Here is a 54835-nt window from a genome sequence, read left to right on the forward strand (position 1 = left end):
GTTCTTCCCGAACCCGAACCTGGGCCGCAAGGCGCAGCTGTTCGAAGTCTGGATCCGCCCGGTGGCGCCGCAGAACGGCCACTTCGCCCTGCGCGCCGCGCTGTTCGAACTGGACAAGATGATCCAGAACGGCCTGTCGCAGCAGGACTTCGAGACCACCCGTGGCTATCTTGAAAAGAACGTGTTCGTGATGACGGCCACCCAGGACCAGCAACTGGGCTATGCGCTCGACGCCCAGTGGTACCGCACGCCCGAATTCACCCGCATGATGCGCGATGGCCTGGCCAAACTGACGGTGGCGGACGTGAATGCCGCGATCCGGAAGCACCTGTCGGCCAAGAACCTGTCGGTGGTGATCATCACCAAGGACGCGGCCGCGCTGAAAGACAGGCTGGTGAGCGATGCCTTCTCGCCGATCAGCTACGATGCAGAGAAGCCACAGGCGCTGCTGGACGAAGACCAGCGGATCGGATCGATGAAGCTGGGGATCAAGCCGGAGTCGGTACGGATCACGCCGGCGGCGCAGGCCTTTGCCGAGTGATGTGAGCGGCTGCCTGCCCGGCCGGTGAAATCGGCGCCCCGCGGGGCGCCGATTTTTTGGGCGCTGCGCAGCGCGGCGCGATCAGGAGCTGGCCCGATACCATCCGTGCCGCACCGCCGGCTTCATCTTCTCCCAGTTCGCCTGCCCGCCCTCGCGGGCCTCCCAGTCGGCGCGCAGCGCGCTCTCGACCTCGTCCCATCGGCGAGCGCGGTAGCGCTGCTCGCGCGCCATCGCCGCCCCGAAGCCATAGGCGGGACGGTAGTCGTCGTAGCTGCCGGCGTCCGCCGCGCTGCCGTAGGCGGCGTCCCAGTGTTTGCGGTAGCCGCGTTCCTCGTCATCGCCGGTGACGCGTTCCCAGCCGTGGCGCACCGCCGCCTTCAGCCGGTCCCAGGCGCCCGCCAGGGGTTTGCCGCCGCCGGCGCGCGCATGCCAGCCGCGCGCCAGCTCGCCCTCGACGTCGTCCCACGGGCGGTTCCGGTACAGCTCGCTCCTGCGCATCTCGGCGCCGAAGGTGTACGCCGGCTTGACCTTGTCGTAGTCCATCCCCGAGCCGCCCAGGTGGGTGTCGTAGTGGCTGCGGTAGTAGCTGTCGGCGTCGTGGTGCACCGTGATCCGGTCCCAGCCGCGGCGTACCGCTGCCTTTACCTTGTCCCAGGTGAGACCGGAGATGCCGGCGCCGAAGGCTTCCCAATTGCTGCGCAGTTCGTTCTCGACCTCATGCCAGGCACGCCCATGGTACTTGTCGTCGCGCGCCATATCGGCGCCATAGGCGTAGGCCGGCTTGACGCTTTCGTAGTCCGCGTCGCCATAGTTGGACAGGAAATGGTTGCGGTAGTAATCGTCGTCGTCGCCAAAGAAATTACTGCCGATGTCGAGGCCGCTGCCATGACCCGCGGGAGGCGGGGTTTCCGGCGAATAGATGCGCGAGCGGCCGCGCTGGGTCTCGGTAAGTCGCGCGCTCGGCGCGGGGGCGGCACCGGGGCCAGATTCGCGCTGGCCCGCTTCGCCGCCGCCGGTTTCGATGTCCTCGAAGCTGGGAACGTGGACGGCGTTCTCGCGCAAGGTCGACCCGTGCAAGGAGGTGCTGCCGGTGGCGCCGAGGCCACTCTCTCCGAGCGGCTCCTGGTAAGTCCCTCCCGTCGGCACCGACTGGTACAGCGAATGCTGCTGGAAGATCATGCCGTCGCCCGGGTTGTCGAGATGCGGCCTGCCTGCCGCCCGCGGCTGCGCCGGCTGCGCCGAAGCCTGCTGCATGCTGGCGGCCCCGCCCATGCGCATCGATTCGGGCGGACGGCCCGTGTCGTTTGCCATGGCGCCGGCCTGCGCTTCCCCGTCGTCGATGTCGGAGGGGCCGAAGCGCTCGACGATGTCGGCGGCGTGCTCGGCCTCCGGCAGCGAAGCGGCGGCCACCACCAGGACGTGGTGGCCGCGGGTGACCGCGCCGGTGTAGCGGCTGGCACGCAGGCTGTTGTCGGCGCCGAACAGGTCGGTAAAGACGCGCCGCAGGTTGGCGCCGTTACCGCCGCTTGCTGCGCCGCCGCCGGCGCCGCCGGTGCTGTCGGTCATGCCGGTCGGATCGGCATTGGAAAGCGTGAGCGTCTCGCGCGCGAAACCCGCGGAAATCAGCGCGTTCATCGCACTCTGTGCATCGGCCCGGTTACCGAACACAGCTACAAGAGTATGTTGCATGGTCGTTCCTCCCCATCGGTAAGTCCCGGGGCGCGCCAATCCTGGCTGCCGAACCGACCGGCCCGTCCCGCATCGGCGCATGGCCGTTGCATCGAACAGCCTACTCCAATACCGGGCCACCGAAAAGAAAAACCCCCCAGGGCGTTACCCTGGGGGGCGTGAATGGCTTGCGGCGTGCCTGGATAGCTGGCAGGCCGCCCTGGCACGGAATGCGATCAGGAGGTCATCCGATCCCAGCCGTGGCGCACCGCCGACTTCATCTTTTCCCAGGTCGACTGGCCGCCGCTGCCGTAGCGGGTATCCCAGTCGGTGCGCAGCTCGTTTTCGACTTCGCCCCACTGGCGGCCGCGGTACTTCGGATCGCGGGCCATCGACGAGCCATAGGCGTAGGCCGGCTTGTAGTCGTCATAGCTGCCGGCGTCGCTGGAGGTGCTGTAGGTGGCGTTCCAGTGGCTGCGGTATTCGCGCTCGTTGTCGTCGTCATCCGTCATGCGGTCCCAACCGTGCCGGACCGCCGCCTTCATGCTTTCCCATGCGCCGCCCACGCCGGTGCCGGCCGCGGCGGTCGAACCGGTGCCGCCGGAGATCCGGGAATCCCAGCCGCGCGCCAGGTCGCCCTCGATGTCGTCCCACGGGCGATTCCGATACAGCTCGCTCCTGCGCATTTCGGAGCCGTAGGCATAGGCGGGCTTGACGCTGTCGTAATCCATGCCCGAGCTGCCCAGGGTGCGGTCGTAGTGGCTGCGGTAATAGCTGTCGTCGTCCTTGTCGAGGGTCATGCGGTCCCAGCCTCGGCGCACCGCCGCCTTCATCTTTTCCCAGGTCGAACCGGCGGCGCTGCCGCTACGGGTATCCCAGTCGCTGTGCAGGTCGCTTTCCACCTCGTCCCAGCGGCGGCCGCGGTACTTGTCGCTGCGTGCGCTTTCGGCGCCATAGCTGTAGGCCGGGGCGTAGTCGTCATACGAGCCGCCCGCCGTGCCGTAGGTGTTGCTGAAGTGGCTGCGGTAGATGGTGTCGTCGTCATCGTTCGTCATGCGGTCCCAGCCGCGGCGCACGGCCGCCTTCATACGGTCCCAGGTGTCGCCCGCGCTGGCGCCGCTGCGGGTGCTCCAGTCGCTGCGCAGGTCGTTCTCGACCTCGTCCCACTTGCGGCCGCGGTACTTGTCGCTGCGCGCCATCTCGGAGCCGTAGGCGTAGGCCGGCTTGATGCGCTCGTAGTCCTCGCCGTTGTAGTTGGCCAGGAAGTGGTTGCGGTAGTAATCGTCATCGTCGCCGAAGAAGCTGCTGCCGATGTCCAGGCCGCTGCCGGTCGCCGCCGCGCCGGTTCCCGGCGAGTAGATGCGCGAGCGGCCGCGCTGGGTCTCGGTGAAGCGGCTGCTGCCCGCGGACGAGCCCATCGCGCCATCGCGCTGCATCGAGCCGGCGCTGCCCTGCATCGCCGATCCTTCCAGCGAGGAGCCCTGCAGGGTGCCGCCCTGGCCGCCCGAGCTGCGGATCGACATGTCGTTCTGCGTGCCTTCCAGGGACGAGGCCTGCACCGCGTTTTCCTGCAGGGTCGAACCCTGGAGCGAGGTGCCGCCGGTCGCGCTCAGGCCGCTCTGGCCCATCGGTTCCTGGTAGGTGGTGCCCATCGGCTCGGCCTGGTGCAGCGACTGCTGCTGGAACAGCTTGCGGTCGCCCGGGTTGTCGAGCTGCTGGCTGGCGCCCGTGGCTGCGCCGAGGCCCGCGGCGGTGCCGAGGCTGCCGTTGCCGGCCGTCGTGCCGGCGCTCATGCCAGCGCCGGACTGGGCCGACATCGGCGCGGATTGCTGCACGCCGCCGGCGCCGCTCATGCGCATCGACTCCGGCATGCCGCTGCCCGCGCCCATCGCACCGGCGCCGGATGCCTGTTCGTCGATGTCGGTCGGACCGTAGCGCTCGACGATGTCGGCGGCGCGCTCCACTTCCGGCAGGGATTGGGCACGCACGGTGAGCACGTGGTGGCCACGGGTGACCGCGCCCTCGTACCGGCTGGCATGTTCGTTGTTGTCGGCGCCGAACAGGTCGGTGAAAAAGTGCTTGATGGAAGCGCCGATACCGATGCCGGTACCGTCGGCCAGGGTGTCGCTGGTGCCGCTGGCGGCGCTGCTGCCAGTGACGCTGTCGGTCATCCCGGTCGGATCGGCATTGCTCAGCTTGACCTCATCACGCGAGAAGCCCGAGGACATCAGCTCGTCTATCGCATTCTGTGCGTCGGTCCGGTTGTCGAACACGGCTACAAGAGTATGTTGCATGGTCATTCCTCCCTTAAAGTGAGTGACGGGGGTGGCCGCCGAACGGTCCGGCCCCGGACCGCTCGCGTGAGCGGGACAAGGTCGCGACAGCTCGCGCGCCAGCCCGCCGCGCGCAAATGCACCGGACCAGATTACCGCAAACCCGGCCGTACCCGCGCGCGCCTGACCGGACAGTAGGGAGGATGGAAAACGGCGCCCGCAGGCGCCGTCCGTCACGCCGGGACGCGGACTCAGTAGCTTCGGGTGGTGCCGGTATCGCCGGTCATGCGATCCCAGCCGTGGCGCACCGCGGCCTTCATTTTTTCCCAGGTCGAGGGGCCGCCGCTGTAGCGCGATTCCCAGTCGGTGCGCAGGTCGGATTCGACCTCGTCCCACTGGCGTCCGGTGTAGCGGCCGCTGCTGGCCATCTGCGAACCGTAGCTGTAGGCCGGCGCGTAGTCGTCATACGATGCCCCGGTGGCGCCGTAGGTGCTGGTGAAGTGGTTGCGGAAATAGCTGTCGTCGTCGCGCAGGTCGGAGCGCGCGGTGGTGTCGTCCAGGCGCTGCACGTCCACCTCGGTATGGCGCACGGTGTCGTGGATCTGCTGCTGGCGTTCGTCCACCTGCTTGCCGACCGTAACTTCCTCGACGATGCGGGCCGATTTCTCGACCACGGCTTCCTCGGCGGTCTCGCGCATCTCGATGGTCTGCTCCTTGAACGCGGTCGCGTCGCTCGGGCTGATCGGCTGGTCGACGGCGCGGCGCTGGACATCGACGTGCTCTTCGCGCAGGCCGACGGTCTGGTCGACCGGGGTCTCGACCACGCGCGAATAGATGCGCACGCCGCCGCGCTGGACTTCGCGCTTGCCGACCTTGAGCTGTTCTTCGACCACCGGAATCGTTTGGGTGGTGCCGCTGCGGCCGGTTTCCATCGCGGTGTCGCGCTGCAGCGAGGCGCCCGACAGCTTGCCTTGCTGCTGGGCGCTGCCCGATTGCGCCGACGCCGAGTAGGTCTGCATGCCGCTCTGGCTGCCCTGCAGCATGGCGCCGCTGGCGCCCATCCTGCCGACGTTGTCGGAGTGTTCGTCGATGTCGATCGGGCCGAAGCGCTCGACGATGTCGGCGGCGCGTTCAACTTCCGGCAGCGAATCGGCGCTCAGGGTGATCACGCACTTGCCGCCGGAGACGGCGCCTTCGTAGCTGCTCAGGCGCCGGGTGTCGTCTTCGTCACTGCCAAACAGGTCGCTGAAGAAATGCTTGATGCTGCTGCCGATGCCGGTGTCGGCCGACGTGGTCGTGGTGGTGGAGCTGGCGGTGGAAGTCGCGCTCCCGGTCAGCCCGGTCGTGCCGGTGTCTCCCGACATGCGCACGTCGGAGCGCGGAAAGCCCGACGCGAGCAGCTCGTCCATCGCGCTGCGCGCGTCGGCGTTGTTGTCGAAAACGGCTACCAAAGTATGTTGCATGATCGTTCCTCCATCATTGGTGGGTATCGGATGCGGGTGGCGAACCGGCCTCGTCGAAGCGCTCGACCTCGACCCGCTCCGCTTTGAGCGCAACGGTGTCGCGGTAGTGCTCCTCGTGCCGCACGCGGGTGATGTGCAGTTCTTCCTTGATGCGCAGGCGGCGTTCGACCACCAGCACCTCTTCGAGAACCGGCACCACCAGCGTGTCGCCTTCATAGCGGCTTGCAGGTGCTTCTTCCAGCGCGACGATCCGGTCCACGGGAACATGCCGGACGTCCACCTCCTCGCGCACCAGGCGCTCGTCGATGGTGACCGGATGTTCCGCAACCGTCTTGTGCACACGCACGCCGCGGCCGGTCTCGACGACGCGCGTGCCGACCGCCAACTGCTCCTCGATCACGGGTATGCGCAGGCCTTCCTGCTGCTTGTTCTCGGGGATATTGCTCGACATCGGAACAGCTCCTCGTATCGCCGGATAGGACGAACGAGGTTACGCCCTTTTTATCGGGGCATGCGCACCTTTGACGTACGGAACGGTATACCGCACCGGGACGGCGGCCGCGCCGTCCGGCCAGGTCGCGGAAGCGATCAGGCGAAGGGATTGTCGACGGTCTGGACGTCGGGCGGCGGCAGGTGCTCGGGCAGTCCGCGCGCCTCGAGCGCGTCGACCACCGCGGAGAGCTGCGCATGCAGGCGGCGCGCCAGCGCCAGCCCGGCCTGGTCGGCGGTCAGGTCGACGTCGCCGGAAATAGTGATGCGGTCGAGGCGGTTCTCCAGCATCAGGTTGCCGATCTCGAGGACGTCGGCTTCATTGGCAAAGGGCGTAAACTTGTTCTTGCGGCTCATATTGGCGTCCGATTCAATTGCGGTTCTTGCGCTGGCGAATCTTCGGAAGCGCGAGCATCCGCTTCTTCTGTTGGCGGGTCAGCGCGGGCAACAATTCGATGCCAATGATGCGCTCCAGTTCGGCCACAGGGACTTCGTGGATCGTCGCTCCGCTTCGGTTCTCGATGAACCAGGCGGCTGCGGCTTTTTGGCGGGGACTATACACCACCTTGTAAAGGTGACTCGGCACGATCACATTGCCGACCTTTTGCAGGCTGCTGCCAAGGAAGGCCGGACCGGAAACCACGTACAACTCACCTTCCTTGCGGACCATGTCGCGCACCTCATTTTCGATCGGTGTCCAGATTCCCCTGTGCTGGTCGCGGTTCTGCGGGACCATGTTGGCGAGCGAGAAGCTTTCGAGTTGGGCACGCCGGTCTGGCATGTTACCGTTCGGCGCCATGTGACCGCGGTCGAAACCGCTGCGCGCATAGTCGGACAGCTCAGCGCGTTGGCCGCGCGGCAGCTGCTGCTCCGCATGGAAAGCGTTTTCGCGTTCCCGTCCTTTGGCAGCGGCGAGCTGGCTGCTAGAAAGGTGTTCAGCCGACCATAGCGGCGTACGAGTCACGCCTGAATGCATGATGCTGAACTCGCTGTAGCACAGCTCGCGAGTGGCTGTGGCTAGCTTAGGATTGCGGATCTCGGGCGCGCGGCCGTCGAGGTAATGGTCGGCACAGCTGGCGGCCTGGGCGCTGCCGGAGGCCAGCAGTACGCCCAGCAGGGCGGCCCGGCCGAGCCGGGCAAGGAGGGTACGGAACATGGTGAGGTGCTGCGAAAGCTGGAAAATCGTCAAGCCGTATTGTAGCCGAGCGGCCTTGATTGAGGTCAAACCGATGGCCAAGCCAATCGCGCGCAAAGACGCGCACGATTGGAAATGCCTTTCCCCGAAGAATGAGATAAACTTGCGCCCTTCTTAACAAAAGATTCCTTTTGGGAAAGTACACCCGAAGCGAATGAATCGTCCGCCAATTCCCGAGGACTTGCGCCGTTTCGTCCTGACGAGCGTTCCCTCCGTGCCCTTCCTCGAGGCGCTGCTGCTGCTGCGCGCGAATCCCGGCCAGCAATGGAGCGGAGAGATGCTGGCGCAGCGCCTGTATACCAGCGAGCGCACCGCCGACGGCCTGCTCGACGAGTTGTGCCGATCCGGCATGGCCGCGCCCTGCCCCGCACCGCACGAACACTGCTATTGCTATGCGCCTGCCAGCGCCGCGCTGCGCGAGCGGATCGATGGCCTGGCCGACCTGTACGCACGGCACCTGGTGGACGTTACCAACCTCATCCATTCCACTCTCGACCGCAAGGCGCAGCAGTTCGCCGACGCCTTCCGCCTGCGAAAGGATACCTAATGGGCGAACTCATCTACACGTTGTGCATGCTGACCTCGCTGGCCTGTACCTGGCTCCTGTTCGCCAGCTACCGGCGCACGCGCCACCGTCTCCTGTTCTGGAGCGGACTGTGCTTTGCGGTGATGACCTTCAACAATTTATTCCTGATTTTCGACAAGATCGTGTTTCCGAACGTCGATTTCATGCCGCTGCGGGTCATCAGCGCCCTGGTCGCATGCCTGCTCTTGTTGTACGGCCTGATCTACGAGAAGGAGTGAGCCGATGGTCCAGATGATGTACGGTGCAATCTCGATGGCTTCGCTCACCATCGCCCTGTTCTTCCTGCGCTTCTGGCGCAACACCGGCGACCGCTTCTTCCTCTGGTTCGCCCTGTCCTTTTTCATCGAAGGCGTGCACCGCATCTATTCCGCGGTGCTGAACGAGGCGGGCGAGGATTCGCCGCTGCACTACCTGATCCGGGTGCTGGCCTACGGCATGATCGTGTGGGCGATCGTCGAGAAGAACCTGCCGCCCAAGCGAGGTCGCGGCTAGCGTGCGCCCGGCCGCACGGTGCGGCGCGATAATGGGCCATGAAAAACCGTCAACAGGAGGACAGCATGGCCCCGGAAAAGCAGCAAGAAAACGAGCAGGCCACCCCGCAGGCGAACCCTGTCGCCGGCGGCGGCCAGGACCAGCGTTCCGACAACCTGCTTCCCGGTAGCGAAGGCGCCGAGGACGGCCGCTTCGACGTGGCCGAGGAAGTCAGCCTCGACCAGCATTCCGACGAGGCGCGCCGGGTCGGCCAACTGCCCGAGAACGGCATCGCCGACGCGCTCCCCGACGCGCTCAAGACCCCGGTTCCCTCCCAGGGCGTGCCGGAAAAAGACTAATTCTTCACGGGCCGCCGGCGGCGGCCCGGCATGCTTCACCCACCCATCGTCACACCCATCTTCAGGCCTTCGATCGTGTGCGCCTGCCGGATCGGCACGAGCTCATCGACCACGCGGCAGTTCAGGTGGCGGCGCACGGCTTCCGGCAGGCTGTCATGGTAGGCGCGCGAGAGCTGCAGGTCGTGCTTGATGGCGTTGGTCGCGTCAGGCGCGTCGGCGCCCACAACCAGCACCGGGCGCGAGAGCTTCGAGCGGTTGGCGGTGCCGCGGTGGATGGTCAGGGCCGAGCGCGCCGAGATGTCGCCCATCTGCGGCAGCTTGCGCTGCGCCAGCGCCTCGTAGCGCGGATACAGCGACTTGTCGGGGAACATCGGGTCGCCCTCGTACAGGTCCCACTGGGTACCCGGGGCGATCTCGAAGGGGCCCATGTCCTCGGTCACGTCGACCGTCGTGAGGTTGAAGGCGAGCGAACTGAGGCGCCGGCCCTGGACCGTTTCCGGGGGCGAGGCGAAATCGCGGTGCCAGGGCTGGTGCATGGCGCCCGGACCTGGCACGTCGAAGCCCACCTCCACGATACGCCACTGCGGCCCCAGCACCGCGCTGCACACCGCGTGGATCCACGGGTGGCTGGCGATGGTCACGAAGGAACGCAGGCGCTCCGGGTGCACCTCGACGTAATATCGGTTCGGGCCGCGGTTCAGGGCCCCGCCCTCGCGCGCCAGCGCTTCCTCGAACAGCACGTCGATGTCGGCGCGCAGTTCCTTGACCAGCTCGCGGCTGAAGGCCCCGCGGCAGGCGATGATGCCGTCCCCGTATATGCCGCGCATGATGTCGGCCACTTCGACTCCCGCGCGGCTTGCTCCGCTGTCCATGCTTGCTTCCTCCTCTGTTCGTGCGCGCGGCCCGGCGGCCGGCAATGATTCGTCGTTGGGAAATACTACTGGCAATTGCCAAGGCGCGGCGCGCCGCCAGACGTTGACAGGGAGGCATCCGGACCGTAGATTGTCGCCACCACCACGACAGGAACCGTCCATGACACCCATACCGACCCGCAGGGGCGCCACTTGACGCCTGGACCGGCCAGCGTGCTGTTCATCTGCGAGCGCCCGGTCGCCGACCCGGTGCTGGGGCGGGCCGCGGACGAGCTGGGCGCGACGGTCCTGCATGCGCGCTCATTGTCGGCGGGCATCGAGCAGGCGCGCCACCGTGATTTCGCGCTGATGCTGGTCGGCTACGCGGGCGATGCCGGCGCGCTGGCCGCCGCCATCCGCCAGGTCAGGACCACGCGCCGCTCGGTCCACACGCCGGTGGTCGCGCTGGGCGTTCCGGCCGACCCGGCGTTCCCGGCCGAAGCCCTGTACGAAGCCGGTGCGGTGGCGGTGTTGACCGAGCCGCTCTCCCCGGTAATCCTGCGCGCCAAGCTGCGCTTCTATATCGACGCCTTCCAGGCCGCCGCCGAGCGGCGCCGCGCCGAGGCGGCCCTGATCGACGCCAGCGTCCGGCTCGAATCCATCATCGCCGCCGCCGAGCTGGGGGTGTGGAACTGGGACATCGGACCCGACCGGGTCGAGGGCGACGCCCGCACGGCCGCCCTGTTCAACATCCCCGAAGCCTTGCGCGACAGTGCGCCGCTGGCGCGCTACTTCGAGGCCATCCACCCCGACGACCTGGCGCCGGTCCGGGCCTTGCTGTCGAACGCGGTGGCGCGCGACCTGCCCTACGACGCCACCTTCCGCATCCGCCGGGCCGGCGGCGGCTGGCGCTGGGTCATCGCGCGCGGCAGCGTGGTGGCGGCGGCCGACGGCAGCCCACGCATGCGCGGGGTCGTGATCGATGCCTCGCGCCAGTTCGAGGCCGAACAGCAGCTGCGCCTGAGCGAGGAACGTTACCGCACCCTGTTCGACTCGATCGACGAGGGCGTATGCGTGATCGAAATGCTGTATGACAATGCCGGGCAGCCCTGCGACTACCGCTTCCTGGAGACCAATCCGGCCTTTACCAAGCATACCGGCCTGGTCGATGCGGTCGGCCGCAGCATCCGCCAGATCGCGCCCGACCACGGGCGCCATTGGTTCGATATGTATGGAAGGGTGGCCGCGACAGGCGAGGCGGTGCGCTTCGTTAACGAAGCGCGCGAGCTGGGCCGCTGGTTCGACGTCTACGCGGCCCGCATCGGGCCGCCCGAGCAGCACCGGATCGCGGTGGTATTGAACGACATCACCGAGCGCCGCAAGGGCGAGGATGCGCTGCGCCAGATGGCGGCCGACCTGGAAGAAGCGAACCGCATCAAGACCGAATTCCTGGCCACGCTCGCCCACGAGCTGCGCAACCCGCTCGCCCCGCTGCGTAGCGGCCTGCAGTTCATCCGGCGCGCGCCCGAGGACCCGGCGGCGGTGGCGCGCATCCACGAGATCATGGAACGCCAGCTGGGGCAGCTGGTCCACCTGGTCGACGACCTGCTCGACGTGGCGCGCATCACGCGCGGCCAGGTCGCCCTCAAGCGCGAACGCATCGACCTGGCCGGCGTGCTGTCGGCGGCGGTCGAGACCAGCATGCCGCTGATCGAGGCGGCGCGCCACCACCTGGACCTGCGCCTGCCCCAGGAAACACTGGTGGTGGAGGCCGATTCCACCCGCCTGACCCAGGTGCTGTCCAACCTGCTCAACAACGCGGCGCGCTACACGCCGCGCGGCGGCAGCATCGTGCTCGCCGCCGAACGCGACGGTGAGGAGGCGGTCATCGCCGTGTCCGACAACGGCATCGGCATCGACCCGGCGCGGCTGGAAGACGTGTTCAAGATGTTCACCCAGATCGGCGAAGGGCGCCGCCACGCGGCCGGCGGCCTCGGGATCGGCCTGTCGCTGGTGCGCAGCCTGGTCGAACTGCATGGCGGCAGCGTGCATGCGGGCAGCGCCGGCACCAATGCGGGCAGCGTGTTTACCGTGCGCCTGCCGCTGGCGGCCAGCGCGCTTCCCGGCGCGGCGCCGGCGCCGGCCGAAGGGAGTGCGGCGCCGCGCAGCGCCCGGCGCGTGCTGGTGGTGGACGACAACCGCGACGCCGCCGAGACCCTGTCGGCCGTGCTGGGCCAGCTCGGCCACCAAGCGCTGGTCGCGAACGACGGCCACCAGGCGCTGCGGATGATGGCGGGATTCGAGCCCGACGTCGTCTTCCTAGACCTCGGCATGCCCGGCATGTCGGGCTTCGAAGTGGCCGAAGCCATCCGGCGCGAGCCGCGCTACGCCGGCGTGCGCCTGGTGGCCCTGACCGGCTGGGGCGGCGAGGCCGACCGCGAGCGCAGCGCCCGCGCCGGCTTCGACCGGCACCTCACCAAGCCGGCCACCGCCGCCGCCATCGAGGACGCGCTGGCCTGATCCCGCCCCGCCCGCCCGCATGGCCGGGCCCGCCGAGCACGGGCCAATTGTGCGCGCCGCGGGCCTCGTGGACCGCACACTAGCCGTTTTGCCGTATGCGGTGGGATGGAGTGGCGGATGGAATACCTGTTGAGTAACAACGACCTTGAAAACTGGACGGTGGCGGTCGCCGTGTTCATCGGCACGGCCACCGCGATGGTCGTCCTGCGCATGTTCTTCCTGCGCCGGCTGGGCAATATGGCGCATCGCACCGTGACGCGGGTGGACGACCTGGTGGTCAAGGTGCTGGAGCGCAGCTACCTGGTGTTCCAGCTCGCCATCGCCGCCTATCTCGCCAGCATTTTCCTGGTGATGCCGGAAACCTGGCGCCTGGTGGTGTCGCGGATGGCGGTGGGCTCGCTGATCCTGCAACTGGGCATCTGGGGCGATACGGCGCTGCGCGGCTGGCGCAGCCAGCTGCTCGCCACCCCGGGCGATGGCGCGCGCAAGGCCTCGAGCACCATCCTGTTCTTCATGATGCGCCTGGTGGTCTGGACCGTGGCCTTCCTGATGACCCTGGATAACTTCGGCTTCAACATCACCACCCTGGTGGCCAGTCTCGGGATCGGCGGCATCGCCGTGGCCCTGGCGACCCAGAACATCCTCGGCGACCTGTTCGCCTCGCTGTCGATCATGCTCGACAAGCCCTTCGAGGTGGGAGACTTCATCATCGTCGGGGACGCCCTCGGCGCGGTCGAATACATCGGCCTGAAGACCACGCGCCTGCGCGGCCTCGGCGGCGAGCAGATCGTGTTCTCGAACGGCGAGCTGCTCAGGAGCCGGATCCACAACCACAAGCGCATGGCCTCGCGCCGCGTCGCCTTCGTCCTGCGGGTCGCGTACGGCACCAGCGAAGCCCAGGTGACCGCGATCCCGGCCATGATCCGCGCGATCGTCGCGGCGCGCGCCGATGCCAGGTTCGAGCGCGCCCACTTCTTCCGCTACGGCGACTGGTCGCTCGACTACGAGGTGGTGTACCACTTCGAGAGCCCGGACTACATCCTGCACATGGACGCGCAGGAGCAGATCCTGCTGGAGATCTACCGGGCCTTCCAGCGTGAAGGCATCCAGTTCGCGCACCCGCTGTCGGTGGTGCGGGTGGCCGGCGCCCACGATCCGGCCGGCGGGTGGCCGCCGGCCGCGTTGCCTCCCGGCGACGCCCTGCGCCACTAGCACGCGGCGGTATGCGCCGGAGCGGTCCTACAGCACCGAGCCGGACAGTCCTATTCCGCTGCCGAGGCCGGCGGCCTAAGATGGACTCACCTCTTCCGGAACTGGCACGCCGCAGGACGCGGCGGCAATAGCCGGAAGAGACTTTCAGCAACCCTGTCATCGATAAAGGAGAACATCATGGCATCGAACAACCAGGGCAACAGCAAGCGCGGCTTCGCCTCGATGGACCAGCAGCAGCAGCGTGAGATCGCCTCTCAGGGCGGCCGCGCATCCGGCGGCGGCAACCGGGGCAATGCACAGAGCGGCCGCGGCGGTAACTCGCAAAGCGGCGGCGGCGGCAATGGCGGCGGCGGCCGCGGTTTCGCCTCGATGGATCCGCAGCGCCAGCGCGAAATCGCTTCGCAGGGCGGACGTGCGGCCCACGCTTCGGGCAACGCCCACGAGTTCACCTCGGAAGAGGCGCGCGAGGCCGGCCGCATGAGCCACAAGAACGACGGCAACCAGCAGAGCGGCAACCGCGGTAATTCGCAAAGCGGCGGTGGCCGCGGCGGCAACCGCTAAACGCGGCGCCTGATCTCCCCATAAGGCCGAAAGCGGCGCGGCGTCTCCGGACACCGCGCCTTTTTTGTGCCCAACGCCTGCACGGTGATCGCCAACGGCTCCGCTTACTGGCGCGATGATCTCGCTGCAAACGATCGCCGCGTGGGCGGCCCAACCGGTATCGAGCAGCATATTGTCCGGTGGAGCCGCCCACCCTACAAAACCGGCCACGCAAAAAAACACGGCGGCGGAACCCGCAAGGGTCCGCCGCCGTGCCGTCGCCAGCCAGCGCCGCCGGGTTCCCGGTGCGCTGGCCGCTTACCCTGTCATGCGGACTTCGCCACCGGCACCTTAACGGCTTTCACCGGCAGGACGTCGACCTTGGCCGCATCCTGGTTGGCCGGCAGGCGCGCGTGGCGGCCCGGGACGGCGCTGTCGATCAGCTCGTGCATGCGCGACGCGGTCAGGTCCCAGGACGTGTTCGCCACCACTTCGCGCATGCGCTTGGCCATCGCCTGGCGCTCGGCTTCGCCCAGGGCCAGCTGGCGTTCGCAGGCGGCGATGAACTCTTCCGGCGTGGCGGCGACCGCCACTACGTCGCCGTACGGCACCTTGACGTCGGTGATCGGGGTCGACACCGCCGGCAACTCGGCGGCCATGTACTCGAGCACCTTGGTCGGCGAGATGAACTTGGTCGAATCGTTCATCGCGAAGGGCAGCAGGCACACGTCCCAGCCGGCCAGGAACTTCGGCAGCTGGTCGTAGCTGCGCTGGCCCATGTAGTGCACATTGGGCTGCTTCGGCAGCGTGGCCGGATCGATCTTGACGACCGGGCCCACCATCACGATCTGCCACTCCGGATGGGCGTCGGCCATCTTCGACACCAGATCAACGTCGAGACGCTCGTCGATCACGCCATAGAAACCCAGGCGCGGGTGCGGAATGTGGGCCTGGTCGGGATGCGAGATCGCGCGGTCCTGGGCCTGGCGGAAGTGCTTGGCGTCGACGCTGCTCGAGAAGCAGTGCGCGTTCGCGTGACGGTCGCGCTTGGACTGGTACAGGCTGGGGCCGCCGGTGAAGACGACGTCGGCCATGTTCAGCAACGCGCTTTCGCGCTGCAGCAGCTGTTTCGGCGCGTTCTTGAACATTGCCAGCTCGTCCATGCAATCGTAGACGATCTTGGACGGGTTCAGGCCCTGCAGCAGGGGCAGCGCCATCGGGGTGTAGAACCAGACTACCGGCTGCTCGCCGCTCGGCACGAGGTCGGCCAGCAGGGTCTGCAGGGTCGGGAGCTGGTCATCGTGGAAGCCAGGTGCAGGGATGGCGGTATGCGGCTGGCACACCGTGATGTTCGGCGCAACGGCCGTCTTCTTCAGGTATGCCTGTCCTTCGCTATACACCGGTTCCTCGACAAACAGGATATCGTAGTGTTCCGCCAGACGGGTCATCAGGTGCTGGGGGCGCTGGAACACGAAATCCCAGCGCAGATGGCAAAACACGATCAAGGTCGGCATCTTCATTTCCTTTCGCCTTCGTGGCGCTATTTTGTTGGCAAAGCCTGGCGTTTTCTCTCTGTGGCCAGTTCCCGGCGGCGGCCATTTGCGGGTCAGTCGCACACCGGACCCGCTAATCGTAACATGCAAAATTGCCATTATTTTCATTTATGCAATGCAATATTGCTAACGAGAAATCGTGCAACCAGATGTTACAAGGCCCTCTCATAGGAGAGAGCCTCCGGATGAGCGCACTCATGTAGGGAGGCTCCTACAGCCATACAAGAAAATCCACTACGAAAAGTCATCGTCGTCTTTACCGTGCGCTAGCGTCGGCAGCGCTGCCATCAACCCGGCTGGTAGGGTTCCGCACCTTCGGCATGCCCGTCTTCACTGAACCCGGTAGCCACCGATACGCCCTCCAGGCCCAGCGACAGCAGCGCATCGCACAGGTTGTCGATCTCGGCGCCGAGGTCGGCGGCCAGGTCGACCGGCGTCTCGACGCTGCCCCAGGGCGTGCCGCCGTCGAGCGCGTACAGGTTGATGCGCAGGACAATATGCTCGCCCGCGTCGAGGGGCGCGACGGCCGCATGGACCTGATCGGGCTCCAGGTCCTTGGCAGCCAGCGTGCGCGCGATCTCGGACAGGATGCCGAGGGTGGTCAGCTCGCTCACGCCCTGCTCCTTGGCGCCGTAGAACAGGTCCTGGTAGAGGAAATCGACATGGATGTCCTCGGGCGTGCGCCCGAGCAGGCGCCGCACCAGCGGCGCGGCCCCGGCGGTCCAGGCGCGGAAGCGCTCTTCGCGCGCCGCATACCAGGCATCGGCGCCCGTCTCGTCCTTTGGCACCGCATAGAACGGGTCATCCAGGCGCTTGAGCGAAAAGCCCAGCAGGAAGCGCAGCTCGAGCGCCGATTCGTCGGGCGCGAAGCGCTCGCCGGTCCAGCCGCGGATGCTGGCTTCGATGGCCGGCGCCGGCTGCAGCTTCTTTTCCAGCAGGGTGCCGGCAGCCTCGCGCAGCATCTCCTGCAGGGTCGAATAGGTGACGTGGTCGATCTCGGCCAGGTCGTAGGCGTGCTGCACCAGCACCAGCTTGCCGCCGGCGCTCTCCAGGCCGGCAGGATGGAAGCTGTTGGCCAGCGTCTCGAACGCTTCCTCGTCCTGGAAGGTCTCGGCGGCCTGCAGGCCGCCTTGCGTGCGCACGAACAGCGGGATCAGGAAGGCGTCGATCTCGTACTCGACGCCCTTGCCCTGGCCGTCCTCGCGGCGCAGGCGCAGGTTGGCGGCTTCCTCCTCGATGCGGCCGCGCAGCAGGCGGCAAGCCTCGGGGTCGGTATAGCGCGCCACCTCGATCGCTTCGTACAGGGCCTCGTCGCGCTTCTTGCGCAGCAGCTTGCGCACCGCTACCAGGAGTTCCTCCTCGCGTTCGTCGGCACTGCCGAAACCGGGCGCCTCCTCCCTTTCGGCGATCGCCAGGGCCAGGTCGGCCAGTTCCTGCGCCAGCGAGGCCTTGTCGGGCTCGCGCGGATTGTTGGAGGTACGGGGCAGCGGACGCTTATTCTTGGGCATGGCATGGCTTGGTGATGATTGGAAGCGCCATGTTAGCGCATCGGCACCGATGCAAGGGGCCGCGCTGCATGCAGGAGCCCCCAATGAGCAGCCGATGCGCAGCCAATACTCGCTCGGCAGTACCATGGAGTGTTATGCTTCAGCCAAAACACGCCTGGAGTCCAATAATAATGCTCGACCGATTCTTCAAACTCACCCAAAGCGGCACCACCGTCCGCACCGAACTGCTTGCCGGCCTCACGACTTTCCTGACGATGGTGTACATCATCTTCGTCAATCCCTCGATCCTGGGCGACGCCGGCATGCCGAAGGAATCGGTGTTCGTGGCCACCTGCCTGGTGGCGGCGCTCGGCACCGCGGTGATGGGCCTGTATGCGAACTACCCGATCGCGATGGCCCCAGGGATGGGCCTGAACGCCTATTTCGCCTACGCCGTGGTGCTGGGCATGGGCATTCCGTGGCCGGCGGCGCTGGGCGCGGTGTTCATGTCCGGCTGCCTGTTCATCCTGGTCTCCCTGCTCGGCCTGCGCGGCATGATCGTCAACGGCATCCCGAAGTCGATGCGCGTGGCGATCACGGTCGGCCTGGGCATGTTCCTGGCGCTGATCGCGCTGAAGAACGCCGGCATCGTGGTGGCCAGCCCGGCGACCCTGGTCAAGGCCGGCGACCTGCACAAGCCCGAAGCGATCATGGCCATCGTCGGCTTCTTCGCCATCGTCGCCCTCGACCGCCTGCGCGTGAAGGGCGCGATCCTGATCGGCATCGTGCTGGTGACGGTGCTGTCCTTCTTCTTCGGCGGGAACACCTATAACGGCATCTTCTCGGCCCCGCCTTCGATCGAGCCGACCCTGTTCAAGCTCGACATCATGGGCGCCCTGTCGGTCGGCATCATGAACGTGGTGCTGGTGTTCTTCCTGGTCGAGCTGTTCGACGCCACCGGCACCCTGATGGGGGTGGCGCGCCGCGCCGGCCTGCTGGTCGAGGGCAAGATGGACCGCCTCAACAAGGCCCTGCTGGCCGACAGCGGCGCGATCGTGGCCGGCAGTGTGCTGGGCACCTCGAGCACCACCGCCTACCTCGAAAGCGCCTCGGGCGTGCAGGCCGGCGGACGCACCGGTCTCACCGCCCTCACGGTGGCGGTGCTGTTCCTGGCCTGCCTGTTCATCGCGCCGCTGGCCGGCGTGGTCCCGGCCTACGCCACCGCGCCGGCCCTGCTGTTCGTCGCCTGCCTGATGCTGTCCGACCTGGGCGAGGTCGAATGGGGCGATTCCACCGAGAGCATCCCGGCCGCGGTCACCGCGCTGGTCATGCCCTTCACCTTCTCGATCGCGGAAGGCATCGCCTTCGGCTTCATCAGCTACGCGGTGCTCAAGCTGCTGACCGGCCGGGCACGCGAGGTGGCGCCGGTGGTGTGGGTGATCGCCGCCCTGTTCACCTTCAAGATCGTGGTGATCGGCACCTGATGCCAGACAGGCAGGCCGCCCAAGTAAACCGTGGCGAACGTGTCCCAAAGCATCGTTTTTCGCGTGCTTTGGGATACAATGTCGCGCATCTTGCTGGCAATACGGTGCTTATGAAACACTTCAAATTCCCTGTAACGCTTCTCGCACTCGGCCTGTGCACCGTGCACGGCGCCGCCCGCGCCGACTTCGACCTCCCGAGCGTCGGCAACGTCCACGCCCCGATCTCGGTAACCAAGCCCGAGATTCCCGAAGGCGGCTGGTTCACGTCCGCCGAACTGGGCGCGATCACCACTTCGGGCAACACCACCGGCACCTCGGTGACGGGCAAGATCGACGCCCGCCACGAGACCGCCAACTGGAGCCACGAATTCATCGTCAGCGGCTTCTTCAAGGAAGACGAATACGAGAACGACGACGGCAACATCGAGCGCAGCAAGTCGGCCGAACGCTTCGCCGCCTCGGCCAAGGCCTCGCTCAAGCTGCTCGGCGAGAACAAGCGCGCCTTCGTGATCGGCTCGCACGTCACTGACCGCTTTGGCGCCTACAGCCGCTATTCCTCGATCGCGGTCGGCCACGGCTCGCGCTGGCTGAACACCCCCGATACCTCGCTCGACGTCGAGATCGGCCCGGGTTATTTTGCCGGCGAGCGCGCCACCGGCGAGGACGAGAGCGGACTCACGGTCCGCGGCGCGGCCCAGTTGCGCTGGCGCGTCAGCCCGTCCGCCTTCTTCGCCCAGACCGTCAGCGTCGAGAAAGGCACCTCGAACACCCGTTCGGTGGCCGAGACTTCGCTCAGCACCAAGATCAATTCGACCATGCAGATGAAGGCCGGCTTCAGCGCGCGCAACGACAGCAGCGTGCCGGACGGCAAGAAGAACACCGATACCCAGACTTCGCTGACGATGGTCTATTCGTTCTGAGGCGAGGCGCCTGGACGATGGCAAAAGGGCCCCGATCCGGGGCCCTTTTGCCTGGTCAGCGCGGGAGCGCTTGCGCCGGCGCCCTGGCGCCCCCGACCGCCAGCAGGGCGAACAGGCTGAGCAGCGCCGCCGCGGTCAGGTAGTAGCCGACCCAGGCCAGGCCGTAGTTGGTGGCCAGCCAGGTGGCGATGTAAGGCGCCAGCGAGGCGCCCAGGATGCCGGCGAAGTTGAAGGTCAGCGAGGCGCCCGTATAGCGCACCTCGGCCGGGAACATCTCGGCCAGCAGGGTCCCGAGCGGCCCGTAGGTGAAGCCGACCAGGCAGAAGCCCAGCACCATGAAGCCGCCGACCGCCGCCGGCGTGCCCGCGCCGAACAGCGGCCCGAACAGCAGCCCGAACACGGCGATCGCCGCGCTCACCAGGATCATCGCCATGCGTCTGCCGTGGCGGTCGGCCAGCAGCGCCGAGGGCGGGATGGTCAGGCCGAAGAACACCACCGCGACCAGTTGCATGGTGAGGAACTCCTGGCGCGAAAAGCCCAGCCTGGTCGTGCCCCAGCTCAGCGCGAACACCGTCATCAGGTAGAACACGACGAAGGTCGCCAGCGCGACGATCGTGCCGAGCACCAGGGCGCGGGTATGGTCCTTCAGCACCGCCAGCGCCGGCAGCTTAACCCGCTCGTTGCGGTCGAGCACTTTCTGGAAATCCGGGGTTTCGGTAATTTTCAGGCGCACGTACAGCCCGACCAGCACCAGGAGCGCGCTGGCCAGGAAGGGAATCCGCCAGCCCCAGCTGAAGAAATCCGCGTCGCTCATCAGGCTGCCCAGCAGCAGGAAGGTGCCGCCCGACAGGAAGAAGCCGATCGGCGCCCCCAGCTGCGGAAACATGCCGTACCAGGCGCGCTTGCCCGGCGGGGCGTTCTCGGTGGCCAGCAGCACCGCCCCGCCCCACTCGCCGCCCAGGCCCAGGCCCTGGCCGAAGCGGCATAGGGCCAGCAGCAGCGGCGCCAGGGTGCCGATCGCGGCATAGGTGGGCAGCAGGCCGATCAGCACGGTGGAAATGCCCATGGTGAGCAGGGCCGCGACCAGGGTGGCCTTGCGCCCGATGCGGTCGCCGAAGTGCCCGAAGACGGCCGAGCCCACCGGGCGCGCGAAGAAGGCGATGGCGAAGGTGGCCAGCGACTGCAGGGTCGCGGCGGCCGGGTCCGCGGCCGGGAAGAACAGCCGCGGAAACACCAGCACCGCGGCGGTGGCATAAATGTAGAAGTCGTAGAACTCGATGGTGGTGCCGATCAGGCTCGCGAACAGGACGGTACGCGGCTTGTTGGCCGGGACGGCGGCGCCAGCCTCGCTCATGCGGCACCGGCCTGGGCCAGTGCGACGCGTACCTCGTCGGCGGCGACGGGACGCACCACGCGCGCCACCTCCTGCCCATCCTTGAGCACGACCACGGTCGGCCACAGCTTGATGCGGAACGAGCGCCCCAGCGGGCGCCCCGGGCCGTCCTCGACCTTGAGGTGGCGTACGCCCTGCCCCGCGGCCAGGGCCTCGTCGATCAACGGCTCGGCGGCGCGGCAGTAGCCGCACCAGTTGGCGCCGAAATCGAGCACCACGGTGCCGGGCATGGCGTCGACGGCGCTGCGTTCGGGCTGGGCGGTTTCATAGGGTGCGGACATGCGGGTCTCCTTGTTCTGCTGCCGTTGATATCGATACTGCAAGCGTACCTCAAAATGTTGCCGCCGGCACGCCCCCGCGGGTCGATGCCGGGGCGGGAATCGCGCGCAAGGTGAAACAGCGTACGGAACGCGGCAAGCGCGGCTGGCACTCTGGGGGCAAGCAAAGTCAACCAGGAGGCCATCATGTCCGACAATCTGCAGAACCGGGGCGCCCAGGACCGCGCCCGCATCAACGTCCACGAGGAGTGGGAAGTGCGGCACTGGACCGAAGCGCTGGGCGTGAGCAAGGAAGAGCTCGAGCATGCGGTGAAACAGGTCGGCCCGAGCGCCGAAGCGGTGCGCGAGCACCTCAAGCGCCACTGATCCAGGCGCGCGGCGCAGGCTTGGCGCCTGCGCCGCGCTGCCGCCCCGCCCTTTCCGCGCTTGCACGCAGCACCCCGCCGTCGATGGGGGCCGCGCGCGCGTCCCTGCAGTATCCGTCCTGCGGCGTCCCCGCATGCCACTCTCCTTCTTCCGGCACGCGGCCGGCGCCGGGCCGTCCGATGAGGAGTCCCGCTTGAACAATCTTCCGCAACTGTTTGATAATCTAGACATCTGCCTGCCGAACGCCCTGTTTGCGGTCGCCGCCACCGTCGCCAGCTATGCGCTGATGCATGGGGCCCTGGTCCTGTTCCGCCGCCGCCTCGCCCAGCTCAGCGCGGAACACCAGCACCGCACCATCGCCCAGGTTCTGGCCAAGACCCTGGCCCACACCGGCGTGTTCGCCATCCTGGCCACCTCGATCCTGATCGGCCTGTCCGTGCTGGACCTGCCCGAACCCTGGAACACGCGCCTGGGCCACCTGTGGTTCTTCACGCTCGGCATCCAGATCGCCGCCTTCCTGCACCGCGCCGTCAAGATCGGCGCGCGCCGCTATTTCCTGAGCCATGGGCGCGGCGCCGCCGACGACCAGGTCACGGTCGCCCACACGGTCGTGATCTGGCTGCTGCAGACCACGGTCTGGGTCGTGTTCGTGCTGGCGATGCTGGCCAACCTGGGCATCAACGTCACCACCTTCGTCGCCAGCCTCGGCATCGGCGGCGTGGCCATCGCGCTGGCGGTGCAGAACATCCTGGGCGACCTGTTCGCCTCGATGTCGATCGCGGTCGACAAGCCTTTCGAGGTCGGCGACTTCATCACCGTGAACGGATTCAGCGGCACCGTCGAGCACGTGGGACTGAAGACGACGCGCGTGCGCGCCCTCGGCGGAGAACAGATCATCATCGCCAATGCCGAACTGCTGCGCAACACGGTCTACAACTACCGGCGCATGAGCACGCGCCGCATCGTGTTCAGCCTGCGCGCCAGCCCGGCCACGCCGCGCGCACTGGCGGCCCGGGTGCCGGACATGCTGCGCGAGATCATCGGCAGGCACGCGAAGGCTTGCTTCGACCGCGCCCACCTGAAGACCCTCGACCAGAACTGGATCGAATACGAGATTGTCTACACCATGCTCGATGCCGACTACAACCTGTACATGGACACCCAGCAGGCCATCAACCTCGACGCCATGCAGATGTTCGACGAGCTGGGCATCTCGACCGCTCCGCGGCCCCGCCACGTGCTGCTGCAGGAAGCACCCGAGGCGCGCGACCTGCGCGAGACGGAGCAGCCGGCCGCCAACGAAGACACGCCGGACGCGCCCGCCACGCGCCCGCGCCACCTCAGACACTGAACCGAAGGGAAACGCGATGAACCAGCCGACACAGCAGCAGGAAGCGCCGGGAACCGAAGCGCAGCTCACGCCCAAGGCCGACCATGGCGAGTCGAGCTACCAGGGTTCGGGCAAGCTGAAGGACAAGGCCAGCGTCATCACCGGCGGCGACAGCGGGATCGGCCGCGCGGTCGCCATCGCCTTCGCGCGCGAGGGCGCCGATGTCCTGATCTCCTATCTGAACGAACACGAGGATGCGCGCGAGACCGCGCGCCTGGTCGAGGAGGCGGGCCGCAAGGCGGTGCTGGTGCCGGGCGACCTGGCCGACCCGGCCCACTGCCGCGCCATCGTCGACCGGGCGGTGCAGGAATTCGGGCGCATCGACGTGCTGGTCAACAATGCCGCCTTCCAGATGACCCACGATTCGCTCGAGGAGATCCCCGACGACGAATGGGACTACACCTTCAAGGTCAACATCACGGCGATGTTCCACATCTGCAAGGCAGCGCTGCGCCACATGCAGCCGGGTTCCTCGATCATCAACACCACCTCGGTCAACTCGGACAACCCCAAGCCGACCCTGCTGGCCTATGCCGCCACCAAGGGCGCCATCGCCAACTTCAGCGCCGGCCTGGCCCAGCTGCTGGCGTCGAAGGGCATCCGCGTGAACTCGGTGGCGCCGGGCCCGATCTGGACGCCACTGATTCCCGCCACGATGCCGCCCGACCAGGTCGAGAGCTTCGGCCAGCAGGTGCCGATGAAGCGGCCCGGCCAGCCGGCCGAGGTCGCGCCGGTCTACGTGCTGCTGGCCTCGAACCAGGCCAGCTACATCTCGGGGGCACGTATCGCGGTGACGGGCGGCACCCCGATCCTGTAGCCAGGCTGTCAGTCGGCGCCGCCGGCGCGGCCCTGGGCCGAGGCGCTGGCGTCCAGCGACAGCGAGGCCGAGGCGCCGGCCCGGGCCGGCTTGTCGACGCTGCCGGACCCGGAAGCCGAACCCGACGCGCCGCCGCCGCCCGCCGCGGCCCCGTTCAGCGAGGCCGCACCGCTGCGGGCCAGTCCCGTACCCGAGCGCAGGCCGGTGCGCGCCTTGTCGGCAGCGCCTGCCGCGCCACGCCGGGCGGCAGCCCCCCGCCGGTCCGCTTGACCACGTGCCGCGTCCGAGCTCTGGCGCGCGCCCGCCGCGGCATTGCCTGCCAGCCTGCCCGCGCCGGCCGCGTCCAGTCCCAGCCTGCCGCTGCCTTCGACGGAGGCGCCCGTGCCGGCAGCCGTGGTCCGCCCAGCCTCGGCACGCTGCGCCAGTGCACCCGCGCCCGATACGGCGGCGGACACCGTTCCTGCCGCCGTATCGGGCAGGCCTGGCTGCTCGCCAGCTGCGTTGGGGACGCCTTCGGCAGCGCCCTGTGCGCCGGTCCGCAGCGCGGCGCTGCCCTTGCCGGCACCATCCAGGCCCACCGAACGCAGTTGCGCAACACGGCTGGCGGCCGCATCCGCTGCGCCGTCGGCCGCGTCGCGCGCGGCGAGCTCACCCGTGCCGCTTGCGCTGCCCGAGACTGCGCCCGAGAGGGCGCCGCTCACGCTTGCGAGGCCGCGGCCGGCGCCCGCCGCCTGCGGCTCGGGACGCGCTTCACGCACGCGCTCGACCGTCCGGCTCGCCATACCCCGTGCCGAACCCGCGACGTCGGCATCCAGGCGGCCGGCGCCACGCACCATGCTCGCGGCATCGATGCCGCCCATGCGGCTCAGGCCGCCGCCGACCATGCCGCCGGCCGAGCCGCCCAGGCCACCGCCCAGCAACTGGGCGTGGGCGCAGGCGCTGACGCCCACGCTCAGGGCAAGGGCGAGTTGCTGGACGATCTTCGTGGTGTTCATGCTGTTCTCCTTGTCAGTGGCGCGAGTGAGTTCGCTGCCGATACAAGGAGAACGAACTGCTGAGCCGGATTATTCCATCGACGTAAGAATTTTTTTTTGGCGCTGTTCGCGCTAGCTGTAGAACTTGAACTGTCGAGCTAAGCAGATGTCCAACCTGGACCGAATCGCCAGGAGGATCGATGCGGCCGACAGGTTTTACCCGACTGCTGCGCAGTTTGCCGCTGCTCACCCGGCAGCAGCGTGCCCGGCTCGCCGCGGCATTACAGCCGGCAATCGGGATCTAATCGGATCTTCCACACGTAATGGGAACAGCGCCAATTCTTTTCAGCGCAGTTGCGCAGGGTCGATCCGGACTCCGGCGCCGACCACGCCGTGGCCGGTCGCATTGCTGATGCTCCCATTCTGGCCGGCAGCAGCTTCACGCGCGAGCTGGGCCAGCGCACGGCGGGCGCCGTCGCGGTCCGGGCGCGGCAGCTGGCGCGCCAGCAGCCCCGCAACGATCGGCGCCGCGTACGAGGTGCCGCGCACCTGGCGGTATGGCGGCTTGCCGGGCACGGCACTGACCATCTGGCTGCCCGGCGCCGCGAACATCACCTGCGGCCCGCGGCCGGCCTCCGGCAGCGGCTGGCCGCGGCGGTCGACCGCGCTGACCCCGACCACGCCGGGATAGCTGGCCGGATACAAGGGCGGTGCGGCCGGCCCGTCATTGCCGACCGCCGCGACGAGCAGGTGGCCGCGGCTCAGCATCGCCTCGACTGCCCGCGCGAGGGCGGCATTGCGTGGTCCCACCAGGCTGAGGTTCACCACCCCGACCTGTTCGCGGGCCAGCCAGCCCAGCGCGCCAAGGATACGCTCGACCGAACCGCCGGTCGGTTCGTCGCAGTAGACATCGGCCGCGTACAGGCTGCCACCGGGCGCCGCGCCGGCGAAATGCACGGACCGGCCGACCATCAGCGCGGCCACGGCGGTTCCGTGCGGCGCCGGACGCTGCGCGCCGTCACAGCCCCACTGGCGGATCTCGACCTCCTCGAACACGGCGTGGGCGCGGTCGACGCCGCTGTCCACCAGGCCGACCCGAAGCGCCGGCCCGGCTCCTGGCGTCCATACCGGCGCAGCCTGCGCGCCGCCCTGCGCCCCGCTGCCGCTGAATACATGGTTGAAGTCGTAGACGCCGCCCGGGTCGGCGGCGCGCAACTTGTCCAGCAGGCTGGCAATGTCCGGTCCGCCGCCCGCCGGCACGCTGAGCACGACCAGGGTTTGGCCGAGGTCCGCAAAGTCCTCATGGCGCGCCACCGCCAGTCCGTCCGCGGCGGCTGCCTGCAATCCTGCCGGGGTGGGCGACCAGGCCAGGATTTCGCCGCGCACCACCACGTTGCCGAAAGGATCCTGTTGCAGGCGGTTCGGGTGGCGCGCCAGCAGGCCTGCAAGATGGTCGGCACGCGCGCGTTCCAGCTCGGGCAGCGGCGCCCGGTCCAGCAAGCGCTCGAGCGGGCGCCGCAGCTCGCCCGGCCCTGCCGGGCCGACCGGCTTTGGCAGGTGCAAGGACGGCAGCGAAGGCAGCGACGGCAGGCCGAGCTGGGCGCGCGCCGGCGCGGCGGCGGCAAGCAGCAAGCAAGCGAGGAGCAGGCGACGGGGAAAACGGTCCGATTTCATGCGTGGATCATATATTATTGCGCCGAAGATATGTATTAACGAGCGAGCGAGGGAAGAAAATCCCGCGGCAGCACGTTTTACCTGAAGAGACCGACGAGACTGACGAGAATGCTAGCAAGCGAGATTGCTTCCCTGCTCCCGCGAATGCGCCGTTTCGCGCGTTCGCTCACCTACCATCGCGAAGACGCGGACGACCTGGTGCAGATCGCCATGGAGCGTGCGCTCGGCCGCAGCGAGCAGTACACGCCGGGCACGCGCCTGGACAGCTGGATTTTTCGCATCATCAAGAATGCCTGGATCGACGAGCTACGCAGCCGTGCCCGGCGCGACGAGTTGTTCGCCCCCGAAGAAGCGGGCGAACAGGTCGGCGACGACTTCGCGCAGGCCCACCAGCAGCGGCTGGCGATCCAGAAAGCGGTGAGCCTGCTGTCCGCGGAGCACCGGCTGGTGGTCGGCCTCGTGCTGGTGGATGGGCTGGGCTACAAGGAAGCCGCCGACGTGCTCGAGATCCCCGTGGGCACCCTTACCAGCCGCCTGGCCCGCGCCCGCGAAGCCCTGCAACAGACCCTGTCCGACCAGACGAAAGCACGACCATGAACTACGACGACGATACCCTGATGGCCTATGCCGACGGCGAACTCGACCCGCAGCAGCGCGCCGCCATCGCCCAGGCCATGCAGGACGACCCTGCGGTGGCGGCCGCCATCGCGCGCCACCAGGGCCTGCGCGGCGACGTCTCTAGCGCCTTTGCCGGAATCCTGGACGAGCCGGTGCCGGAGCGCCTGCAGGCGCCGGCGCCTGTCGGGATGCACGACCTCGACGCCGCGCGCAACGCACGCGAAGCGCTCCGCCGGCAGGAACAGGAGCGCCGGGAACGGCGCCGGGCCTGGCCGCAATGGGGCGCCCTGGCCGCGTCGCTGGCCGTGGGAGTGCTTGCCGGCAGCCTGGGCTCCGGCTGGTTCGGCGCCGCGGACGAGCTGGCACTGGCGCGCGACGATACTGGCGAACTGAGCGCACGCGGGCGTCTGGCGCAGGCACTGGACCGGCAGCTGGCGCAAGACCCGGGCACGGGAGATATCCGGATCGGCCTGAGTTTCGTGGACCGGTCGGGCGCTTACTGCCGCAGCTTCCAGCTGGGCGGATCGAGCGGGCTGGCCTGCCGCGAAGGCCGCAACTGGCGTGTGCCGGTGCTGGCCGAGAGCGGCGCGGCTGCGGGTGACTACCGGCAGGCGTCGGCGCAGCTGCCGCCGGCCGTACTCGATGCGATCGACGCCCGCATCAGCGGCGCCACGCTCGACGCCGCCGCCGAACGGCTGGCCCGGGAGCGCGGCTGGGAGGCAGCTCGTGCTGCTCGGTAGTAAAGATCGTTCGCCGCGGAAACCTGTTAAGCTTTCGTCACGTTCAGCCAACACAGCCAGCCGCCATCCCAGCCAACACGGATGAAGACCCGTACCTACCTGTACCTGATGGCGGCCGCCATCCTGATCCCGGTCGCCCTGGCGTTCTGGATTGGCGTGTCCATGCTGCTCGACTGGGAGCGCGAATCGCGCATCCAGCGGGTGCAGGAGACGGCGCGTTCCACCGCCCTGCTGGTGGACCGGGAAATCGCCGTCAAGGAAGCGCTGCTGCGGCTCATCGCCAATTCCGAGGCGCTCGAAGAAGGCAATTACGCACGCGTATACCGGCTCGCCAGCCGCCTGAACAGCGACGATCGCCTGTCTTGGACGACGCTGGTGAACGAGCGCTACCAGCCGACCTTCAATACCCTCATGCCCTACGGCACTGAACTGAAGGGGGCGACACGGCACTATGTCGACGAGGTGCTGCGCACCGGGAAAACACGGGTGTCCGGCTATTTCTTCGGGCCGACGTCTAAGCGGGCGGTGGTCTCGGTGGACCTTGCCTCGCCGCCGGGCCGGGGGCCGCGCTACGTCGTCAGCCAGATCTTCGACGCCCGCTACTTCGAGCGGGTATTCGCGAGCAGCACCCTCGATCCCACCTGGCTGGTCGGCGTCTTCGACGCCAACGGCGTGACGATCGCGCGCAACCGCAACGGCGCCACGTCCGCCGGCAAGCCGATGCATCCCGAGATGCGCCTCGCCGCGCAGCACGCCGGCAGCGGCGTGCTGCGCCACGTGACCCATGAAGGCCTGGAGGTCTACGGCGTCTATACGCGCGCGGCGGCCAGCGGCTGGACGGTCGTGATCGGGGTGCCGGTTGCCGAGATCGAATCGGCCGCGCGCACCGCCGCCACCTATGCCACGCTGGCGCTGATCCTGCTGATGGGCCTGGCGCTCCTGACCGCCGTCTTCTTCGGCAACAAGCTCTCCAACGCCCTGCAACAGGCCGGCAGCGTCGCCAACGCCCTGGCGCGCGGCGCGGTCGCCCGCCCGCGGACGACCAAGGTGGACGAAGTCGACGCCCTGCTCGACGGCCTGCACTACACCAGCGAGGCGCTGGCGCGCGAAAGCGCGGCGCGCCAGGCGCTGCAGCACGAGCGCGAGCAGCTCCTGGTGAGCGAACAGCGCGCGCGCCGGGTAGCCGAGGCCCAGAGCCGGGCCAAGGACGGCTTCCTGGCCATGCTGGGACATGAGCTGCGCAATCCGCTGGCGGCGATCTCGGGGGCCATGAGCGTGCTCGACATGCCGGGCGTGAAACCGGAACTGGCGGCCAATGCGCGCGAGATCAGCCGGCGCCAGATGCGCCACCTGGTCCGCATCGTCGACGACCTGCTGGACGTCCAGCGCATCCTGTCGGGCAAGATCGTCCTGCAGCGCACGCCGGTCAACCTGACCGAGGTGCTGCGCTCCTGCGTCGAGGCCAAGCGCCTGGTCGACGCCGGCAACCATCATTGGCACGCCGAGCTGGCGCCCTGCTGGGTCGACGGCGACCGCACCCGCCTCGAGCAGATCGTCGACAACCTGCTGCACAACGCCATCAAGTACACCCCGGCAGGCGGCAGCATCACGGTGCGTTGCAAGACCAGCGGCCGGGAAGTCGTGGTGGAGGTCTGCGATACCGGCGTCGGCCTGGCGCCCGAGCTCCTGCCCCAGATCTTCGACGTGCTGGTGCAAGGCCCGACCAGCATCGACCGCGCCCAGGGCGGCCTCGGGCTCGGCCTGGCCCTGGTGAAGGAACTCAGCGCGCTGCATGGCGGCAAGGTTTCGGTAGACAGCGCAGGCCAGGGCCAGGGATGCACCTTCAGCCTGGTGCTGCCACTGCGCCAGGATCCGGCGCTCGGTGCAGCGGCCGCTAGGCAAGCGGATGGCGCGCAGGCGGCGCGTCCCACACTCGACCCGGCCTGAGCCTGTAAATCAGGGGCTTCGCCCATACGTGTTCATTGTCGACCGCTTCATGGACCGTGCCGTCATGCGAATTTTTCTCCGCAGCCTGCTGCTGGCCCTTGTTCTGCTTGCCGTCTGGGGCCTGCTCGAGCCCTGGGTGCGCCATGCCGCGTATGCGATGCGCCCGGCCGCGATGCCGGCGCCAAGCGTGCTCGCCATGCCGGTGAGCGGCGTGCGGCCGAAGGCGCTGCGCGACACCTGGCATGCCAGCCGCAGCGAGGGCCGCAGGCACGAGGGCATCGACATTTTCGCCAGGCGCGGCACTTCGGTGCGGGCCGCCACCGAAGGCATCGTGCTGCGGGTCGGGACCAACCGCCTCGGCGGGCAGGTGGTGTGGGTGCTGGGGCCCGGCGGCCAGCGTCACTACTACGCCCACCTCGACGGCTACGCGGACGTGGCGCCGGGCATGCGCGTGGAGGAAGGTCGGGTGCTGGGCTACGTCGGCAATACCGGGAACGCGCGCGGCACGCCCCCACACCTGCATTACGGGGTCTACGACAAGACCGGGCCGGTCAATCCCTATCCGCTGCTGCGCGGTGGCGCGCCGGCCCGGACGGCGCAGGCCGGCCAGCCTTAAATAATTTCCTCCTCGCCCGAGCTGGGCGGCGGGGGCGGCACGTCCGGCAGCTGGCTGGGGGGCGGCGCGGTCTGTAGCGGCGCCGGCTGCACCGGCACCGGCTGGATCGGCGCGGCCGGCTCGTCCTCGTCCTCGATCGGGGCCGGGTCGGGCACCTCCGCGCCCTCCATTCCTTCTTCGATTTCGAGTTCGCCCGGGCCTTCCTCGACGTATTCCGGTTCCTGGTGGCGGCGCGGCGGCGGGGTGCGCCCGCCCGGCAGCAGTGCGTTGGGGTCGAGCTTGCCGCTGTCGTAGGCGCTGCGCATGAAGTCGCCCACCAGCAGCAGCGCATTGTGGCCGCCCTGCCCCCAGTAACTGCTGCGCATCGTCACACGGTTGTCGTTGAAGCCGACCCAGGCGCCGGCCACCAGGTTCGGGTGCATCAGGATGAACCAGCCGTCGGTATTGTTCTGGGTCGTGCCGGTCTTGCCGGCCAGGTCGCCCTGCACGCCGAAGCGGTAGCGCACGCCGCCGCCGGTGCCGCGGTCGACCACGCCGCGCAGCATGTCGATCAGGCTCAGGGCGGCGTCCTGCGACAGGGCGCGCTCGGGCGCATCCGGCGCGAAATCGGCAATGGTCTTGCCGTCGCGGTCGGTGATGCGGCGCACGAACACCGGCTTGCGGTATTCGCCCTGGGCGGCGATGGTGCTGTAGGTGCTGACCATCTCGAGCAGGGTCACCGGGCTGGTGCCCAGCGCCAGCGAGGGCACGGCCGACAGCTTGCTCTGGCGGATGCCCATGCCCTGCGCCAGGCGCACGACCGGGCTGACGCCGACCTGCTGCATCACCTGCGCGGTGATGGTGTTCTTGGAGTAGACCAGGCCGTCGCGCATGCTCATCATGGCGCCGCTGTTGCCCGACATGTCGGTCGGGCGCCAGACCGTGCCGCCCACGCGGATGTCCTGCACCACGTCGCGGTAGGTCTGGTCCGGCGGAATGCCGCTCTCGAGCGCGGCGGCGTAGACGATCGGCTTGAAGGTCGAGCCGGGCTGGCGCGCGGCCTGGGCCACGTGGTCGAACTGGTCGCGCTCGAAGCTGCGGCTGCCGACCCAGGCGCGCACTTCGCCGGTGTGCGGGTCCATCGCCACGAAGCCGGCCTCCAGGCGCGACTTGGTGGCCTTCAGTTCGCGCATGAAGGCGCGGTCGCCCTTCAGGCGCTTGAGCGCGGCGGCCGGCGCTTCGCCATCCTCGACGGCCTGGCGGTATTCGCCGCTCTCGCGTACGAACGCGTCGAGCTCGCGCCCGTGCGAACGCCAGTACCAGGCAAAGGGATCGACTTCGCCGCGCATCGAGGTGTACATGCCGGCCGAGGTCGAACGCGGCATGCCCTGGTAGGCCCACTCGACGTCGGCGATCGCCTGCAGCGTGTTGGCCTGGCGCTCGACCGCGCGCACGGCGGCCGCCTGCAGGTCCATGTCGAGCGTGGTGTGCACCACCAGGCCGTCGAGCTGCAGGTCGTAGTCGTTGTCCTGGGCCCAGTCGAGCAGCCACTTGCGCACGTAGGCGGTGAAGTGGTCGTCCTTGCCGCTGCGGTCGTTCAGGCGCGCGAAACGCACCCGCAACGGCCGCTTGGAAAGAAGCCGGTAGCGCTCTTCGGAAAACGCCCCATGCTTGGCCATCTGCGACAGCACCACGTTGCGGCGCGACCTGGAGCGCTCCGGATTGGCCACCGGGTTGTAGTAATGGGTGCCCTTGAGCATGCCGACCAGGGTGGCCGCTTCCAGCACGTCCAGTTTGGCGGCCGTCTTGCCGAAATAGGTGCGCGCCGCCATCTCGATGCCGTAGGCGTTGTACAGGAAGGGCACGGTGTTCAGGTAGGCCTCGAGGATCTCGGTCTTGCTGTAGGTGTTCTCGATCTTGATCGCGGTGATCAGTTCCTTCATCTTGCGGTTGATGCTGCGCGCCCGGCCGATCTCTTCCGGGAACATGTTGCGCGCCAGCTGCTGGGTGATGGTCGAGCCGCCTTGCGGGTCGCCCTTCACCGTGGCCACGAAAGCGCCGGCCACGCGCCGGAAATCGACGCCGTGGTGGTCGTAGAAGCGGTGGTCTTCGGTCGAGATCAGGGCCTTGATCACGTGCGGCGAGATCTGCGACAGCTTGACGCGCTCCTGCAGGCCCTTCTCGAAGCTGCCAAGCTCCTTGCCGTCGCTGGACAGGATCACGCTCGGACGCGCGGTGCTGGCCTGGCGCAGGTCGTCGATGCCCGGCGTGAGCGGGATCAGGATCACCAGGTAGAGAAAGAAGGCGGTCAGGCCGGCGGCCAAGCTCCACAGTCCGATCAGGAGCGCCTGCTCCCAGCGCGGGCGGTCGCGCAGGCGCGCCTGCGCCATCGAATAGCCCGCCCGGGCGCGTCCGCGCGCGCCCTCGAACAGGCGCTTGCCATGCTGGCCGAGCGCGGCGCGGTGCGCGCCGCCAGGGGTGCCGGGGTTGTCCTGTCCGGTCTTGTCGTCGGCGCCGGCGCGGGTGCCGCTTCTTTCTTCCTGATCCACTATAGAAATCCTTGCTGCGATTGCCGTTGAAGCGCACGGTGCCGTGCGCGTTGCGTATGCGACAAGTATAGCTGACCGGCGCGACAACCCCGGTCCGGCTCGCCAGCGATCGCGTCAGCCCTGGGCGTGCCTCAGGCATCGACCGGGCTGGGCTCCACCCTTCCCTTGCGCAGCAGTGCTTCGACCGTTTGCACCGGCTCCGGGCGGCCATAGATGTGGCCCTGCACCTCGTCGCAGCCGTAGGCGCGCAGGGAGTCGAGCTGCTCGATGGTTTCGACGCCCTCGGCGATGACCTGCATGCGCAGTCCATGGGCGAGCGAAATGATGGCGTCCACCATGGCGGCGCCGTCCGGGCTGACCATGTCGCGCACGAAGGAACGGTCGATCTTGAGCACGTCGACCGGAAAGCGCTTCAGGTAAGCCAGGCTCGAGTAGCCGGTGCCGAAATCGTCGATCGACAGCTTCACGCCCATGGCTTTCAGGCAGCGCATGGTCTCGATCGCCGTTTCGACGTCGGCCATCATCATGCTCTCGGTGAGCTCGATCTCGAGGGAGTCGGCTCTCAAGCCAGTCTCGTCGAGCACCGTGCGCACGGTCTGCACCAGGTCGGGCTCGGAGAATTGGCGCGCCGACAGGTTGACGCCGATCCGGAGGTTGCCGAGGCCGGCACGCTGCCAGTCGCGGTTCTGGCGGCAGGCCGCGCGCAGGGCCCAGGCGCCGATCGGCACGATCAGGCCGGTTTCCTCGGCCAGCGCGATGAAGCGCTCGGGCCGCACGGTGCCGAAATGCGGATGGCGCCAGCGGATCAGGGCCTCGGTGCCGACCACGCATCCGCTGCCGAGCTCCACCTGGGGCTGGAAATAGAGCTCGAACTGGTCCTCGCGCAAGGCGCTGCGCAGCGCGCCTTCCAGGGCCAAGCGGTCGATGGCATGCGCATTCATGTGCGGGGCGTAGAACTGCACCGCGTTGCGGCCGGTCTGCTTGGCGCGGTACATGGCCACCTCGGCATGCTTGACCAGGGTTTCCGGATCGAGGCCGTCGGCCGGATAGCCGGCCACCCCGGCGCTGGAGCCGAACACCAGGGTGTGGCCGTCGACCTCGAGCGGCTCTGCGAGGGCCTCGCGCACCGCCTGCAGCCGGGCCGCGGCCTGGCGCTCGTCGCGGCAATCGGTCAGGACCAGCATGAAATCGTCGCCTCCCGAACGCGCCGCCGTATCGGCCTGGCGGATGGCGCCGGCAATCCGCGCGGCAAGGGCGCGCAGCGCTTCGTCGCCGAGGCGCCGCCCGAGCGTGTCGTTGACCAGCTTGAAATGGTCGATGTCGAGCGCCACGGTCCACACCGGCATGCCGTTGGCGGTGGCAATGGCGCGCTCGATGCGGTCGGCCAGCAGCGCGCGGTTGGCCAGGCCGGTGAGCGTATCGTAGCGCGCGCGGTGCGCCAGTTCGGCCTCGTAGCGTTTGGCCATCGTCACGTCATAGGTGGTGACCACGAAGTGTTCGGTCTTGCCGCCCGCGTCCTTGACCGGGGCGATGTAGACCTCGCTGAGCAGCTCGCGGCCGTCGCGCGCGGCCTGGCGCACCAGTGCGTGTCCCTTGCGGCACGCATGCAGGGCCTGGCGCAGCTCTTCCAGCCCGGGATCGTCGACGTCCTGGCGCGTCAGGCTGGCCAGCGGTTTACCCACCAGTTCGCCCGGCCCGTAGCCGAGCGTACGCTCGCACGCCGGGTTGGCGTAGTCGATCGGGTAGCCGTGGCGCGTCGCGCTGACCAGCAGGATCGGATTGGCGGCGGCCTCGATCGCGCGCTGGTGCAGGCGCAGGGCGCCGGCGGCGATCGCCAGGTCGGCGGTACGACGCTCGACCAGGGCTTCGATGCGCCGGGTGCGCGCGCTGCGCTGCTGCACCAGGACCGCGGCGGCCAGGCTCAGGACGCAGCCATAGCCGAGGATCGACAGCGAACCCACCTGGGTGTCGAGGCCGCGCGCCTTGCGCACCGCCGTCAGCTCCCAGCGGGTGCCGGCGACAGAGAAGGCGTGCGTGAGCGTGCTCGGCCCGCCGCCGAGCCAGCGCTCCCAGGCTTCCTGCGGGAGCGGCGCGCCCGGGTCGCTGAACACGGCCACCCGGGCGCCGCGGGCGGTATGGCCATACAGCGTGAGCGCCGCGTCGCCGTCGGACAGCAGGTGCCCCCCATGCAGGCTGCCGCCGACCAGCACGCCGGTGTCGATCACCACCGCCGTGACGCCGAGGGCCGCCGCGCGCCGCGCCGCCATGCCGGCCAGGTCCGCACCGGCGCGGTAGACCGGCATCGCCACGATCATGCCGCGCAGCGAACCGTCGCCCTGCACCAGGCGCAGCACCGGGCTGGCGGTGACTTGACCGGAATCGATCGCGCGCTCGACGGTGGCGCGCTCGACGGGATGGGACAGGACGTCGTAGCCGAACACACCGTCGTTGCTGGCGATCGGCACCACGTAATCGTTGACGAGGTAACGCTCGCGCTGCTGCGCGGGCCGCAGTTGGCCGGTGGAACTACGCTCGGTGATGGTGAAACCGGGCCAGAAGCGGCGCCGCGCCGCTTCGAAGGCGGGACGCTCGGCCCGGCTGACGAAGCGCTGGTACTCGAGGGCGCGCAGGTAGCTGTCCCCGGCCGCGAGCGGCTGGGCGAAGGCATCGAAGGCGTCGCGCGAGACCTGTCCGCCGCCGGCCGTGAACAGCAGGTTCAGCGCGCGCATGTCGTGCACGGCATCGGCGAAGGCGCGCGTGACCGCCGCCGTGCGCACGGCGGTGCGCTGCTCGAAATCGGCGCGCGCACTCTCCTGCTCCAGGCCGCGCGCCACGCCGAACAGCGTCGCCGTCAACGCGAACCCGGCCAGGAGGGTCGCCACGGCAGCGCGCGACAGGAGGCGCCGCCGCTGTAACAGCGGATAGGCGAGCAGCCGATTCATGCCGCCTATCCTAGCGCATCCAGTCAGGCGCCGCGCCACGTTTCGGCAACGCAAAGGCCGCGGCCGCCTGTGCCGGCGCGCCGAATTTCCGCTATGATCGCGCCATGCCAGAGAATCCCGCCCACCGAGCCGAGGACGAGCAGCCGCAGCGCGTCCTGCGGCAGTTCCGTATCGTTTTCAACGCAGTCAAGAGCCATTTCCGCCAGGTCGAGCGCGAGGCCGGCCTTGGCGGGGCCCAGCTGTGGGCGCTCTCGGTCATCGATCGCCATCCGGGCATCGGCGCCACCGGACTGGCGCGCGAACTCGACATCCACCAGTCGACCGCCAGCAACCTGGTGCGCGGGCTGGTCGAACGCGGCTTCGTCACCGGCACCCGCGAGGGCGCGGACCGGCGCAACGTCGCGCTGCACCTGCAGGACGCCGGGCGCGAGGTGCTGCGCCGTGCGCCGCTGCCCTTCGCCGGGGTGCTGCCCGATGCGCTGGCCAGCCTGGACGAGGCCACCCTGCAGCAGCTGGAACAGAACCTGGCGCGCCTGATCGCCCGGCTGGATGCGGACGAAGCGGCGGGGCGCACGCCGCTGTCCCAGCTCTGACCCGGCCTTGTTTCAAGCGCCAGAGGACAGCTGTTCGTGCCGCAAGGGCAGCAAGGGCGTGAACTGTCCCGTTCCAAACGTCTGCAACCGGGTCGATAGCCGCTATTATCGGAACGGGTAAATGATCGAAAGGGCGATCTGGCGACATATGCGCGCCGGTTGCTGCACAATTGACCTTCCTAAGATGTTTAGCTGAATTGCGAGGAGGAGATTATGGGCAGGACGCCAAACGACGACCGTAGTGACAGCATGAATCCGAACAGCGACGCGTACAAGTCTAGCGCAGACAACCGTTCTGACCAATTGAATCCCAATAACGAACGCTATCAAGGAAGCAAGGAATCCGACACAGGAGACGAGTAGGTAATTTTAGCGCGTAGAACTGTTTCTGCGCGCCTTCTCGAATTGCTGCGCCTGCCCTACCCCTGCCGTTCCCTTGTATGGCGCAACCGCCTGCGCGCCAATCACCAGCCATGAACGCCGCACATCCCGCTCGCGCTGGACATGGCGGACGACGCCGCCGTGCCCGAGGCGGTCCTGGCCGCCCTGTCGAAGGGCGAGAAGGAAGCTTAGCCGCCGGCCGGCTGGCGCGCCTCGAAGATCTCGCTGGCCACGCGCGCCAGGTCGTTCATCCCGCCGCCGCCGGCCAGGTGCCGGCGCAGCAGGCCGGCCTGCCCGCCATCCTTCATCAAGGTCTCGATCACCGACCGCGCCTTGGCGAAATCGGGATCGGTCGAACGCCGGCCCAGTCGTTCCAGGTCGGCGCGGATGACCTGCGCGACCGGCAGCGAGACGGCGGTTTCCGGGTCGATCCAGCTGGCGTCGACGCCGTCGCGGGCGGCGTTGAAGCGGTTCCAGGTGTACAGCTCGCGGCTGCCGTTGGAGGGCCAGCGCCCCGGCTGATCGGCGAATTCGAGGCAGAGTTCGCGCGCATAACAGGCCAGCGCGGCCGCGTATTCGGGCCGCAGCGGGGTGTCGAGCACGCGCAGTTCGATGGTGCCGTACTCCGGCTTGGGCCGCACGTCCCAGTAGAAATCCTTGATGCTGTTGACGATGCCGAAACCGGCCAGGCGGTCGAAATAGTCGCGGAAATCCTGCCAGCTGCGGAATTCGTGCGGCTGGATCCCGCTCATCGGGAAGGCGCCGACCACGTTGCTGCGCGAGCTGCAAAAGCCCGACACCTCGCCCTGCCAGCACACAGAGTTGGCCGACAGCGCGATGAACAGCGGCGCGCGCTGGGTCAGCCAGGCGCATAGCCGCACCGCCTCGTCGGCCGTGCCGGCCCCGATGTGCACGTGCATGCCGAACACGGTGAACAGCTTGGCCAGGTAGCCGTACTTGCGCTCGGATTCGAAATAACGTTCCTTCGGGAAGATGCGCTGCTCGTTCCAGCGCTGGAACGGATGGGCGCCGCCGCCCGAGACCGAGGCGCCGACTTCAAACGCGGCGCGCTGGACCGTGCTGCGGATGTGCTCGAGCTGCTCGCTGGCTTCGCCGTAGGATTCCAGGATCGAGGTCGCCACCTCCAGCATCGAGGTCGTGATCTCGGGCGTGTGCACCCAGGGCTTGTCGTGCTGGTCGAGGATGCGCAGGATGTCGGGCGCGGCCGGGAACAGATCGTAGGTCAGGCGGTCGAGCACCATCAGCTCGAGCTCGATGCCCATGGTGCCCACGGTCGAGGAGCTGAAGTCCGGCAGGAAGGCCGGCCCCTTGCCCGACACCGCCTGGGCCTGGGCCTGCGCCAGGCGCGCCGCTTCGTCATTGTTCAGTGGTGCGCTCATGCCTTCATCTCCTCCTTGTAGCCGACGCTGCGTTCCTCGTGCGGCGCGCCCGGGCGCGCTTCCTGGCGGTAGGTCTCGCCCGCCATGCGCAGGCCCAGCCAGGTCAGGCCCGGCGCCAGCAGCACGTTCAGGGCCAGCAGCGCGCCCATCATCTCGCTGGAAGCCGGATCCAGCCCGGTATAGGCGTTGAGCGTGGTGTCGACCACCAGGCCGCCATAGCTGACCAGCGAGCACATCTGCAGGGCCATCGCATGTTTCTTGGTGCGGTCCCAGGCCGTGGCCGGGACCAGGGCGGCCCGGGTAGCCAGGATGCGCACCGCGAACACCGCCAGCGCGCCCAGCAGCGTCCAGCCCTGGGCCAGTCCCTGCAGGTCGACCAGCGCCGCCGACATCAGGAACAGCAGCACGTAGCCGATGTCCTGGGCGGTCTTGAGCTGGGCCTGGAACACGTTGTCGCGCCGCTCCACGTTGCGCAGCAGCAGTCCCATCAAGAGCAGGGACAGCAGCGAACTGGCCGCCGACACCGAGCACAGGCCCAGGTCGATCAGCAGCGCCGCCAGCAGCATGCCGGGACGCATGGTGGCCGGCACCTTGCACAGCCGCGTGGCGGCCGCATACAGCCCGTAGGACAGCAAGGCGATCGCCGCGCCGAGCACCAGCTTGCCGCCCTGGCGCATCAGTTCCTCGCCGAAGCCGGTGGCGGCGTCCACGCCCTGGCTGCGCGTCCACGCCATCGTCAGCGCCAGCATCAAGAGCGCGACCAGGCTGCTCAGGCCGACCATGTTGGCGGTGGCGAAGGTGCTGGTGCCGCTGGCGTTCTCGTCGGCCGCCATCGAATTGACGATGACCGGGTTCACCGCGATCAGGATCGAGGCGATGAAGATCGAGGCGCCCCAGGGCAGCCCGAGCAGGCGCAGGGTGACGGCCACCGCCACGCAGCGCGCCAGCGTGGCCAGCAGCAGGCTGCCGCCCTGGCGGCCGCTTCTGAGAAGCCAGGCCAGGTCCATCTTGCGTCCGACCTCGAACAGCACCAGGGCCGAGGCGGCGTTGAGCAATTCCTGGAACTGGGCCAGCAGCGGGCGGTCGATCAGGTTGCCGCCGGTCGCGCCCAGCAGCAGCCCGGCGAGCACGGCGCCGTACAGCTTGGGCACCTTGAAGCGCTGCAGCAGCATGCCCAGCACGAGGGCCAGCATCAGGCCGAAGCCCAGCACTGCCAGCGGCGACAACAGCCACAGCGGCGTCGAAAAGTCTTCATTCATGGCGCGCCTCCCAGGCATGGGCAAGCGCAGTGAGCTCGCGTTCGGTGACGGCGGCACGCGCCTTGGCCGCTTCCTGCATGGCGGCGCCGGCGGCGGCCGGCAGTTCGCTCGAGATGCGTGCGCGCACGATGCCGCCGGCGTCGCGCAGCGGAATCCACAATTGGCCGGATACCGTCGTGTTCTCGCGCCAGACCGCCAGGAACTTGGCGCCGGTGCGGTCGCCGGAAATGGAGGGTTCGATCAGGCTGAAGTTGCGCAGCCACTCGGCGGCCGGGAAGCGCCGCGCCAGCAGCACCTGCATCGCGCTGCGCTGCTCCAGGCGGGCGTCGTCGCGCGAATAAGGCAGGTGCATCTGCGCCTGGCCCAGGCTGGCCGTGCGCAGGTCCAGGCAGCTCGCCTCGCTGACCCAGCGCCAGCTGTCGGCGGCCTGCAGGCGCGGCTTGCCGTTGGTCGCGTCCAGCCAGGCCGTCATCAAGGGAGTGCGCTTCGGCGCCGGATTGGCAGCATCGATCGCACCCAGCGCCGCCGTCACCTTCTTCCAGTGGCCGGCCTGCCAGTTGCGGGTCGGCAGCCGGTCGGACGGACGCCAGCGCCACAGCACCGCCGACCATTGCCCGCCCTCCCCTTGCCAGACCATGCCGGCCTGCACCCTGCCGCCGGTCTGGACCAGCATCGACTGGCCGTTCCAGGCCGCGCTCCATGGCCGCAGCACCGCACCGACCCCGGCGCCGAGGCGGTGCCAGGCAATCGCCGGCGCCGGCAGGCAGGTATTCGGACTGGCGGAGACGTCCTCCCAGTAGAGCATTTCAAGGTGCTGGCTCCAGGCGCAGTGGCGCAAGCTCGGCGCGCCCAGGCTGGCCAGGCCGGACTCGACCGGCGCCGCGCAGCTGCCGGCGCGGGTGCCGGTCAGTTGCGTGAAATCGGCAACCGGCGGCGGCGCGGACTTGCGGCTCGCCGCGGCGGCATCGGGAACATGGAATGCGCCGAGCGCCAGCATGGCGGCCAGCATGGCGGCCGGAGGGCGGCGCTTGGACATGGGCGTGACGATCCGGGCTACATGGGTCGTCGGGGAAAACGGTGCGTTCAAGTTTCCTCCGGTGGGGCGCGCAGGGGGAAGCCTGGCGGTGGGCCGGCAGGCGCCGCGATCGCGCCAGCCGCGGCAAGGATGGCCGCGGCACCGAAAAAAGTCCCCCGGCACGATGCGGGGGACGAAAAGAAACGGACTCAACCGCCTCATCGCTGATCGGGTACCGGGCCGTTGCTGGCTGGCACCACGCAGCTATGATGTACTAAAAATAGTGCGAAGGCAACCCAATTTGTCCAAATGTATTTATATGCATGCCCCGCGAACGGTTCATTCCTGACGCAGGTGCAGCAGCGGATAGGGGCGCCCGGCGTCGTCCGTCGGCGAACGTCCGGTCGCCGTGAATCCCAGGTGACGGTAGAAGCCGAGCGCCTGCAGATTCTGCTCGTTGACGTCGACCGTGAGCCGTCCGGCGATGCTTTCCGCATGGGCCAACAGCCGTCTTCCCGTTCCCTGGCCCCGGCTGGCCGGGTCCACGAACAAGGCGTCGACATGGGCGCCGGTCAAACCCAGGAAGCCGCACGGCCGGCCGGCGGCATCGGTTGCCACCCAGACCCGGGTTGCGGGCAGGTAGTGCTCGGCGACCAGGGCCTCGATCTCGCGGAAGTCGGCATCGCGCAGGAAGTCATGGGTGGCGCGCACGCTGGCGCGCCAGATGCCGGCCAGCGCAGCGGTGTCGGAAGCGGTCGAGAGGCGGATCGTTTGCATGGCGTTTTTCTTGTAGTGTGCGCAATTGTGCCTCAACGCAGGCCGTCTGTGCTTAAAATCGTGACGAAGCGCGCGGAGGACCTATGGCATTGCCGATCTGGCTGCAGGCGGGATTGTGGGGATTGCTGGCAGGCGGCGCACTGCTGGTCGGCGCCGCGCTCGGTTACCGGCTCACGGTGCCGCAGCGCCTGATCGCCGCCGTGATGGCCTTCGGCAGCGGCGTCCTGATCTCGGCCCTCTCCTTCGAGCTGATGGAGCATGCCTTCCATACCGGCGGTTTCGCCTCCACGGCGCTGGGCTTCCTGGGCGGGGCGGCGGTCTACACACTGGCCAACTGGTGGCTCTCCAAGCGCGGCGCGCGCCATCGCAAGCGCTCAGGCTGCCAGCCGCCGGCCAGCGAAAACGGCGGCACCGGCACCGCGATCGCGGTCGGCGCCCTGCTCGACGGGATTCCGGAATCGATCGTCATCGGCCTGTCGATGCTGGGCGGGCGCGGCGTGAGCATCGTCGCGGTGGCGGCGATCTTCTTGTCGAACATTCCGGAAGGCCTGTCGAGCGCCGCTGGCATGAAGCGCGCCGGGCGCTCCGCGCGCTACATCTTCGGGATCTGGGGCGGGATCGCGGTGGTCTCCGGCATCGCCGCCCTGCTCGGCTACGCGGTGTTCCGCCATTTTCCGCCGCAGGTGGTGGCGGCGACCACCGCGGTGGCGGCCGGCGCCATCCTGGCCATGCTGGTCGACACCATGATTCCCGAAGCCTTCGAGGAGACCCACGATTTCGCCGGACTGATCACGGTGGCGGGCTTCCTGGCCGCGTATTCCCTGAGCAAGCTGGGCGGCTAGCGCTCGGCCCGCGCATGAAAGCCGGCGCCGTCCCAGCGCGCCAGGGCGGTGCCGGCGCGGGCCGATACCGCACGCGCCGCATACGCGGGCCCGAGCCGGGCGAGCAGGCGCGGAAAGGCCCGGCAATAGCTCGACTGCACCCCCGCCACATGGGCCAGGTCGGCGTAGCCGATCACGTGTTCAGGCGGCACCGCCTCGACCACCCGGGCCACGCGCTCGCGCCAGTCTTCCGGCAGCGCGGGCAGACGCTCTTCCAGCACAGCAACCGGATCACCGACGCGGATCTCGCCGCCGGTCAGCACCCGGGCCAGGATGCCGCGCCTGGCGCCGATGGCGTGCGCCAGGCCGGGCGCGTGCCGGTCCAGGCTGCCGCAGGCTTCGCACTGGAAGCTCAGGCGCAGCCGTACTTGCGCGCCGATGCGCAGTACAGTGCCGGAGACAAAAGCGGCGGTGTCGAGGTCGAGCAGCAGGTTCTCGCGCAAGGCCTGTGGCGGCAGCCCGAGCGCGCGGTAGGCGGGCGCGCCGGCGAGCAGCAGCTGCCTGGGCGACCGCGGGTCGGCGTGGATGTCGCCGGCCAGGCCGCAGCCGGCCAGCGCGTGGACGCGCTCGCGTGCTGTCGGCGCGGCCGCGTTCGGAGCGCGCGCGGCGATCGCGAGCACCGTGCCGAGCCGACGGCTCATCGCGGGCTGCCGGCGCCGGTCCGGAGCAATGCGCGTATGCTCACCTGGCGCCGGCGGGCGGCGCCGGATGCGCGCGCAGGTAAGCCAGCAGTTCGGCGATCTGGCGCTCGCTGCGCAAGCCCCAGAAGCGCATCTTGTTGCCGGGGACGACGGCATCGGGGTCGCGCAGGAAGGCGGCCAGGTTCTTGTCGTTCCACACGAAACCGGCCTTCCGGAGCGCCGGCGAATAGTCGAAATCGGGCGCGGAACCGGCGCGGCGGCCGAGGATGCCGTTGAGCTGCGGACCGAAATTGCTGCGCGCGCCGGGCCCGACCTGGTGGCAGTTGGCGCAGCGCTGGAAGGCGGCCTTGCCGGCGGCGAGAGGATCGGCGGCCTGCAGGGCCGGCGCGGCAAGCAACAAGGCCAGGCAGGCCGGCAGTAGACGCAGTTTCATGGCTTGTCCCCTACTTGACCCGCTGTTTCTCGAGCTTGCGCGCCAGCGTGCGCCGGTGCAGCCCGAGGCGGCGCGCCGCTTCCGAGATATTGAAGTCAGTCTCGGCCAGCACCGCATGGATCCGCTCCCATTCCAGGGTCTTGATGGAGGTGGAACGGTTGGTGACCTCGACGTCGGTGTTGCCGGCCACGTGACCGAAGGCGGCCTCGATGTCGTCGGTGTTGGACGGCTTGGCCAGGTACTGCACCGCGCCCAGCTTGATCGCTTCCACCGCGGTGGCGATGCTGGCGAAGCCGGTCAGCACCACGATCAGCATGTCCGGGTCGTGCTCGTGCAGCAGCTGCACGCAGGCCAGGCCCGAACTGTTGCCCTTGAGCTTCAGGTCGACCACCGCGTAGCCCGGCGTGTGCGCGGCCAGCAGCGCGGCTGCTTCCTCGTGGCCCGGTGCGACCAGCACCCGGTAGCCGCGCCGCTCGAAGGAGCGGCTCAGGGTGCGCGCGAACGCCTCGTCGTCTTCGATGATGAGCAGCAGGCGCTCAGTATTGTCTGTCAATGCCTTCCTCTTCCAGTTCGATGCTTGCCAGCGGCAGCCGCAGGCTCACCTGCGCCCCGCCCTCCGCCCGGTTGGCGGCAACCACCGAACCGCCCAGCTTGCGCACCACGTTCACGGCCAGGAACAGGCCCAGGCCGCGACCCGGCTTGGCCTTGGTGGACTGGTAGGGCTTGCCGATCTGGCCGAGCATGCCGGGCGCGAAGCCCGGCCCGCGGTCGGTGACCATCACGTGCAGCACGCCCTCCTCGATCCAGGCGTCCAGGCCGACCCAGTCGGGCGAGGCCTCGAGCGCGTTGTCGAGCAGGTTGTCGATGGTCTGCTTGAGCGCCGAATCGGACGCCACCGGCCGGTCCTCGCGGATACGGTTATTGTACTGGAAGCCCGCCACCTGCCGGCTGGCGCGCCAGCTGTCCACCACGCCGTCCAGGAAGCTGCGCACGGTGGTGCGCACCGCCGATTCGCCGCGCGCCTCGCCGGCCGACAGCAGGATGCCGCTGACGATGGTCTTGCAGCGCTGGAGCTGGGTCTGCATTTCGGTGATTTCTTCCAGCAGCCCGGGGTCGTTGCGGAACTGCGGCATGCGCTTCCAGTCGCCCAGGATCACCGAAACGGTCGCCAGCGGCGTGCCCAGCTCGTGGGCGGCGCCCGAGGCCAGCAGGCCCATGCGTACGATGTGCTCCTCCTCGACCGCCTGCTGGCGCAGCGCCGCGAGCTGGGCGGCCTTGTCGCGCAGGGTGTCGGAAATGCGCGAGATGAACATCACGAGCAGGGCCGCGTTGAGCGCGAAGCAGACCAGGAGGCCCTGGATGTAGAGGCTGGAGATCCCGCGCGCATGGTCGAACGGCAGCGCGAGCGGCTGGGCGTACATGGCCAGGCCGGCCATGCAGGCGATGGTGATCAGGACGATGGTCCAGGTCCACATCGCTTCGAGCAGGACCGCCGACAGGATCACCTGCAGCAGGTAGAGGAAGGCGAAGGGATTGGTGATGCCGCCCGACAGGTAGAGCAGCACGGTCAGGCTGGCCACGTCGACCAGCAGGGCCATGAACATCTCGCTGTTCGAGACCGGCCGGCGCTCGTGCCAGCGCAGGTGGCTGGCCACGTTGAAGGCGATCAGGCAGGCCAGCACCTGCAGCATGGGCAGCAGCGGCAGTTCGATGCCGAAGATCAGGATGGCCGAGGCGATGGTCGTGACCTGCCCGATCACGGCGATCCAGCGCAGCTCGATCAGCTGCAGCATGTTCTTGTGGCCCGCGGCGAACTCGACGTTCGCGGCCGCCGCCTGGGGCGAGCTGCGCGCCGCCTTGGCGAAGAAATCGAGGGGGTTCTGGATCATGCCCGTGGGGTGGTGTCAGTCATCGTCGCGCACTAGTCGTCATCCACTACGGCGCCGTGACCGCCGATCCACCACCAGGCAGCGCCGACCATCAGGGCCAGCGCATACCAGGTCAGGGCATAGACGAGGTGATTGTTGGTGAAAGAGATGACGGTCAGGCCGCCGACGGCGCGCTCGGGTGCGCCCGCCGGATCCTGGTTCTTGCCGGCATCGATGAAGTACGGCGCGACGTTCGTGAGTCCGCGTGCGGCGGCCAGGGCCTGCACGTCGCGCGAGAACCAGCGGTTGTTCGCCGGGTCGTTCTCGCGCAGGAAGCCGCCGCCCGGTTCGCTGATGCGCAGCAGACCGCTGACCTCGACCCGCTCGCCACCGTGCGCGCACGGATCAGCGGCGGCGCGGCGGGCGGCATAGGTCCCGGGTTTGTTTTCCGCGGCGGGAATGAAGCCGCGGTTGATGAAGACGATGTGGCCCTCGGCCGTACAGAGCGGCGTGAGCAGCCAGAAGCCCGCGCCCAGCTCGGACAGGGCCTGGACGGGAGCGGTGAATTCGTAGAGGTAGTGTCCGGCCACGCGTACGCGCCGGTATTCGTCGGTGTCCCTGGACACCTGGGACCAGCGCTCGGGACCGGGCGCCGCGACGGGCGCCGCATGCACGCGCGATTCGACGCGCTCGATCAGGTCCAGCTTCCATTGCAGGCGAACGACCTGCCAGGTGCCGAGGGCGAAAAAAAGCGCGAACAGCAGCAGGCCTGCTGCCGCCAGCATCCGCCGCGCGAAAGCGCTGCGTGGAGGATGGGCGGCAGGACCTGCCTGCTGGTCGCGCGGGTGCTGCATTTACTGCATGTCGTGCATGCCGTGGGTGGTGTCGCTTGCACCTCCCATGGCCGGCATCATGTTGGCGTTCATGTGCGACATGACCCAGATCGAACCGGCCAGCACAATCACCAGGAGGACCACGGTCAGGATCAGCGCCATCATGTTCCAGCCGCCTTCCGACTTCGAGTTCATGTGCAGGAAGTAGATCATCTGCACGACGAACTGGACGGCGGCGAAGCCCATGATCACGTACTTCGTCGTTTCGGACGGCAGCACGTTGCCCATGACGAGCCAGAACGGGATCGCGGTCAGGACCAGCGACAGCAGGAAGCCGATCGCGTAATCCTTCATCGAGTAGTGGGTCACGAAGCTGGTATGGCCGTCGTGGTCATGCTCGTGGTGGTGGATGTGATCGCTCATGGCAGCACTCCCATCAGGTAGACAAAGGTGAACACGCCGATCCAGACGACGTCCAGGAAGTGCCAGAACAGCGACAGGCACTGCAGGCGGCGGAAGTTCTCGGTGTTGATGCCGTGCTTGGCCAGCTGGACCATCAGCGTGATCAGCCAGATCGCGCCGAACAGCACGTGCAGGCCGTGGGTGCCGACCAGCGCGAAGAACGCGGTCAGGAAGCCGCTGCGCTGCGGACCCGCACCCTGGTGGATCAGGTGATAGAACTCATAGAGCTCGAGCGACAGGAAGGCCGCGCCCAGCAGGCCGGTCACGCCCATCCACAGCAGGGTTGCGCCCAGCTTCTTGGCTTGCGCCGAGATCATGGCGATGCCGAAGGTAATCGACGACAGCAGCAGGAAGCCGGTGTTAATGGCGATCAGCGTCAGGTCGAACAGCTCGGCGCCGGTCGGACCTCCGGCGTAGTTACGGCCCAGCACCGCGTAGGTGGCGAACAGGGACGCGAAGATGAGGCAGTCGCTCATCAGGTAGATCCAGAAGCCCAGCAGCGTGCCCTGCTCCGGATGGTGCTCGCGCACCATGTAGCGCGCGGTCACCTCGTCGGCGGTCAGGCCGCCGTTCATGGTTACATTATTTGCCATAATCGTTTCAGACGTAGCTCTTCATCAGACGGGTATGCGCTTCCTCGGTGCGGGCCACTTCTTCCGCCGGGATGTAGAAATCGCGCTTGTAGTTGAAGGTGTGGACGATGATCGCGGCCATCATGGCGACGAAGGACAGGCCGACCAGCAGCCACATGTGCCAGATGATCGCGAAGCCCACCGCGCATGCCAGTGCCGAGATGACGAAGCCGGCCCAGGTGTTTTTAGGCATGTGAATCGGCACGAAGTCCTTCAGCGGACGCTGGTAGCCGTTCTTCTTCATGTCGGCGAAGGTGTCGTTGTCGTGCACGACCGGGGTGAACGCGAAGTTGTAGTCCGGCGGTGGCGACGAGGTCGCCCACTCCAGCGTACGGCCATCCCACGGGTCGCCGGTGACGTCACGCAGCTTGGCGCGGTCTTTCCAGGTGAAGAAGCACTGCAGCAGCAGGGCGCCGATACCGCCGGCGATCATCAGGGTGCCGACCAGCGAAATCTGGAACAGCCACTGGATCGACGGATCTTCGAAGTGGCTCATGCGGCGGGTGACGCCCATGAAGCCCAGGATGTACGGCGGGGTGAACGCGACCCAGAAGCCGATCGACCACAGCCAGAAGGACACGTGGCCCCAGAACTGGTTGAGCTTGACGCCGAACATCTTCGGTGCCCAGTAGTTGAAGCCGGCGAACAGGCCGAACACGACGCCGCCGATGATCACGTTATGGAAGTGCGCGATCAGGAACAGCGAGTTGTGCAGCACGAAGTCGGCCGCCGGAATGGCCAGCATCACGCCGGTCATGCCGCCGATGACGAAGGTCAGCATGAACGACACGGTCCACATCATCGGCAGTTCGAAGCGGATACGGCCGCGGTACATCGTGAACAGCCAGTTGAAGATCTTGGCGCCGGTCGGGATCGAGATGATCATCGTGGTGATGCCGAAGAACGAGTTCACGCTCGCGCCGCTGCCCATGGTGAAGAAGTGGTGCAGCCACACCAGGTACGACAGCACCATGATGACGCAGGTCGCATAGACCATCGAGGTATAGCCGAACAGGCGCTTGCCGCAGAAGGTCGAGACGACTTCCGAGAAGATGCCGAAGGCCGGCAGGATCAGGATGTAGACCTCGGGGTGGCCCCAGATCCAGATCAGGTTCACGTACATCATCGCGTTGCCGCCACGGTCGTTCGTGAAGAACGCGGTGTCGAACAGGCGGTCCATGCCCAGCATGGCCAGCACGGCGGTCAGGATCGGGAAGGTGATCACGATCAGGATGTTGGTGCACAGCGAGGTCCAGACGAACACCGGCATCTTCATCAGGCCCATGCCCGGCGCACGCATCTTGACGATGGTGACGATCAGGTTGACGCCCGATAGCAAGGTACCTACCCCCGCGATCTGCAATGACCAGATGTAGTAGTCGACGCCGACCCCCGGACTTGCCAGGATGCCCGACAGCGGCGGATAGGCCAGCCAGCCGGTGCGTGCGAATTCACCCACGAACAGCGAGGCCATGACCAGCACGGCGCCCATGGTGGTCATCCAGAACGAGAAGTTGTTCAGGAACGGGAAAGCGACGTCGCGGGCGCCGATCTGCAGCGGCACGACGTAGTTCATCAGGCCCGTCACGAACGGCATCGCCACGAAGAAGATCATGATCACGCCGTGGGCGGTGAAGATCTGGTCGTAGTGGTCCGGCGGCAGGAAGCCCTTGTTGGCGCCGAAGGCGAAAGCCTGCTGGGCGCGCATCATCAAGGCGTCGGCGAAGCCGCGCAGGAACATGATGATGCCGAGGATCATGTACATGATACCGATTTTCTTGTGGTCGATACTGGTGAACCAGTTGTGCCACAAGTTGCCCCACTGGCGGAAGTAGGTGATCAGGGCCACCAGGGCCAGGCCACCGACGATCACGCCGGCGAAGGTCGCGATCAGGATCGGTTCGTGGAACGGAATCGCGTCCCAGCTGAGCCGACCGAAGAGTAGCTTCGTCAGGTCGAGAGAGTCTTGCATGATTACTTCTTCACAGAATAATTAGGAATGACGACGGCCGGGCCACCGGCTTCCGGCGTGATGCACATTTCCGCTTCCGCCAGCTGGGCCATCTGTTCCAGCTGCGCCTTGCTCGGCAGGCGCTTGGCCGCGGCCGCGATCGCGTTGCGCTTGTGGTCCTGGGCCATCTGCTCGTTCATGCAGACGTTGCCTTCGGCCACGCAGCGGTTCAGGATGCGGTTGAACAGCGCGTTTTCCACCTGGCCGTAGTAGCGCACCGGCTCGCGCACGGAGGGCTTTTCCAGGTTCAGGTAGTCGGCACGGTCCAGCACGCCCGGCTTGGACTTCATGTTCTGCACCCAGGCGTCGAACTCGCCGCCGGTCACGCCCTTGTAGGCGAAGTGCATGTGCGAGAAGCCCTCGCCGCTGAAGTTGGCGGACAGGCCCTTGTAGTCGCCCGGCTTGTTCAGCACAGCGTTCAGGGTCGTCTCCATGCCCGGCATCGCATAGATCATGCCGGCCAGCGTCGGGATGTAGAAGGTGTTCATCACGGTCGACGAGGTGATCTTGAAGCGGATCGGCACGTCCACCGGGGTGACCAGTTCGTTCACCGAAGCGATGCCCTGCTCCGGATAGATGAACAGCCACTTCCAGTCGAGCGCCACGACCTGCACTTCGAGCGGCTTGGTCGAGGCCGGAATCGGACGGTTCTCGTCGAGACGGTCGAGCGGACGATACGGGTCCAGCTTGTGGGTCGAGACCCAGGTGATCAGGCCGAGGACGATGATGATCAGGAGCGGTGCGCCCCAGATCACGAGCTCGAGCTTGGTCGAGTGGTCCCAGTCCGGTTCGTATTTCGCATTCGCGCTCTTGCGATAACGCCATGCGAACAGGACCGTCAGGATCATCACCGGGACGATGATGATCAACATGAGCAGGACAGAAATGGTAATCAGGTCTGCCTGCTGTTTTGCAATATCGCCGGTGGGATTCAAGACGACCGTATTGCAGCCAGCCAGCGCTGCAAGCGGAAGTAATGGGAGTCCGCGGCGGACAATTTTAGGAATCATGCTAGGTATCTAACGTTACATGGGAATAAGAACATGCTACTGTAACGCCAACGGCCTACGGCAACCATTGGACACTTTGTCCCACCCTTGCTATATTGCAATTACGACATCGCTGGGATGTCGTTAAAACAATAGAACAGGTGGGACGCTCGAACTGCCGCAGGCCGGGCTGACCCCAAGGAGACGAAGATATGCAAAGCACGACGACGTACGGCGGCGCAGGTGCCGCTCCCATCACCCACCCTACCAGCGGGGCTCGCAACATCAATTCCCGGGACGGCGAAATCCATCCGGGCGAAATCGCCGTCGGCGTGGTCATCGGCCGCGCCTCGGAATATTTCGAGTTCTTCGTCTACGCAATTGCTTCAGTACTAGTGTTCCCTGCGGTTTTTTTCCCGTGGGCTGACCGGCTTGAAGCGACACTCTACTCGTTTATCGTTTTTTCGTTCGCATTCATCGCGCGCCCGCTGGGCACGGTGGTGTTCATGTGGCTGCAAACCCGGTTCAGCCGCGAAATCAAGCTCACCATCGCCCTGTTCCTGATGGGCACCAGCACCGTGGTCATCTCCTTCCTGCCGTCCTACGACCGGATCGGGGTGGCGGCCATCGTCATCCTGTCCCTGATGCGCATCGGCCAGGGCGTCGCCCAGGGCGGCTCCTGGGACGGCCTGCCCTCGCTGCTGGCCCTGTCGGCGCCGGAAAACAAGCGCGGTTTCTATGCGATGCTGGGCCAGTTGGCCGCCCCGGTCGGCTTCCTGATCGCCGCCGGCCTGTTTGCCTACCTGCTGGCCAACCTGTCGCAGGACGACTTCCTGGTATGGGGCTGGCGCTTCCCGTTCTTCTGCGCCTTCGCGATCAACATCGTGGCCCTGTTCGCGCGCCTGCGTCTGGTCTCGACCAGCGAGTATTCGCGCCTGCTCGATGCCCATGAACTCGATCCGGCCCCGGTCGGCGAACTGGTCAAATCACAGGGCAGCAACATCGCCATCGGCGCGCTCGCCGCCCTGGCCAGCTACGCGCTGTTCCACCTGGTGACCGTGTTCCCGCTGTCCTGGATCCAGCTCTACGATACCCGCCCGATGGACGAGTTCCTGGTGATCCAGATGTGGGGCGCCGGCCTGGCGGTGCTGGCAATCTTTGCCTCGGGCTTCATCGCCGACCGCGTCGGCCGCCGCACCACCCTCGGCACCCTGGCCGTGCTGATCGGCCTGTTCTCGCTCGCCGTACCTTCGCTGATGGATGGCGGCGTCACCGGCCAGAACACCTTCATCCTGGTCGGCTTCACGCTGCTGGGCCTGTCCTATGGCCAGGCGGCCGGTGCGGTGACCGCGAACTTCAAGCAGCAGTACCGCTACACCGGCGCCGCCCTGACCTCGGACCTGGCCTGGCTGGTCGGCGCGGCTTTCGCCCCGCTGGTCGCACTGGGCCTGTCGGCGCACTTCGGCCTGGGCTATGTGTCGCTCTACCTGCTCTCGGGTGCGGTCGGTTCGCTGGCGGCGCTGAGCCTGAACCGGGCGCTGGAAATCCGCGACTAAGACGAGCTGCCGGATCCGAAACGCCCCGCGGCGCCTGGCGCCCGGGGCGTTTTTTCGTCGAACTGCACAGCAACCCATCGAACCCGTCGATTGAAAATGATTAGCGTCATATGATAATGATCATATTATGATTCAAAATATGATTCAGATCATATGATTTGAATCATATTTTACGTTTGGTAAGCCCTCCGCCTCAGGCGGCAGGCGCGCATCAAGCGGAAGCGAACAGCGCCGCCAGCGAGCGCCGCGCCGCGGCCAGCGCCGTCCTGCCCTCGGCATTGTCGCCGTGGATGCGGGCCAGCTGCAGGTTACCCACCAGGGACCCGGCAATCACGCCGGCCAGGGCCGGGTCGGCGCCTTCCGGCAGCGCCGCCGCGACCCGCCGCACCAGGCGGTCGACCCGCTGCGCCGACGCCGTGCGCACCGCCTGACCCTGGCGCGGCATCTCGCTGGCCAGCGCCGCCACCACGCAACCCTGCTCCGGGTGCGCAAGCTGCTCGTCGGACAAGTAGAGCTCGATCAGCGCTTGCAGCGGGGTGCCGGCATCTGGGGTGCGCGCCGCCATGCGCTCGTCCAGCACGGCGCTGCTGATCGCACCCGCGTGCTCGATCGCCTCGACCAGCAAGGCGTCGCGCGACTCGAAATGGGCGTAGAAGCCGCCGTGGGTCAGGCCGGCCTCCTTCATGACCTCGGCCACCCCGACACCAGCATAGCCGTGGCGACGCACCGCCCGGCTGGCGGCTTCGACGATGCGGTGGTGGGACTGCTCGCGCTTGCTCGCTTTTGCCGAGGTACTCATCACAATCTCCGTTGATATGATCTACATCATATTATTCCCATCATATTTCCGGAGTCAAGTTTACCGTTCACTATAGTCCCGGCCGAATTTTTGCGAAGGGACGTGGTCCAAGCCCTCAGTGAGGTGGATCGCCATGACGCGCAAGGAACCGGTCACGATTGCAGCAGGGCCGGCCCGGATGGAAGGCATGCTCGCGCTGCCTGCGGCGCCGATCGGCATGGTGCTGTTCGCGCACGGCAGCGGCAGCGGCCGCCACAGTCCGCGCAACCAGCTGGTGGCTGCGCGCCTGCGCGATGCCGGCATCGGCACCCTCCTGCTCGACCTGCTGGGCGCGGACGAAGAGCGCCGCGACGAACACCGTTTCGACATCGCCCTGCTGACCGAGCGCCTGGGCCTGGCGGCGTTCTGGCTTGGCACCGAAGCGCTGACCGCCCCGCTGTCGCTCGGCCTGTTCGGCGCCAGCACCGGCGCCGCCGCCGCCCTGCGGCTGGCGGCGCGCGACGGCTCAGGGATCGCGGCGGTGGTCTCGCGCAGCGGCCGGCCCGACCTGGCCGGGGCAGCAGCCCTGGCCACGGTGGTCGCGCCCACGCTCCTGATCGTCGGCGGCGACGATGGCGTGGTGGTCGACCTGAATCGCCAGGCCCTTTCCGTCCTGCGCTGCGACAAGCAGCTGCTGGTCATCCCTGGCGCCACCCATCTGTTCGAGGAACCCGGCAAGCTGGACGAAGTGGCCGAGGCCGCCGCCGACTGGTTCGTCCGCCACCTGGTCCCTCCATGAGCGGCCCACGCTGGGCCGTCAGGCCAGCGCCGTATCGAGCACCGTCATCAGGATGAAGCCGAACACCAGCGCGATGCTGGCGAAGGTGCCGTTGCCGTTCTGGCGGTATTCGGGGATCACGTCATTGACGATTACCAGGAGCATCGCCCCGCCCGCCGCCGCCAGCGCAAACGGCAGCAAGCCGCCGGCAATGCCGATCAGCGCGACGCCGAAGGCGGCCGCCACCGGTTCGATCAGGCCGGAAACGACGCCCAGGCCCACCGCGGTGAGGCGGCTGTAGCCGACCGTACGCAGGGCAAGCGCCACCACCAGTCCTTCGGGGACGTCCTGGATCGAGATCCCGGTGGTCAGCGCGTTGGCCTTCTCGAGGTCGATGCCGGCATAGCCGACGCCGATCGCCATCCCCTCGGGCAGGTTGTGCAGGGCCACGGCCCAGACGAACAGCCAGGCGCGGCGAATCGACATGCCGGCATCGCCCTGCGCCAGGATGTCGTCGGAATGCACGGCGCAGCTGAGCAGCAGGATCGCCCCCGCCCCCGCCATGATGCCGGCGCCGGTCATCAGGCTCGCTTCCCAGTTGCCGGCGCCGGCCGCCTTGGCCGCGGCAATCGACGGGATCACGAGCGAAAACGCGGTCGCGCCGAGCATCACGCCGGCGCCGAAACCGAGGAAGCAGTCGTAGCTGCGTTTCGAGAAATTCTGGGCGAACAGGACCGGCAAGGTGCCCAGCGCGGTGGCTGCCGCGGCGGTGCCGCCGCCCAGCAAGGCCAGGCGCATCTTGGGATTGGCGTTCATGAGCTGCTCGGCCAGGCTGCCGAGCAGGAGGATGCAGCCGACACTGCAGATCAGGAAACCGACGACGCGGCGCAAGGTCAGCGCGCGCAGCAGGGCCCGCAGGGCGACCAGCCGGTTTTCATGCGCTTTGTCAGCATTCGTATCCATGCAAACCTTAAGGAAATGCCGCGCGGCCGGCTTGAAGGGGCCGCGCGACGCATGCTTACTTCTTCATTGCCTTCATGCCCTTGGCGGTGCCCTTGTCCTGGAGCTTGCCCATGCCGGTATCGTCCAGCTGGCCGCCTTTCGAGGCGACCTGGGCGCTGCCCATGGCGCTGCCGGATTGTCCGGCCATCGTACCACCGCCGGCCGACTGCATGCTCATACCGAGTTCGGCGCCGGTGCGCGGCGAGGACATCGGATCGGACATGGTGCGCATCGCCATCTGCTTGAGGATGTCGATGTCGCCGCTCGGCAGGGCCACTTCGGCTTCGCCCGAGCCGCCGTCCACCGCCATCTGCTTCTCGCGGTCGGTGACGAAGTCCCAGTCGGCGCCCTGGTTCCAGGGACCGCGCATCTCGCCCGGACCCTGCGACATGTTGTAGTACACGCTGGCGAAACGCGGGTCGGCCGGCATTTTACCCACCGGGAAGTTCGGCTCGATGGCGTACAGCGCCTTCTCGAAGGACTTCTGGTGCGCCACTTCACGCGTCATCAGGAAGCCCAGCGCCTCCTTCACGCCCGGGTCGTCGGTCAGGGCGATCAGGCGCTCGTAGACGATCTTGGCGCGCGCCTCGGCCGCGATGTTCGAGCGCAGGTCGGCGGTCGGTTCGGTGATCGAGTCGATGTAGGCCGCGG

The 54835-nt window shown here is 67.8% G+C and carries 52 protein-coding genes (2 of these 52 cut by a window edge); 21 read left to right on the forward strand and 31 right to left on the reverse strand.

Annotated features, from left to right (window positions below; translation table 11 throughout):
* Positions 1–541, forward strand: the final stretch of a protein-coding gene (locus MasN3_RS14050; protein ID WP_281907880.1) for a M16 family metallopeptidase. It extends 2336 nt beyond the left edge of the window; the window shows 541 of its 2877 coding nt (coding positions 2337–2877); its start codon lies off the left edge, out of view; its stop codon occupies positions 539–541.
* A gap of 81 nt (positions 542–622) precedes the next feature.
* Here the strand turns inward: MasN3_RS14050 and MasN3_RS14055 are convergent, their stop codons facing one another.
* The 6 genes from MasN3_RS14055 to MasN3_RS14080 form a co-directional block, all read right to left on the reverse strand.
* A complete protein-coding gene (locus MasN3_RS14055; RefSeq protein WP_281907881.1) occupies positions 623–2230 on the reverse strand; it encodes a hypothetical protein in 1608 nt (535 codons plus the stop codon).
* Positions 2231–2445: 215 nt separating this feature from the next.
* Positions 2446–4503: a hypothetical protein gene (locus MasN3_RS14060; protein ID WP_281907882.1), complete on the reverse strand. Its 2058-nt coding sequence runs from the start codon at positions 4501–4503 to the stop codon at positions 2446–2448.
* 230 nt (positions 4504–4733) lie between these two features.
* The gene (locus tag MasN3_RS14065) at positions 4734–5945 is read right to left on the reverse strand and encodes a YsnF/AvaK domain-containing protein (RefSeq protein ID WP_281907884.1); all 1212 of its coding nucleotides are present in this window, start codon (positions 5943–5945) and stop codon (positions 4734–4736) included.
* A gap of 13 nt (positions 5946–5958) precedes the next feature.
* On the reverse strand, positions 5959–6396 hold the full coding sequence (locus MasN3_RS14070) for a DUF2382 domain-containing protein (protein ID WP_281907887.1): 438 nt from the start codon (positions 6394–6396) through the stop codon (positions 5959–5961).
* A 137-nt stretch (positions 6397–6533) separates the two neighbouring features.
* Positions 6534–6791 carry a hypothetical protein gene (locus MasN3_RS14075; protein ID WP_281907889.1) on the reverse strand — a complete coding sequence of 86 codons (258 nt, stop codon included), beginning with the start codon at positions 6789–6791 and terminating at the stop codon, positions 6534–6536.
* Positions 6792–6804: 13 nt separating this feature from the next.
* Positions 6805–7590 (reverse strand): DNA/RNA non-specific endonuclease, encoded by a 786-nt coding sequence (locus MasN3_RS14080; RefSeq protein ID WP_281907890.1) that lies wholly within the window; start codon positions 7588–7590, stop codon positions 6805–6807.
* A 193-nt stretch (positions 7591–7783) separates the two neighbouring features.
* Between MasN3_RS14080 and MasN3_RS14085 the strand changes: the two genes are divergently transcribed.
* Genes MasN3_RS14085 through MasN3_RS14100 form a run of 4 tightly spaced genes read left to right on the forward strand, consistent with a single transcriptional unit; the run spans position 7784 to position 9045 of the window.
* Entirely contained in the window at positions 7784–8176 is a 393-nt protein-coding gene (locus tag MasN3_RS14085; RefSeq protein WP_281907891.1) for a hypothetical protein, read from the forward strand.
* Complete coding sequence (locus MasN3_RS14090) at positions 8176–8433, forward strand: DUF5985 family protein (protein ID WP_281907892.1); 258 nt, start codon at positions 8176–8178, stop codon at positions 8431–8433. Before MasN3_RS14085 ends, MasN3_RS14090 begins: the two co-directional genes overlap by 1 nt.
* Before the next feature lie 4 nt (positions 8434–8437).
* Positions 8438–8707 (forward strand): DUF5985 family protein, encoded by a 270-nt coding sequence (locus tag MasN3_RS14095; RefSeq protein WP_281907895.1) that lies wholly within the window; start codon positions 8438–8440, stop codon positions 8705–8707.
* 38 nt (positions 8708–8745) lie between these two features.
* Entirely contained in the window at positions 8746–9045 is a 300-nt protein-coding gene (locus MasN3_RS14100; RefSeq protein ID WP_281907897.1) for a hypothetical protein, read from the forward strand.
* A gap of 35 nt (positions 9046–9080) precedes the next feature.
* On the opposite strand, the gene MasN3_RS14105 is transcribed toward MasN3_RS14100, so the two are convergent.
* Positions 9081–9917 carry a phytanoyl-CoA dioxygenase family protein gene (locus MasN3_RS14105; protein WP_281907898.1) on the reverse strand — a complete coding sequence of 279 codons (837 nt, stop codon included), beginning with the start codon at positions 9915–9917 and terminating at the stop codon, positions 9081–9083.
* Between the two features lie 192 nt (positions 9918–10109).
* Here MasN3_RS14105 and MasN3_RS14110 point away from each other — a divergent pair, with 192 nt between their 5' ends.
* The 3 genes from MasN3_RS14110 to MasN3_RS14120 all read left to right on the forward strand — a co-directional run bounded on the left by MasN3_RS14110 (position 10110) and on the right by MasN3_RS14120 (position 14189).
* Positions 10110–12416 carry an ATP-binding protein gene (locus MasN3_RS14110; RefSeq protein ID WP_281907900.1) on the forward strand — a complete coding sequence of 769 codons (2307 nt, stop codon included), beginning with the start codon at positions 10110–10112 and terminating at the stop codon, positions 12414–12416.
* Between the two features lie 117 nt (positions 12417–12533).
* Positions 12534–13628, forward strand: coding sequence for a mechanosensitive ion channel family protein (locus tag MasN3_RS14115; RefSeq protein ID WP_281907901.1), 1095 nt, complete (start codon positions 12534–12536; stop codon positions 13626–13628).
* 246 nt (positions 13629–13874) lie between these two features.
* On the forward strand, positions 13875–14189 hold the full coding sequence (locus tag MasN3_RS14120; RefSeq protein ID WP_370662367.1) for a KGG domain-containing protein: 315 nt from the start codon (positions 13875–13877) through the stop codon (positions 14187–14189).
* Positions 14190–14494: 305 nt separating this feature from the next.
* On the opposite strand, the gene MasN3_RS14125 is transcribed toward MasN3_RS14120, so the two are convergent.
* Together MasN3_RS14125 and MasN3_RS14130 are read right to left on the reverse strand one after the other, a co-directional pair.
* Positions 14495–15682 (reverse strand): glycosyltransferase, encoded by a 1188-nt coding sequence (locus MasN3_RS14125; protein WP_281907905.1) that lies wholly within the window; start codon positions 15680–15682, stop codon positions 14495–14497.
* A gap of 326 nt (positions 15683–16008) precedes the next feature.
* Complete coding sequence (locus MasN3_RS14130; protein WP_281907907.1) at positions 16009–17229, reverse strand: hypothetical protein; 1221 nt, start codon at positions 17227–17229, stop codon at positions 16009–16011.
* Positions 17230–17399: 170 nt separating this feature from the next.
* Here MasN3_RS14130 and MasN3_RS14135 point away from each other — a divergent pair, with 170 nt between their 5' ends.
* A complete protein-coding gene (locus tag MasN3_RS14135; protein WP_281907909.1) occupies positions 17400–18692 on the forward strand; it encodes an NCS2 family permease in 1293 nt (430 codons plus the stop codon).
* A gap of 110 nt (positions 18693–18802) precedes the next feature.
* Complete coding sequence (locus MasN3_RS14140; protein WP_281907911.1) at positions 18803–19612, forward strand: DUF481 domain-containing protein; 810 nt, start codon at positions 18803–18805, stop codon at positions 19610–19612.
* 55 nt (positions 19613–19667) lie between these two features.
* On the opposite strand, the gene MasN3_RS14145 is transcribed toward MasN3_RS14140, so the two are convergent.
* Positions 19668–20966 carry an MFS transporter gene (locus tag MasN3_RS14145; protein ID WP_281907913.1) on the reverse strand — a complete coding sequence of 433 codons (1299 nt, stop codon included), beginning with the start codon at positions 20964–20966 and terminating at the stop codon, positions 19668–19670.
* The gene (locus tag MasN3_RS14150; protein ID WP_281907915.1) at positions 20963–21286 is read right to left on the reverse strand and encodes a thioredoxin family protein; all 324 of its coding nucleotides are present in this window, start codon (positions 21284–21286) and stop codon (positions 20963–20965) included. The genes MasN3_RS14145 and MasN3_RS14150 overlap by 4 nt, the downstream gene beginning before the upstream one ends.
* 183 nt (positions 21287–21469) lie before the next feature.
* On the opposite strand from MasN3_RS14150, the gene MasN3_RS14155 reads away from it, so the two are divergent.
* The 3 genes from MasN3_RS14155 to MasN3_RS14165 all read left to right on the forward strand — a co-directional run bounded on the left by MasN3_RS14155 (position 21470) and on the right by MasN3_RS14165 (position 23856).
* A complete protein-coding gene (locus MasN3_RS14155) occupies positions 21470–21649 on the forward strand; it encodes a DUF3606 domain-containing protein (protein ID WP_281907916.1) in 180 nt (59 codons plus the stop codon).
* A 193-nt stretch (positions 21650–21842) separates the two neighbouring features.
* Positions 21843–23000, forward strand: a complete 1158-nt coding sequence (locus MasN3_RS14160) for a mechanosensitive ion channel family protein (protein ID WP_281907918.1) — start codon at positions 21843–21845, stop codon at positions 22998–23000.
* Positions 23001–23016: 16 nt separating this feature from the next.
* Positions 23017–23856: an SDR family oxidoreductase gene (locus MasN3_RS14165; RefSeq protein WP_281907920.1), complete on the forward strand. Its 840-nt coding sequence runs from the start codon at positions 23017–23019 to the stop codon at positions 23854–23856.
* A gap of 8 nt (positions 23857–23864) precedes the next feature.
* On the opposite strand, the gene MasN3_RS14170 is transcribed toward MasN3_RS14165, so the two are convergent.
* Complete coding sequence (locus MasN3_RS14170) at positions 23865–24851, reverse strand: hypothetical protein (protein ID WP_281907921.1); 987 nt, start codon at positions 24849–24851, stop codon at positions 23865–23867.
* Positions 24852–25175: 324 nt separating this feature from the next.
* Entirely contained in the window at positions 25176–26504 is a 1329-nt protein-coding gene (locus MasN3_RS14175; protein WP_281907924.1) for a S8 family serine peptidase, read from the reverse strand.
* A gap of 108 nt (positions 26505–26612) precedes the next feature.
* On the opposite strand from MasN3_RS14175, the gene MasN3_RS14180 reads away from it, so the two are divergent.
* From MasN3_RS14180 to MasN3_RS14195, 4 genes are all read left to right on the forward strand, one after another.
* Entirely contained in the window at positions 26613–27101 is a 489-nt protein-coding gene (locus MasN3_RS14180; protein ID WP_281907926.1) for an RNA polymerase sigma factor, read from the forward strand.
* The gene (locus MasN3_RS14185) at positions 27098–27862 is read left to right on the forward strand and encodes an anti-sigma factor family protein (RefSeq protein WP_281907928.1); all 765 of its coding nucleotides are present in this window, start codon (positions 27098–27100) and stop codon (positions 27860–27862) included. The genes MasN3_RS14180 and MasN3_RS14185 overlap by 4 nt, the downstream gene beginning before the upstream one ends.
* A gap of 81 nt (positions 27863–27943) precedes the next feature.
* Positions 27944–29809 (forward strand): ATP-binding protein, encoded by a 1866-nt coding sequence (locus tag MasN3_RS14190; protein WP_281907930.1) that lies wholly within the window; start codon positions 27944–27946, stop codon positions 29807–29809.
* A gap of 64 nt (positions 29810–29873) precedes the next feature.
* Positions 29874–30425: a M23 family metallopeptidase gene (locus MasN3_RS14195; protein WP_281907932.1), complete on the forward strand. Its 552-nt coding sequence runs from the start codon at positions 29874–29876 to the stop codon at positions 30423–30425.
* Here MasN3_RS14195 and MasN3_RS14200 read toward each other — a convergent pair.
* Both MasN3_RS14200 and MasN3_RS14205 read right to left on the reverse strand, forming a co-directional pair.
* Positions 30422–32953, reverse strand: a complete 2532-nt coding sequence (locus MasN3_RS14200; protein WP_370662295.1) for a penicillin-binding protein 1A — start codon at positions 32951–32953, stop codon at positions 30422–30424. The genes MasN3_RS14195 and MasN3_RS14200 overlap by 4 nt on opposite strands.
* Positions 32954–33084: 131 nt before the next feature.
* Positions 33085–35895 carry a bifunctional diguanylate cyclase/phosphodiesterase gene (locus MasN3_RS14205; RefSeq protein ID WP_281907933.1) on the reverse strand — a complete coding sequence of 937 codons (2811 nt, stop codon included), beginning with the start codon at positions 35893–35895 and terminating at the stop codon, positions 33085–33087.
* A 104-nt stretch (positions 35896–35999) separates the two neighbouring features.
* Here MasN3_RS14205 and MasN3_RS14210 point away from each other — a divergent pair, with 104 nt between their 5' ends.
* The gene (locus tag MasN3_RS14210) at positions 36000–36488 is read left to right on the forward strand and encodes a MarR family winged helix-turn-helix transcriptional regulator (protein ID WP_281907935.1); all 489 of its coding nucleotides are present in this window, start codon (positions 36000–36002) and stop codon (positions 36486–36488) included.
* Between the two features lie 569 nt (positions 36489–37057).
* Here MasN3_RS14210 and MasN3_RS14215 read toward each other — a convergent pair.
* The 4 genes from MasN3_RS14215 to MasN3_RS14230 all read right to left on the reverse strand — a co-directional run bounded on the left by MasN3_RS14215 (position 37058) and on the right by MasN3_RS14230 (position 41320).
* On the reverse strand, positions 37058–38269 hold the full coding sequence (locus tag MasN3_RS14215) for a YbdK family carboxylate-amine ligase (RefSeq protein WP_281907939.1): 1212 nt from the start codon (positions 38267–38269) through the stop codon (positions 37058–37060).
* Positions 38266–39528 carry a cation:proton antiporter domain-containing protein gene (locus MasN3_RS14220; protein WP_281907941.1) on the reverse strand — a complete coding sequence of 421 codons (1263 nt, stop codon included), beginning with the start codon at positions 39526–39528 and terminating at the stop codon, positions 38266–38268. Before MasN3_RS14220 ends, MasN3_RS14215 begins: the two co-directional genes overlap by 4 nt.
* Positions 39521–40615, reverse strand: coding sequence for a hypothetical protein (locus tag MasN3_RS14225; RefSeq protein WP_281907944.1), 1095 nt, complete (start codon positions 40613–40615; stop codon positions 39521–39523). Before MasN3_RS14225 ends, MasN3_RS14220 begins: the two co-directional genes overlap by 8 nt.
* 267 nt (positions 40616–40882) lie before the next feature.
* A complete protein-coding gene (locus MasN3_RS14230; protein WP_281907946.1) occupies positions 40883–41320 on the reverse strand; it encodes an acetyltransferase in 438 nt (145 codons plus the stop codon).
* Positions 41321–41403: 83 nt separating this feature from the next.
* On the opposite strand from MasN3_RS14230, the gene MasN3_RS14235 reads away from it, so the two are divergent.
* A complete protein-coding gene (locus MasN3_RS14235; RefSeq protein WP_281907949.1) occupies positions 41404–42162 on the forward strand; it encodes a ZIP family metal transporter in 759 nt (252 codons plus the stop codon).
* Here the strand turns inward: MasN3_RS14235 and MasN3_RS14240 are convergent.
* Genes MasN3_RS14240 through cyoA form a run of 9 tightly spaced genes read right to left on the reverse strand, consistent with a single transcriptional unit; the run spans position 42159 to position 50091 of the window.
* Positions 42159–42842, reverse strand: a complete 684-nt coding sequence (locus MasN3_RS14240; protein WP_281907951.1) for an MOSC domain-containing protein — start codon at positions 42840–42842, stop codon at positions 42159–42161. The genes MasN3_RS14235 and MasN3_RS14240 overlap by 4 nt on opposite strands.
* Before the next feature lie 40 nt (positions 42843–42882).
* Positions 42883–43275: a c-type cytochrome gene (locus MasN3_RS14245; protein WP_281907953.1), complete on the reverse strand. Its 393-nt coding sequence runs from the start codon at positions 43273–43275 to the stop codon at positions 42883–42885.
* Between the two features lie 10 nt (positions 43276–43285).
* Complete coding sequence (locus MasN3_RS14250) at positions 43286–43828, reverse strand: response regulator transcription factor (protein WP_281907955.1); 543 nt, start codon at positions 43826–43828, stop codon at positions 43286–43288.
* The gene (locus MasN3_RS14255) at positions 43812–45164 is read right to left on the reverse strand and encodes an ATP-binding protein (protein WP_370662296.1); all 1353 of its coding nucleotides are present in this window, start codon (positions 45162–45164) and stop codon (positions 43812–43814) included. The genes MasN3_RS14250 and MasN3_RS14255 overlap by 17 nt, the downstream gene beginning before the upstream one ends.
* Positions 45165–45196: 32 nt before the next feature.
* The gene (locus tag MasN3_RS14260) at positions 45197–45997 is read right to left on the reverse strand and encodes an SURF1 family protein (protein ID WP_281907956.1); all 801 of its coding nucleotides are present in this window, start codon (positions 45995–45997) and stop codon (positions 45197–45199) included.
* Positions 45998–46399 (reverse strand): cytochrome o ubiquinol oxidase subunit IV, encoded by a 402-nt coding sequence (gene cyoD / locus MasN3_RS14265; RefSeq protein ID WP_281907957.1) that lies wholly within the window; start codon positions 46397–46399, stop codon positions 45998–46000. It lies immediately after the preceding gene.
* Entirely contained in the window at positions 46396–47013 is a 618-nt protein-coding gene (gene cyoC / locus MasN3_RS14270; RefSeq protein WP_281914513.1) for a cytochrome o ubiquinol oxidase subunit III, read from the reverse strand. Before cyoC ends, cyoD begins: the two co-directional genes overlap by 4 nt.
* 25 nt (positions 47014–47038) lie before the next feature.
* Positions 47039–49042 carry a cytochrome o ubiquinol oxidase subunit I gene (gene cyoB / locus MasN3_RS14275; RefSeq protein WP_281907958.1) on the reverse strand — a complete coding sequence of 668 codons (2004 nt, stop codon included), beginning with the start codon at positions 49040–49042 and terminating at the stop codon, positions 47039–47041.
* A gap of 2 nt (positions 49043–49044) precedes the next feature.
* A complete protein-coding gene (gene cyoA / locus MasN3_RS14280; protein WP_281907959.1) occupies positions 49045–50091 on the reverse strand; it encodes a ubiquinol oxidase subunit II in 1047 nt (348 codons plus the stop codon).
* Positions 50092–50282: 191 nt separating this feature from the next.
* On the opposite strand from cyoA, the gene MasN3_RS14285 reads away from it, so the two are divergent.
* Entirely contained in the window at positions 50283–51626 is a 1344-nt protein-coding gene (locus MasN3_RS14285) for an MFS transporter (RefSeq protein ID WP_281907960.1), read from the forward strand.
* 211 nt (positions 51627–51837) lie between these two features.
* Here MasN3_RS14285 and MasN3_RS14290 read toward each other — a convergent pair whose 3' ends face one another.
* On the reverse strand, positions 51838–52425 hold the full coding sequence (locus MasN3_RS14290) for a TetR/AcrR family transcriptional regulator (RefSeq protein ID WP_281907961.1): 588 nt from the start codon (positions 52423–52425) through the stop codon (positions 51838–51840).
* 133 nt (positions 52426–52558) lie between these two features.
* Between MasN3_RS14290 and MasN3_RS14295 the strand changes: the two genes are divergently transcribed.
* On the forward strand, positions 52559–53203 hold the full coding sequence (locus MasN3_RS14295; RefSeq protein WP_281907963.1) for a dienelactone hydrolase family protein: 645 nt from the start codon (positions 52559–52561) through the stop codon (positions 53201–53203).
* Positions 53204–53221: 18 nt separating this feature from the next.
* Here MasN3_RS14295 and MasN3_RS14300 read toward each other — a convergent pair whose 3' ends face one another.
* Positions 53222–54145, reverse strand: a complete 924-nt coding sequence (locus MasN3_RS14300; protein WP_281907964.1) for a ZIP family metal transporter — start codon at positions 54143–54145, stop codon at positions 53222–53224.
* A 55-nt stretch (positions 54146–54200) separates the two neighbouring features.
* Positions 54201–54835: the 3' portion of a manganese catalase family protein gene (locus tag MasN3_RS14305; RefSeq protein WP_281907966.1), read on the reverse strand. The gene runs 388 nt beyond the window's last position; the window shows 635 of its 1023 coding nt (coding positions 389–1023); its start codon lies beyond the right edge, outside the window; the stop codon is at positions 54201–54203.

This window comes from Massilia varians (assembly GCF_027923905.1).
In the GTDB taxonomy this organism is placed as follows: Bacteria; Pseudomonadota; Gammaproteobacteria; order Burkholderiales; family Burkholderiaceae_D; genus Telluria; species Telluria varians_B.

Excerpts from the sequence above, each read along its gene's own strand:
- MasN3_RS14300 (WP_281907964.1), bottom strand. The coding sequence starts at position 54,145 with ATGGATACGAATGCTGACAAAGCGCATGAAAACCGGCTGGTCGCCCTG.
- cyoA (WP_281907959.1), bottom strand. The coding sequence starts at position 50,091 with ATGATTCCTAAAATTGTCCGCCGCGGACTCCCATTACTTCCGCTTGCA.
- cyoB (WP_281907958.1), bottom strand. The coding sequence starts at position 49,042 with ATGCAAGACTCTCTCGACCTGACGAAGCTACTCTTCGGTCGGCTCAGC.
- MasN3_RS14210 (WP_281907935.1), top strand. The coding sequence starts at position 36,000 with ATGCCAGAGAATCCCGCCCACCGAGCCGAGGACGAGCAGCCGCAGCGC.
- MasN3_RS14080 (WP_281907890.1), bottom strand. The coding sequence starts at position 7,590 with ATGTTCCGTACCCTCCTTGCCCGGCTCGGCCGGGCCGCCCTGCTGGGC.
- MasN3_RS14175 (WP_281907924.1), bottom strand. The coding sequence starts at position 26,504 with ATGAAATCGGACCGTTTTCCCCGTCGCCTGCTCCTCGCTTGCTTGCTG.
- MasN3_RS14095 (WP_281907895.1), top strand. The coding sequence starts at position 8,438 with ATGGTCCAGATGATGTACGGTGCAATCTCGATGGCTTCGCTCACCATC.
- MasN3_RS14245 (WP_281907953.1), bottom strand. The coding sequence starts at position 43,275 with ATGAAACTGCGTCTACTGCCGGCCTGCCTGGCCTTGTTGCTTGCCGCG.
- MasN3_RS14255 (WP_370662296.1), bottom strand. The coding sequence starts at position 45,164 with ATGATCCAGAACCCCCTCGATTTCTTCGCCAAGGCGGCGCGCAGCTCG.
- MasN3_RS14140 (WP_281907911.1), top strand. The coding sequence starts at position 18,803 with ATGAAACACTTCAAATTCCCTGTAACGCTTCTCGCACTCGGCCTGTGC.
- MasN3_RS14155 (WP_281907916.1), top strand. The coding sequence starts at position 21,470 with ATGTCCGACAATCTGCAGAACCGGGGCGCCCAGGACCGCGCCCGCATC.
- MasN3_RS14170 (WP_281907921.1), bottom strand. The coding sequence starts at position 24,851 with ATGAACACCACGAAGATCGTCCAGCAACTCGCCCTTGCCCTGAGCGTG.
- MasN3_RS14130 (WP_281907907.1), bottom strand. The coding sequence starts at position 17,229 with ATGCCCAAGAATAAGCGTCCGCTGCCCCGTACCTCCAACAATCCGCGC.
- MasN3_RS14065 (WP_281907884.1), bottom strand. The coding sequence starts at position 5,945 with ATGCAACATACTTTGGTAGCCGTTTTCGACAACAACGCCGACGCGCGC.
- MasN3_RS14150 (WP_281907915.1), bottom strand. The coding sequence starts at position 21,286 with ATGTCCGCACCCTATGAAACCGCCCAGCCCGAACGCAGCGCCGTCGAC.
- MasN3_RS14230 (WP_281907946.1), bottom strand. The coding sequence starts at position 41,320 with ATGCAAACGATCCGCCTCTCGACCGCTTCCGACACCGCTGCGCTGGCC.
- MasN3_RS14285 (WP_281907960.1), top strand. The coding sequence starts at position 50,283 with ATGCAAAGCACGACGACGTACGGCGGCGCAGGTGCCGCTCCCATCACC.
- MasN3_RS14055 (WP_281907881.1), bottom strand. The coding sequence starts at position 2,230 with ATGCAACATACTCTTGTAGCTGTGTTCGGTAACCGGGCCGATGCACAG.
- MasN3_RS14240 (WP_281907951.1), bottom strand. The coding sequence starts at position 42,842 with ATGAGCCGTCGGCTCGGCACGGTGCTCGCGATCGCCGCGCGCGCTCCG.
- MasN3_RS14075 (WP_281907889.1), bottom strand. The coding sequence starts at position 6,791 with ATGAGCCGCAAGAACAAGTTTACGCCCTTTGCCAATGAAGCCGACGTC.
- MasN3_RS14195 (WP_281907932.1), top strand. The coding sequence starts at position 29,874 with ATGCGAATTTTTCTCCGCAGCCTGCTGCTGGCCCTTGTTCTGCTTGCC.
- MasN3_RS14215 (WP_281907939.1), bottom strand. The coding sequence starts at position 38,269 with ATGAGCGCACCACTGAACAATGACGAAGCGGCGCGCCTGGCGCAGGCC.
- MasN3_RS14290 (WP_281907961.1), bottom strand. The coding sequence starts at position 52,425 with ATGAGTACCTCGGCAAAAGCGAGCAAGCGCGAGCAGTCCCACCACCGC.
- MasN3_RS14235 (WP_281907949.1), top strand. The coding sequence starts at position 41,404 with ATGGCATTGCCGATCTGGCTGCAGGCGGGATTGTGGGGATTGCTGGCA.
- MasN3_RS14260 (WP_281907956.1), bottom strand. The coding sequence starts at position 45,997 with ATGCAGCACCCGCGCGACCAGCAGGCAGGTCCTGCCGCCCATCCTCCA.
- MasN3_RS14295 (WP_281907963.1), top strand. The coding sequence starts at position 52,559 with ATGACGCGCAAGGAACCGGTCACGATTGCAGCAGGGCCGGCCCGGATG.
- MasN3_RS14185 (WP_281907928.1), top strand. The coding sequence starts at position 27,098 with ATGAACTACGACGACGATACCCTGATGGCCTATGCCGACGGCGAACTC.
- MasN3_RS14060 (WP_281907882.1), bottom strand. The coding sequence starts at position 4,503 with ATGCAACATACTCTTGTAGCCGTGTTCGACAACCGGACCGACGCACAG.
- MasN3_RS14220 (WP_281907941.1), bottom strand. The coding sequence starts at position 39,528 with ATGAATGAAGACTTTTCGACGCCGCTGTGGCTGTTGTCGCCGCTGGCA.
- MasN3_RS14100 (WP_281907897.1), top strand. The coding sequence starts at position 8,746 with ATGAAAAACCGTCAACAGGAGGACAGCATGGCCCCGGAAAAGCAGCAA.
- MasN3_RS14135 (WP_281907909.1), top strand. The coding sequence starts at position 17,400 with ATGCTCGACCGATTCTTCAAACTCACCCAAAGCGGCACCACCGTCCGC.
- MasN3_RS14105 (WP_281907898.1), bottom strand. The coding sequence starts at position 9,917 with ATGGACAGCGGAGCAAGCCGCGCGGGAGTCGAAGTGGCCGACATCATG.
- MasN3_RS14205 (WP_281907933.1), bottom strand. The coding sequence starts at position 35,895 with ATGAATCGGCTGCTCGCCTATCCGCTGTTACAGCGGCGGCGCCTCCTG.
- cyoC (WP_281914513.1), bottom strand. The coding sequence starts at position 47,013 with ATGAACGGCGGCCTGACCGCCGACGAGGTGACCGCGCGCTACATGGTG.
- MasN3_RS14165 (WP_281907920.1), top strand. The coding sequence starts at position 23,017 with ATGAACCAGCCGACACAGCAGCAGGAAGCGCCGGGAACCGAAGCGCAG.
- MasN3_RS14115 (WP_281907901.1), top strand. The coding sequence starts at position 12,534 with ATGGAATACCTGTTGAGTAACAACGACCTTGAAAACTGGACGGTGGCG.
- cyoD (WP_281907957.1), bottom strand. The coding sequence starts at position 46,399 with ATGAGCGATCACATCCACCACCACGAGCATGACCACGACGGCCATACC.
- MasN3_RS14125 (WP_281907905.1), bottom strand. The coding sequence starts at position 15,682 with ATGCCGACCTTGATCGTGTTTTGCCATCTGCGCTGGGATTTCGTGTTC.
- MasN3_RS14180 (WP_281907926.1), top strand. The coding sequence starts at position 26,613 with ATGCTAGCAAGCGAGATTGCTTCCCTGCTCCCGCGAATGCGCCGTTTC.
- MasN3_RS14070 (WP_281907887.1), bottom strand. The coding sequence starts at position 6,396 with ATGTCGAGCAATATCCCCGAGAACAAGCAGCAGGAAGGCCTGCGCATA.
- MasN3_RS14085 (WP_281907891.1), top strand. The coding sequence starts at position 7,784 with ATGAATCGTCCGCCAATTCCCGAGGACTTGCGCCGTTTCGTCCTGACG.
- MasN3_RS14090 (WP_281907892.1), top strand. The coding sequence starts at position 8,176 with ATGGGCGAACTCATCTACACGTTGTGCATGCTGACCTCGCTGGCCTGT.
- MasN3_RS14145 (WP_281907913.1), bottom strand. The coding sequence starts at position 20,966 with ATGAGCGAGGCTGGCGCCGCCGTCCCGGCCAACAAGCCGCGTACCGTC.
- MasN3_RS14190 (WP_281907930.1), top strand. The coding sequence starts at position 27,944 with ATGAAGACCCGTACCTACCTGTACCTGATGGCGGCCGCCATCCTGATC.